47 protein-coding genes (1 of these 47 running past the window's edge) are annotated in these 57,671 nt (G+C 39.0%); 16 read left to right on the forward strand and 31 right to left on the reverse strand.

The window, feature by feature from the left end; genetic code table 11:
• Positions 1-17: 17 nt before the first annotated feature.
• The 10 genes from R2B77_RS07180 to brxF all read right to left on the reverse strand — a co-directional run bounded on the left by R2B77_RS07180 (position 18) and on the right by brxF (position 18,786).
• Entirely contained in the window at positions 18-506 is a 489-nt protein-coding gene (locus R2B77_RS07180; protein ID WP_203246558.1) for a Hachiman antiphage defense system protein HamA, read from the reverse strand.
• Between the two features lie 1,640 nt (positions 507-2,146).
• A complete protein-coding gene (locus tag R2B77_RS07185) occupies positions 2,147-2,302 on the reverse strand; it encodes a hypothetical protein (protein WP_203246557.1) in 156 nt (51 codons plus the stop codon).
• A 166-nt stretch (positions 2,303-2,468) separates the two neighbouring features.
• Complete coding sequence (locus R2B77_RS07190) at positions 2,469-3,608, reverse strand: hypothetical protein (protein ID WP_203246556.1); 1,140 nt, start codon at positions 3,606-3,608, stop codon at positions 2,469-2,471.
• A 233-nt stretch (positions 3,609-3,841) separates the two neighbouring features.
• Entirely contained in the window at positions 3,842-5,773 is a 1,932-nt protein-coding gene (locus R2B77_RS07195; RefSeq protein WP_203246555.1) for a DNA/RNA helicase domain-containing protein, read from the reverse strand.
• A gap of 176 nt (positions 5,774-5,949) precedes the next feature.
• The gene (locus tag R2B77_RS07200) at positions 5,950-9,144 is read right to left on the reverse strand and encodes a DEAD/DEAH box helicase (protein WP_203246554.1); all 3,195 of its coding nucleotides are present in this window, start codon (positions 9,142-9,144) and stop codon (positions 5,950-5,952) included.
• A 31-nt stretch (positions 9,145-9,175) separates the two neighbouring features.
• Complete coding sequence (locus R2B77_RS07205) at positions 9,176-9,901, reverse strand: hypothetical protein (protein WP_203246553.1); 726 nt, start codon at positions 9,899-9,901, stop codon at positions 9,176-9,178.
• A gap of 17 nt (positions 9,902-9,918) precedes the next feature.
• Positions 9,919-11,826 (reverse strand): BREX-3 system phosphatase PglZ, encoded by a 1,908-nt coding sequence (gene pglZ, locus R2B77_RS07210; RefSeq protein WP_203246552.1) that lies wholly within the window; start codon positions 11,824-11,826, stop codon positions 9,919-9,921.
• 19 nt (positions 11,827-11,845) lie between these two features.
• A complete protein-coding gene (locus R2B77_RS07215; RefSeq protein ID WP_203246551.1) occupies positions 11,846-14,608 on the reverse strand; it encodes a DNA methyltransferase in 2,763 nt (920 codons plus the stop codon).
• Positions 14,609-14,623: 15 nt separating this feature from the next.
• Positions 14,624-18,325 carry a DUF6079 family protein gene (locus R2B77_RS07220; RefSeq protein ID WP_203246550.1) on the reverse strand — a complete coding sequence of 1,234 codons (3,702 nt, stop codon included), beginning with the start codon at positions 18,323-18,325 and terminating at the stop codon, positions 14,624-14,626.
• A gap of 14 nt (positions 18,326-18,339) precedes the next feature.
• Complete coding sequence (gene brxF / locus R2B77_RS07225) at positions 18,340-18,786, reverse strand: BREX-3 system P-loop-containing protein BrxF (RefSeq protein ID WP_203246549.1); 447 nt, start codon at positions 18,784-18,786, stop codon at positions 18,340-18,342.
• A gap of 282 nt (positions 18,787-19,068) precedes the next feature.
• Between brxF and R2B77_RS07230 the strand changes: the two genes are divergently transcribed.
• Positions 19,069-19,431, forward strand: a complete 363-nt coding sequence (locus tag R2B77_RS07230; protein WP_203246548.1) for a helix-turn-helix domain-containing protein — start codon at positions 19,069-19,071, stop codon at positions 19,429-19,431.
• Between the two features lie 152 nt (positions 19,432-19,583).
• Here R2B77_RS07230 and R2B77_RS07235 read toward each other — a convergent pair whose 3' ends face one another.
• Genes R2B77_RS07235 through R2B77_RS07245 form a run of 3 tightly spaced genes read right to left on the reverse strand, consistent with a single transcriptional unit; the run spans position 19,584 to position 22,917 of the window.
• Complete coding sequence (locus tag R2B77_RS07235; protein ID WP_203246547.1) at positions 19,584-20,675, reverse strand: type I restriction enzyme HsdR N-terminal domain-containing protein; 1,092 nt, start codon at positions 20,673-20,675, stop codon at positions 19,584-19,586.
• Positions 20,672-21,763 (reverse strand): MPN domain-containing protein, encoded by a 1,092-nt coding sequence (locus R2B77_RS07240; protein WP_203246546.1) that lies wholly within the window; start codon positions 21,761-21,763, stop codon positions 20,672-20,674. Before R2B77_RS07240 ends, R2B77_RS07235 begins: the two co-directional genes overlap by 4 nt.
• A 26-nt stretch (positions 21,764-21,789) precedes the next feature.
• On the reverse strand, positions 21,790-22,917 hold the full coding sequence (locus R2B77_RS07245; RefSeq protein WP_203246545.1) for a DUF4145 domain-containing protein: 1,128 nt from the start codon (positions 22,915-22,917) through the stop codon (positions 21,790-21,792).
• Between the two features lie 161 nt (positions 22,918-23,078).
• Here R2B77_RS07245 and R2B77_RS07250 point away from each other — a divergent pair, with 161 nt between their 5' ends.
• The 3 genes from R2B77_RS07250 (at position 23,079) to R2B77_RS07260 (ending at position 24,167) form a co-directional block, all read left to right on the forward strand.
• Complete coding sequence (locus tag R2B77_RS07250; protein WP_203246544.1) at positions 23,079-23,405, forward strand: pyrophosphohydrolase domain-containing protein; 327 nt, start codon at positions 23,079-23,081, stop codon at positions 23,403-23,405.
• A 234-nt stretch (positions 23,406-23,639) separates the two neighbouring features.
• Positions 23,640-23,786, forward strand: a complete 147-nt coding sequence (locus R2B77_RS07255) for a hypothetical protein (protein ID WP_192599223.1) — start codon at positions 23,640-23,642, stop codon at positions 23,784-23,786.
• A gap of 3 nt (positions 23,787-23,789) precedes the next feature.
• Entirely contained in the window at positions 23,790-24,167 is a 378-nt protein-coding gene (locus R2B77_RS07260; protein ID WP_322555669.1) for a hypothetical protein, read from the forward strand.
• Between the two features lie 198 nt (positions 24,168-24,365).
• On the opposite strand, the gene R2B77_RS07265 is transcribed toward R2B77_RS07260, so the two are convergent.
• The 6 genes from R2B77_RS07265 to hpaB form a co-directional block, all read right to left on the reverse strand.
• Complete coding sequence (locus R2B77_RS07265) at positions 24,366-24,863, reverse strand: LURP-one-related/scramblase family protein (protein WP_203246543.1); 498 nt, start codon at positions 24,861-24,863, stop codon at positions 24,366-24,368.
• A 76-nt stretch (positions 24,864-24,939) separates the two neighbouring features.
• The gene (locus R2B77_RS07270) at positions 24,940-25,476 is read right to left on the reverse strand and encodes a hypothetical protein (protein WP_203246542.1); all 537 of its coding nucleotides are present in this window, start codon (positions 25,474-25,476) and stop codon (positions 24,940-24,942) included.
• A gap of 24 nt (positions 25,477-25,500) precedes the next feature.
• Positions 25,501-25,848, reverse strand: a complete 348-nt coding sequence (locus R2B77_RS07275) for a hypothetical protein (protein WP_203246541.1) — start codon at positions 25,846-25,848, stop codon at positions 25,501-25,503.
• A gap of 399 nt (positions 25,849-26,247) precedes the next feature.
• Positions 26,248-27,210: an Rpn family recombination-promoting nuclease/putative transposase gene (locus R2B77_RS07280; protein ID WP_203246540.1), complete on the reverse strand. Its 963-nt coding sequence runs from the start codon at positions 27,208-27,210 to the stop codon at positions 26,248-26,250.
• Between the two features lie 539 nt (positions 27,211-27,749).
• On the reverse strand, positions 27,750-29,873 hold the full coding sequence (locus R2B77_RS07285; protein ID WP_203246539.1) for an ATP-dependent Clp protease ATP-binding subunit: 2,124 nt from the start codon (positions 29,871-29,873) through the stop codon (positions 27,750-27,752).
• 191 nt (positions 29,874-30,064) lie between these two features.
• Positions 30,065-31,492, reverse strand: coding sequence for a 4-hydroxyphenylacetate 3-monooxygenase, oxygenase component (hpaB, locus tag R2B77_RS07290; RefSeq protein WP_203246538.1), 1,428 nt, complete (start codon positions 31,490-31,492; stop codon positions 30,065-30,067).
• Between the two features lie 284 nt (positions 31,493-31,776).
• Between hpaB and R2B77_RS07295 the strand changes: the two genes are divergently transcribed.
• Positions 31,777-32,385 carry a C40 family peptidase gene (locus tag R2B77_RS07295; RefSeq protein WP_203246537.1) on the forward strand — a complete coding sequence of 203 codons (609 nt, stop codon included), beginning with the start codon at positions 31,777-31,779 and terminating at the stop codon, positions 32,383-32,385.
• Positions 32,386-32,782: 397 nt separating this feature from the next.
• Here R2B77_RS07295 and R2B77_RS07300 read toward each other — a convergent pair whose 3' ends face one another.
• Positions 32,783-33,196 (reverse strand): pyridoxamine 5'-phosphate oxidase family protein, encoded by a 414-nt coding sequence (locus tag R2B77_RS07300; RefSeq protein WP_322555671.1) that lies wholly within the window; start codon positions 33,194-33,196, stop codon positions 32,783-32,785.
• Between the two features lie 332 nt (positions 33,197-33,528).
• Between R2B77_RS07300 and R2B77_RS07305 the strand changes: the two genes are divergently transcribed.
• Positions 33,529-34,098, forward strand: a complete 570-nt coding sequence (locus tag R2B77_RS07305; protein WP_203246536.1) for a biotin transporter BioY — start codon at positions 33,529-33,531, stop codon at positions 34,096-34,098.
• A 62-nt stretch (positions 34,099-34,160) separates the two neighbouring features.
• Here the strand turns inward: R2B77_RS07305 and R2B77_RS07310 are convergent, their stop codons facing one another.
• The 3 genes from R2B77_RS07310 to R2B77_RS07320 are packed head-to-tail and all read right to left on the reverse strand — an operon-like array spanning position 34,161 to position 35,635.
• A complete protein-coding gene (locus R2B77_RS07310) occupies positions 34,161-34,586 on the reverse strand; it encodes a DUF1801 domain-containing protein (RefSeq protein ID WP_203246535.1) in 426 nt (141 codons plus the stop codon).
• 52 nt (positions 34,587-34,638) lie between these two features.
• A complete protein-coding gene (locus R2B77_RS07315) occupies positions 34,639-34,965 on the reverse strand; it encodes a YnfA family protein (protein WP_203246600.1) in 327 nt (108 codons plus the stop codon).
• Positions 34,966-35,017: 52 nt separating this feature from the next.
• Positions 35,018-35,635 carry a cyclase family protein gene (locus R2B77_RS07320; RefSeq protein ID WP_203246534.1) on the reverse strand — a complete coding sequence of 206 codons (618 nt, stop codon included), beginning with the start codon at positions 35,633-35,635 and terminating at the stop codon, positions 35,018-35,020.
• 263 nt (positions 35,636-35,898) lie between these two features.
• On the opposite strand from R2B77_RS07320, the gene zwf reads away from it, so the two are divergent.
• Both zwf and gndA read left to right on the forward strand, forming a co-directional pair.
• Positions 35,899-37,350 (forward strand): glucose-6-phosphate dehydrogenase, encoded by a 1,452-nt coding sequence (gene zwf, locus R2B77_RS07325; protein WP_212391220.1) that lies wholly within the window; start codon positions 35,899-35,901, stop codon positions 37,348-37,350.
• A 58-nt stretch (positions 37,351-37,408) separates the two neighbouring features.
• Positions 37,409-38,824, forward strand: coding sequence for an NADP-dependent phosphogluconate dehydrogenase (gene gndA, locus R2B77_RS07330; protein ID WP_203246532.1), 1,416 nt, complete (start codon positions 37,409-37,411; stop codon positions 38,822-38,824).
• Between the two features lie 38 nt (positions 38,825-38,862).
• Here gndA and ptsG read toward each other — a convergent pair whose 3' ends face one another.
• Both ptsG and glcT read right to left on the reverse strand, forming a co-directional pair.
• Positions 38,863-40,890, reverse strand: coding sequence for a glucose-specific PTS transporter subunit IIBC (gene ptsG, locus R2B77_RS07335; RefSeq protein ID WP_203246531.1), 2,028 nt, complete (start codon positions 40,888-40,890; stop codon positions 38,863-38,865).
• A 272-nt stretch (positions 40,891-41,162) separates the two neighbouring features.
• Positions 41,163-42,008 (reverse strand): glucose PTS transporter transcription antiterminator GlcT, encoded by an 846-nt coding sequence (gene glcT, locus R2B77_RS07340; protein ID WP_203246530.1) that lies wholly within the window; start codon positions 42,006-42,008, stop codon positions 41,163-41,165.
• A gap of 175 nt (positions 42,009-42,183) precedes the next feature.
• Between glcT and R2B77_RS07345 the strand changes: the two genes are divergently transcribed.
• On the forward strand, positions 42,184-42,579 hold the full coding sequence (locus tag R2B77_RS07345) for an SRPBCC family protein (protein ID WP_203246529.1): 396 nt from the start codon (positions 42,184-42,186) through the stop codon (positions 42,577-42,579).
• A gap of 240 nt (positions 42,580-42,819) precedes the next feature.
• Here the strand turns inward: R2B77_RS07345 and R2B77_RS07350 are convergent, their stop codons facing one another.
• Positions 42,820-44,016, reverse strand: coding sequence for a M20 metallopeptidase family protein (locus R2B77_RS07350; protein WP_203246528.1), 1,197 nt, complete (start codon positions 44,014-44,016; stop codon positions 42,820-42,822).
• A gap of 361 nt (positions 44,017-44,377) precedes the next feature.
• On the opposite strand from R2B77_RS07350, the gene R2B77_RS07355 reads away from it, so the two are divergent.
• From R2B77_RS07355 to R2B77_RS07380, 6 genes are all read left to right on the forward strand, one after another.
• Positions 44,378-45,742, forward strand: a complete 1,365-nt coding sequence (locus tag R2B77_RS07355) for a sigma 54-interacting transcriptional regulator (protein ID WP_203246527.1) — start codon at positions 44,378-44,380, stop codon at positions 45,740-45,742.
• A gap of 11 nt (positions 45,743-45,753) precedes the next feature.
• Entirely contained in the window at positions 45,754-47,073 is a 1,320-nt protein-coding gene (locus R2B77_RS07360; RefSeq protein ID WP_203246526.1) for an aspartate aminotransferase family protein, read from the forward strand.
• A 25-nt stretch (positions 47,074-47,098) separates the two neighbouring features.
• Positions 47,099-47,893 carry a transporter substrate-binding domain-containing protein gene (locus R2B77_RS07365; protein WP_203246525.1) on the forward strand — a complete coding sequence of 265 codons (795 nt, stop codon included), beginning with the start codon at positions 47,099-47,101 and terminating at the stop codon, positions 47,891-47,893.
• A gap of 29 nt (positions 47,894-47,922) precedes the next feature.
• Positions 47,923-48,582: an amino acid ABC transporter permease gene (locus tag R2B77_RS07370; RefSeq protein ID WP_203246524.1), complete on the forward strand. Its 660-nt coding sequence runs from the start codon at positions 47,923-47,925 to the stop codon at positions 48,580-48,582.
• Entirely contained in the window at positions 48,575-49,297 is a 723-nt protein-coding gene (locus R2B77_RS07375; RefSeq protein WP_203246523.1) for an amino acid ABC transporter ATP-binding protein, read from the forward strand. Before R2B77_RS07370 ends, R2B77_RS07375 begins: the two co-directional genes overlap by 8 nt.
• 64 nt (positions 49,298-49,361) lie before the next feature.
• Complete coding sequence (locus R2B77_RS07380; protein ID WP_203246522.1) at positions 49,362-49,568, forward strand: DUF5316 family protein; 207 nt, start codon at positions 49,362-49,364, stop codon at positions 49,566-49,568.
• Positions 49,569-49,625: 57 nt separating this feature from the next.
• Here R2B77_RS07380 and R2B77_RS07385 read toward each other — a convergent pair whose 3' ends face one another.
• The 3 genes from R2B77_RS07385 to R2B77_RS07395 all read right to left on the reverse strand — a co-directional run bounded on the left by R2B77_RS07385 (position 49,626) and on the right by R2B77_RS07395 (position 54,704).
• On the reverse strand, positions 49,626-51,275 hold the full coding sequence (locus R2B77_RS07385; RefSeq protein WP_212391216.1) for an AAA family ATPase: 1,650 nt from the start codon (positions 51,273-51,275) through the stop codon (positions 49,626-49,628).
• Positions 51,276-51,666: 391 nt separating this feature from the next.
• Positions 51,667-52,545, reverse strand: a complete 879-nt coding sequence (locus R2B77_RS07390; RefSeq protein WP_203246520.1) for a patatin-like phospholipase family protein — start codon at positions 52,543-52,545, stop codon at positions 51,667-51,669.
• A gap of 116 nt (positions 52,546-52,661) precedes the next feature.
• Entirely contained in the window at positions 52,662-54,704 is a 2,043-nt protein-coding gene (locus R2B77_RS07395; protein ID WP_203246519.1) for a putative bifunctional diguanylate cyclase/phosphodiesterase, read from the reverse strand.
• A 206-nt stretch (positions 54,705-54,910) separates the two neighbouring features.
• On the opposite strand from R2B77_RS07395, the gene R2B77_RS07400 reads away from it, so the two are divergent.
• Entirely contained in the window at positions 54,911-55,831 is a 921-nt protein-coding gene (locus R2B77_RS07400; protein WP_203246518.1) for an LCP family glycopolymer transferase, read from the forward strand.
• A 70-nt stretch (positions 55,832-55,901) separates the two neighbouring features.
• Here the strand turns inward: R2B77_RS07400 and R2B77_RS07405 are convergent, their stop codons facing one another.
• Complete coding sequence (locus tag R2B77_RS07405; RefSeq protein ID WP_203246517.1) at positions 55,902-57,149, reverse strand: glutamate-5-semialdehyde dehydrogenase; 1,248 nt, start codon at positions 57,147-57,149, stop codon at positions 55,902-55,904.
• Positions 57,150-57,262: 113 nt separating this feature from the next.
• Positions 57,263-57,671, reverse strand: partial view of a glutamate 5-kinase gene (gene proB, locus R2B77_RS07410; protein WP_203246516.1) — the final stretch only. Its footprint extends 680 nt past the window's final position; the window shows 409 of its 1,089 coding nt (coding positions 681-1,089); the start codon falls outside the window, past its right edge — the gene reads right to left on this strand; it ends in the stop codon at positions 57,263-57,265.

Genomic DNA, 57,671 nt, shown 5'->3' on the forward strand with positions numbered 1-57,671 from the left:
GACGATTTCTTATGTCATTAACACTTTGATTCACCTACAATTATCTTGTGACTAGGATTTTCTTTATTCAATAGAAGAACATCGTCTCCTTTCATTGATTGATTTACATTTGGGTTATACCTCAATTTATATACTAAAACCTGAAGATTTGAAGAAGCTTGAAGATATTCAGCTAGAACTATTTCTGCTCCATTGCCTCTCATTGTTTTTTCTGCAACTGGAAGAAACTGCTGCTGATTAAGATACTCATCCAAGCCATGCTTTTTAAGTATTCTTTCTCTGTTCCTTTTTAATCTATTTATTGTTGCGTCTGCAACATGATGTTTAATTATCCAGTCTGATATTTGTTCTACTGCGTGTTCCCTCATGCCTGGTACCTCAAGCAATTTTCTATGTACCTTATTATTGAATGACGGTAAATCCTCAGAGGATAGCCACTCCGCAAAAATTGTCCTCTTTGGGTGTTCTCCGATTAGTTCGCAATGAATTAAGGCTGCCTGATTCATACTTTCCCCTCCAAGATAGTTTTTCATATAAATCAATACAAAGTATTTCTAATATTCATTCCGTTATTAGTATTCTCTCAAGTAATAGTGGCAGAAGCCAGTTTGATAGGATATTGTTAATAGAAAGACAGTGAGCAGTTTGGATAGAAGTTCTTAGTATGGCAGTGGAATAAAATAGCTCCTCAAAGATTAACCCTTCACGAAGCTTCTGTATGCTCATCAGTAAACATTGTCACTCGCATCCCTTTCAAGGAGTAACATTTCAATGGCTGTTTACTTTGTACATTACTAGCCAGTGGCTCAAAACTCCACACAGCTGGCTCATTCTGTCCGCAATACTCAAATAGTGGTTCCATCTCATGACGGTAATCATCCATTGTATCCGGAACTAATATGGAACAAAACATCAATGCAGCTTACTTACAAACTGATTAGCCAGTTTATCAGTACATCAAAAGTAAATAGACAGTAAAAAATTTGATATCGATTACTTTTTGGAGCTAATTATGAAGCTTTTTTCACTCGTAGAGAAATCACTTGGAAACATTGTATAGGGTGTTGTTAGGTCGCTGAGATACATTGGGACGTGTAGAATGGCTGGGAAGCTGTAAAACAAGTTTGTCAGGATAAAACTCTCGGGGTAAATGAGGAAATAAAATAGCCCCGCAGAGACCGATTCTCCACGGAGCCTACTGAATTCAGCCTAACGTTATGTTCGTAACACTCTCGCCAGCTCATATACTCGTCCTTCAATGACTTCTTTGCATCTTAAATTTTCTTCGCTAAGCCCTCATTTTCTTCACTTCAGTCGTTGCAGCATCTTTATCATCATTGGCTTGTTTGATAGTCATTTCTTTTGTCGTTGTGTTCGGTTTTCTTTAGTCGGAGAAAGATTAGACTGGGTTTTATTGAATTTATTTTCCACTTTAAAAGTATTGAGTTTTGTTGTATTTATATAATTGCAGTATATTTTTTCTAAATAGCCTTACTCAAAAGCTTGAAATCTGAGCATGGTTTCTTCTTTCCTGACTATCTAGTCTGTTAGGAAGTAAGAAACCTAATGATTAACATCTCAAACTATACTTCCTTATCGACTATGCAGCATATAGTGGAAATGGCATTAAATAACCTTAAACTATCCAACCCCGTTAAATTGTATTCTGACCTACCATGTAGTATCCAATGCCTATTAAGAAATGAAGGTTCTTGTGCACTGAACTCAGATTTCATACAGCAGCTTTCTAATAAAGTTGCTGTATGAAATCCAAATATATTTTTCGAGAATCTCAGTGGATGTGGATGTCATATCCACTTGCGTTTGACAAACTTTCATCATTCTTATATTTGTTTTATCTGGTTCAAAACTTGATAGAATTCCTTCTACAATAGTAAGTAATGTTACAGATGCAATAATGTACTTTTCATTTTCGTGAGCGAACGTACATTCTTCTATACCCCGTTTATACTTCCCGTCAATTTTGGAATCTAAAATTCCACTTATTAATCCCTTTAAATGATAGTTTTCATTTCGCGTAAAATACTCATAAAAAAATTTATCAATATCCTGTATTTCATCTGTGCTACCTAATATTTTAAATGGATATATCGCCATTTCAACAGGCAGTGTTCAGCCAGTTCCGTCAATTTTTCCAATTACATTTTTTTGAAATATTTACAATATCCACCTTCATTTCTACTGTTCCTTTATTTATTAATTCTTCAAACCCGTTTTGCAGACTCAAAACTTGTTCTTGAGACAATCTTGCAAAAATATTATTCTTTTTTTCTACATTCACTATTACCATCCTTCCATATCCATAAGTTTTTTTTGTTCCATAACATATTACTATACTCAGATTCCTCTATTTTTATATTTGAATATTCAAAAAAAACAATAACTGTAGATTTGTCTCTTTCTCCATTTGTTGCTGCCTACCTTTCACTAATTCATATTTCTCCATATTAGTTATTAATAAGCGGCTTAATTTCTTTATCAATGTAATGCCTTGGTGTCCATCCCTTTACTATTTTATCTAATACATATGAATCCAATAAACCAATCGCTGCTCCCGTTATTATACCGCTAGGTCCTGGTACCGTGCTTCCAACTATAGCTCCAAGAGATACTACTCCAAGCACCCTTGTCAGCTTCCCTCTCGGTGTCTGATTAGCAGTTTTTGAATCAACTATAGCATCGATATATTCTCGCGTAATATCAGAACTCTCTTCATGATGAGAAACCTTATCTACCCATGCCCGAAATTTTTCGGAACTCTTTTTACTTCTAAGTTTAGGAATACTTTTAATATCTATCGTTTTCTGAGAAATCATTTCTGAAAAATTGGGGACTTCTTCAATATTAAAAACTGTATCCACAACATTTTCAACTGCTTTCGCATCTTTCAGATTCTGGAATTCACTTCGATTCAAGTTCATTAAATCAAATGAATTGTAAGTACTATATTGATACTTTGCCAAGAGCGTTAAATCTAAACATTGGGTAGCTAAATTACAAAGTTGTTTTCTTTCTTCTTGTTTTAGGTCAGTTAAAGTTTTTTCATTTGATAAACCAAATTCCTTAAACAAATTATTTTTATACCCTTCGTGACCAAATTCAGCTGCATCACGAGCTAACTCTTCCGGCGGGACCACATAGTGTTTTAATACTTTCCTCGTGATATCTCTTCTCATTTTTCTCGGAAGTGGATTCCGCATAAATTCCAAACCACTCATTATAGATTCCTCAGGGTCTGAATGGACATCAGTAGTGAAGCTACCCATAGATTGTAATGGTAAAATACCTGGAATGTCATCAACCATATAAGTAACTCCCGGATTCCATAAAACGAACTTAAGGGCACCCTGTTCAAGTAATTCTTCAGTAGCTCTAACTCCAAAGGTATTTATTAATATAGTTAAAGGAATGTTTTCGCCATAAACTTTGAAAGAAATTCCATCATGAATTAATAGCTGCTCGCAAATTGAATTAATAACGCTTTCATACTTTCGCGGAAACAGTCTATCATCCCCAACTTGTTCGTTTCCTTTTATAAAGTACCTCCTCGCAAAGTTATTTAAAGATTCATTAAAAACTATGGACACTAGAATCCCTCCAATAAAATAATAGTTTAATCAAATTCGACATAACCGGGTAATACACCTAAAACTAGCTTTGCAACTTTTAATTATTATGAATCTGCGGTGCCAGTCACTCAAACTTTCATGATAATTTGAATAAACAGGAATGGTACAACTTTCACGATTGAATGAATGACTGGCACGAATCAAAGCAACCGTCCGCACATTACGCCCCTCCACTGGACAAGCTATTACATTCACGTTCTATATTCTTCTCTCTCGTCCACTAAATACAGTGATTGTTGCCTCTTCTGACGATAGAACGTTACTTTTTCTAATCTCTCTTTTAAATAAGCTTGTAACGCAGGGTCAGTACAATAAACAAAGCACCCTTTCTGTCCCCGAGTCATTAATGTTCTATATGTGTTACGAATAATTGGATCAGCTAATAAATGTGCTTCCTCAGGGTCTTCTTTTGCAATCTTTTTTATTCCTTTTAAGGATTGGTCTGTCTTTGCCCGCTTAGTGTAATCTGTTATGATTTGACCATTCTCATATCGCAAATCATCACCGATAATAACACCTACATGATCGAACTCCAATCCTTGGGCAGTATGGATGCAGCCTGCCTCTCTCACTGAAGAGCTCTCAATGGCCCAGGTATTTTCGATATTCCAACTCATTCCAAAATCATGTTCAGGAATGGCAATATCATGATGATTTACGTCTTGCCGATTGTTCTTTGGCCATTCCCAACAATACCCGGCCATTACACGGGATTTATTGTTTCTTTTATTCAGACTTTCGATTTCCGCAAGCATTTCATTCGGATCATCATAAAGCCGAATATCATAGTCCATTCCTAATTCATGCATGTTTGCCGTATTTCTAATTTGCAGCACATCATCTAACCAAGCAATGTAACCATCAGACCCATCACAACGGAATTGGGATGTTAGTTCATGCAAAATAATATCGGCATTGAATTGTTTTGCATACTTTTTTATTATCTCTACACTGCCGATATCACTTAAAGTAACCTTTTGGTTTTCATCTATAAAAAATATAGTGAACCTAGAACCTTTGATTAATTCCTTAACCTGATTTTCTCCTTTATTACGAAACATACCGGACTTTTCATTTAAACGATGTGCTTCATCTATGATTAATACATCAAATTCATTTTTTTCAACCTCTGTAAAGCTACCAGAGCCCTTAAACAGATTATCAATATGAGTCTTTTTAAAATCTCCTTTTAACTTTGATGAATAAATGTTACGCGGTGCTGAGTTTTTTGTAACATACATCGCAACGAGTCCTTGGTCAATTAGTTTTACTAGTAAGTTTATAGCCAATACAGATTTCCCTGTACCGGGCCCTCCTTGAACAATCATCACTTGCTTTGTATCTGTTTTCGCACTCTCCAGAGCAAAATAAAATGCTTCTTCATAGAATACTTTTTGTTCGTCAATCATTATAAATTCTTCATTGCCTTTCAACATATTATTTAATGAATCTTGCAATGATTTTGATGGTCGAATTCTCCCATTTTCGATTTGATATATTAGTTGATTTTGATCCCCTAATTTAATGAATCTTTTTATAAATGAACGAAGTTTTTCTATTTCACCCTTTGTAAATACAGGTGCCTTTTGAAGATGATCCTTATAATGCATATCTGTTAATGGATCATCTTCGACTTTTCTATAGTTATGTAGATATGCACAGGGCTTTAATTGAATCTCTTGTTTTTGCACATTCTCGTTAAAATCTTCAATCAGTGCAGCATAAGACCAAGCTTGATAGGATGGATGTGTTATTTCACGATTCCCTTTTCCTATATATGTTTTTACGATTCCATCTCTCGTAGCAATCTTTTCAACACTTTCCCATTGCTTCAGTTCTACAATCACAACATGATCTTGAACTCCATCGTTTCCTGCAATGAGGAAGTCTACTCGTTTGGATGTATTGGGAATATTGAACTCAATTGCAACTGAAGCATCATTTGGAATGTCATCATCTTGCATAACATTAGACATTTTTTGCAAAGAGTTTTCCCATGAACGTATCTCAGATTTAGACGTGCGACCAATTTTCTTCTGATAGGAATTGTATAATCGATCAATTAGAAGTTCATTTACTATATCACCCACGAATTGCTCTTTTGTAGACTCATATATAATCATAAACACACCAACTTTTATTTTTTTAATAAATTTTACTAGTATAAAAAATTGTAATGATGATAATCACTTTTCATTTTTCTATTAGTTTCATATTACCATATATAAACAGGAACAATAAGAAAAGCTCCTTAATTAAAGGAGCCTAAAATTTTCATTAATAAAGTTGATTTTCCATGTTAATCACCAAACAATGACGCCGCCAGTCTCATTTCTTCAATCTCTTTTCCATTCACTAGATAGACATAGGTATTATCCATAATCCTATTCAAATCCTCAACATGCGCTTCACTCAACATAAAATCTGGTTTATCTGTAAATATAATAAATCTCTCTTCACCATTAAATCTCTCACTATAAAAATCGACTAATCCAAGGTTGTCATACTGCTTTACAAGTCTTCGCCCATTTTCTTTTTCATATGCTGCAACCATTTCGTAATAATCGGATGCCAGTACCCGATATGAGTTGCCTTTTGGGATGAGTTCAAACTGAGCGATTTTTTTTGGTGGTTGCAGTGTAATTGTACGCTGTTTATTTAGTGTATCAAGGCGTTTTTTCTTTTGTTCTTCAATATCGATTAACTGGGCATTCATAAGGTTAATCAATGCTGAGTTTTTGTTGTCTTCATTTTCAGCTTGATAATTTATCAGTTTTTCATATACTTCGTTGTACTGCATATTGAATGTCTCGACTAAGTAGTCATGCATTCGATTTAATTGGCTAATACGTTTTTGTTCTATATATCCTTTTTCACTAATAGCAAGTTGTAAAATTTGATTTTGTAAGTCAGGAAGCTCAATGAATGGAAGTTCTGTTATAGCATCCGAGAAATGGTCAATCGAAAGCCAATAGGGATTCAATTCAACCAGTGATTGGTCAGCACGTTTCGCAATAAAAATAAATTTGTTTTTAAGTTCTTTGCCAACACCATCTTTTAAAACGACACGGTACATATCAACTTCTAAATGTTCTGGCACATCATAAGTGGATAAATAACGTTTAAATGCAAATTGGTCACTCGTTCTTTCCAAAAGTGTTTTTGATAACTGATAGATAGGATGTGTTTTTGTAACGTATTGAACGTCTGAATCACTATGTTCGACAAAACCAGTAAAACGATAGGAATCATCAAGCTTTGTATTTTTCGAAAATTGATCGCGAATGAGTTTAGGGAAGCGCTCAATTCGCTTCACTTTACCTTCCTGACTGTCAAATACTTTCACTTTTGATTCTTTTAATGCATAATCAATCAGCTCTACGTATGTACGATTTGGAATTTTATTAATTTCCACATCATATTGTGATTTTTTCATTGCTTGTATATCGATTGCTTCTGCATCAAACTGCATTTCCTTCATTGTTTGCAGCAGTTGCTTATGTTCATCACTTAATGCCTTATCCATTTGTGCAATTACATCATCTAAGTTTTCGCGTGTTAGAATAGCTTCTTTCATTAGATCCGCTAGGTTAATATCATCTTCAAGTAACTCCCCCATGAAGTTATAAACCAAGTCATTCCCTAAATCCTCTTTCATCGTTTCTAGTTTTGCAAGTAGACGTGTCATCACATATCCTTCTCTTGTATTTTGTGCAACAAGGTTAAATACAAACACTTCATTTTTCTGCCCAATTCGATGGATTCGTCCCATTCGTTGCTCCAATTTATTTGGATTCCAAGGAATATCGTAGTTGATCATTTGGTTACAAAATTGTAAGTTGATAGATTCTCCACCTGCATCCGTTGCCAGCATAACTTGTGAGCCATTTCGGAACATTTCAACCTGTTTTCTACGTTCATCCATTGAAAATTTACCCACTATTTTAGTTATTTGTTCCACTCGATCTGCTAGTCTTTCCTCTAAGTAGTTGAGTGTATCGACGGATTCAGTGAAAATTATAATCTTCTCACCCGTATATATTAGGCCATCAACACCGAAAAGCATTTCTTCGAGCTCCAAGTATTTTCTCTCCGAGCCGTACCTTTTGAGTGATGTCGTTTTAATTAATAACTTCTTTAGCTCGGCAATTTCTTCTTTTAGTGCATCTATGTCGATGATATCCACTGCAAGTTCTAATTTTTTCTCTAGTACTTCTTGTGTATCTGTAATTTCTTCGTCCAATCCATTGTTATATAGTTTCTCTAGCCTTTGCGAAAATTTCTTTCGCTCAGCTTCCGTTTTATCCAAGATGACTAATAGTCTTTTATAGCGACGACCAAGCGAACGATGGATTGCCTCAATAGAAGAACTCAAGCGGCGCTGTAACAGCATCATTGCAAATGCAGTACTATTATTACCCGCATTCATCGCACGATTAAAATGTGTTTGAACATACTCCGTTACGGCATCATATAAATCAAGTTCAGGCTCAGTTAGCTCATATTGAATCGTCTTCGTTGTTCGTTTCGGAAAAATCGGTGTACTATCGAAATTCACCATAGATTCTTTTAAGCGGCGGATAATAAATGGATTACTTTTATCACGCAAGCTTTCACTCGCAGACACATGATTAAATAAATCTGGTTCAATCAACTTCATTAATAAACGGAAGTTTTCGGCATCACCTTTATGGGGGGTAGCCGTTAATAGTAAACAATGCTCAGTCTTAGCTAATAGCTTTTCGCCTAAATGGTATAGTTTTGTTTTCGACGTTTTCTTTTTGATCTTCCCGTAAGAATAGGCAGCCATTTTATGTGCTTCATCTACAATGATTAAGTCAAATTTCGCCTCTAATATTAACTCTTTGATGTCATCACGTGTAGACCAATAAATCGAGGCCAAACAACAATCGTTTTCAATGAATGGATTTTTACTGCCATACTCATTCAATACAGCCCTGTTAATAATTTTAAAAGACTCTTGAAACTTTTGATCCATTTCCTCTTGCCATTGACGCAAAACTAATGGAGGTACTAACACTAAAATACGTCCAATACTTTCACGTGCTTTTAGTTCTTTAATAAGCATGCCTGACATAATTGTTTTTCCGGCACCTGGATCATCAGCAAGTAAAAATCGAACATTCGATGTCTGAAGCATTCGGCTATACACGGCTTCTATTTGGTGCGGCAACGGAATAACTTGTTGGTTACCCAATGCGCGTGTTTTCGAATACTTATCCTCGATTTCAAGCGTTAAATGTAATAGCCTCTGCTGAATACCTTGTCCAGTAAACTCTATATTCGTTTCAGTCGACGTACTTAGTATTGTAATTTGATCTACATCATTTTTTGCTAATAATTGTTCATGGTACTGATTCGTTTGCCGACCAATTCCTTCGAGTAAATAATAATCGTCACCAAATTCGTCTATTCGTTTTATTTCAATGACTTCTGGGAAAAATGGTCCAGTTATAATATCACCTATGTTCATACAAAGTTGCCTCCTTTTAAAAAAACCTCACTCAAAATGAGTAAGGAATTTCTGGGTTTCTTTCAATGATTGTATCTCGTATATTTTTAACAATGGTAAAACGCTGTTCATTTAACCCACCTACACCTATATGGAAATTGAAAGGGAAAAAGATTGTGCTATTATTCACCATCTCAAGTGTGACACTATTTGTTTCTAGATGGTCCATTAACACTTCAATCATCAACTGGTTCAATTCTGGTGAATGAACTTCTATGCGCTCTTCAGGCATCCGATAAACACCTGGAGAAGTCATTTTTATTAGCTCCCAGCCTTTAACTGTGGAAAACACAGCCCCAGTTGCGACTTCCACACGACGACGATCTCCATAAAGGTTCTTCATCTCGGCAAGTACTACACGGCTTCGAATCTCATCGGCCATTCGGAAATGCTTTCCTATATGATTAACCTGTTCTTTAAAAAATGGATAAGCCAAACAAGTCATGCACCAATGTAATAAATACTTTTCCGTGCTTGTCAGCGTTGGATATAAATAATCCGCATAGTTACGAATGGGTTGATGGTTTTCTTCAACAGACCACCATGTTTTCATAATAATTGCATGTGCACAGCGCCTTGATGCAGGGCCTTTAATATCACCCATCAAATAGTCATCAAGTAAGCTATGCATATTTGCTATAGGCATCTCATTAAATTTCTCTGCTACAAAATTTAGTTGATGTAGTAGAATCTTCTGATCAAAACCCACTGCTTTCATAATTGTATACCTGCTTTCTAACGATTTACTTTTACAAATGGGACAATTATTTCTTCTAGATGAATGCCTCCATGAGTTACAATTTTATCGTTTTTCGGCACAAATGCAAAATTGCTTTTTGCTAATAGTACGTGATAATCACTCGGTAAGCTACCATTATCCCATGGAATCGTTTTTTCATTTTCACTCGCAGTCTGATTACGAATATTTAATGAACTGTAGACCCTTACACGTTCGCCTTTCGACTCCACTGTCACACCTTCATTAATTCTCCCTATTCCGCATCCCTCTACATTGCCATGATCTGAAGTCAGATATACTTCAAAACCTTCTTCTACTAAATCAGTCATCATTTTGTGTAAATAATTCGAGTTAAGCCATGTAGTAAGTTCCGAAAAGACGGTTTGGTTCCCTTGTATAGCACCGTGCATAAATTGGTCAATTACATCTATAACCGCCCCATAAACAAGTATCGCAGGAGAGTGACGATAAGCGAGAGCTTCCTTATCATAAGCTTTTAATCCTAACGATTTTTCGTAAGCTACATTTCTGCTAGATAGACCTTCATTCTCCCAAAACGTTGACCATAATGATTTTTCTTTTCTAGTTGTATCAATAGTCTCTGCGAAGTGACGTGGTTCCAAACCAGAAAAAATTGCTTGCCTGGAAACCGACGTTAAACTTGGTACCCACGCAAAGACGGCGTCCTCTTCAAACGACCATGACTGTTTCAAAAGTGTTTCTTTAATCATATTCCACTGTGTAAAACTCATACCGTCTAATACGATTAGTGCTAGTTTTGTGCCCGCTTTTTTAGCTAAGTAATGTGGGATTTGGTGTACCATCTTTGGCTTAGGTAGAACCGGTAACGTACGCAATTGTTGATAATCGGAAAACATCCATTGTCCGAATGCTTCATTAGCTACAGAAGCTTTTGACTTAAAATCATTATCTAATAAACCTATTTTTAGCAATTCACTTTGAATACTCCCAAGTTCATTCGCAAATTTTGCCCATTCAGTTCTGTTGAAAGAAGAGAAATCTCTGCTGAATAACTCTTCTTTAGGAACTTTGAAATGCTCATTGTCTATTTCTTTCACAACAATCCCTGGTTGCATCCATTTCTCATAATCTACTGTTGACGGAACTTCAATAGGTAGAATAAAGTCCCTCATACATCTACGAATAAATGGATCATCAAAGTATGCACTGCCAAAGTAATCTCGCCTCTCCGCCACTTGCTCATAAGAATTATTTATATAGCTTTTCACATAACTATTCCATTGTTCATTTAAATAGCTATATAGTTTGTCTTCAGAAGCCAAATACTCAAAAATAGATGCAGATACGAGAATACGTTTATTTAAAATACTTTTTCGTAAACGCTCAATAAGTACATTAGGCAATGCTACTTCGAACTGTTCAAAATGAAGTAATGCTGCCCTCACTACACTAACATCGTTTATAAGCAAGGCAGCATCTATCATAAAAATTTCACGTAAAATAAAGTCCGCTGTCTCATTAATGGATAGAGACGTTACGCAACGTGCATGTCCTTCGAATAGCTCTTGAAACATTTCAACTGGACACTGTGCAATAATCGAACGATCAAAATTCGGGAAAAGTGTCTCAAATGATAAAGTTAAACGATTTGCATTTATATATACATCATAAGGAATGCGGTTGAACTGGTGATCTTGAATCACAATTAGTAAAGTAGGTCGATCTTCTCTCTCCATGTATCTGAAAGTTGTTTCATATGCATATCGAAAGATAACCGGATCATCATAAAAATGCACAGCAGTATTTTGTGCTTGAAGCATTTCTTGTACAGTTTTGTCCCGTAACAATTCATGCTCATCTGATACGATATAGAGTGAACCTTTACTTGTAAAATACTTTGTGATTTTTTCCTGCCAGCTCAACCAAATCTCCTTCTTCCTTTTACATACCTAAACGTACCTGTGCATTATCATAGTACATTAACAATTTGTCATCTTCCTGGATAACAGTTTCTGGTAAACGGTCACCCACAGTAACAATTTTTTCATAATCTTTCTCGCTCCAAGCTTTCTTAAATCCTGCGCGAACAGCTTCCGTACGGAATTGACGCAATTTCTTTTTGTGCGTACTTAGCTCTTCTACATAGCTTTCAAACTCACGTAAAAGTGTTTTTTCACGTAGTTTTTCTAAGTCGGCTTGTTTATTTGGATTTGGAACATACCAACGATTTATTGCTTTTTCTTTTAACTTATCATCTGTATTTTCTAACCCACGGAACTCATGATAATTTCGTCGTAAGTAACTACCAATTTGGTCTGGCGCAGATTCATCTCCTTCAAAACGCAAGAAGTTTTGTAAGAGTAGATTATCTAATTCAGGCAAATCTTCATGCTTGGCAATATGCTGTATTTCCTTCATAAATTGTGGATGCAAATCCTGACGGGTTTGAGGCTTCTTCATTAATTGCTGACGAATCCACTCAATCGCACTATTTTCATCCGATACGAATAAGCTCATTTGTGAAAAATCTTTTACAAGCGTGCGTTTTTTATCGTACTCAGCTACTTGAGCATCTATGAAGGCCATGCCATCACGCATGGGGAAACGTTGTGTAACACCTTCTTGGAAGTCAGCAGATGAAATAGGCACCGGTAAACCATTTTGCACGTGATACGCAACCATACGGTCAAATAAAATACGTGGAGTGCGCTCTGCAATGACTGAAGCTTCACCTTTTGAGCCAAGGAATTTTGGTAGTTTTTCCAAGTGTTGATTAACAAAAATCCAAGCAGATTCAGTTGTATTATTTTTTTCACGCATTTTCAAGATAGTGTCTGAAGATGGTTTATAAGCAGTGATAACAAGGTCTTGCTTTACTGCTATTGTAGTAGTTACTGCTTTGAAACTACCTTGTTTTTTATCTAATGCAGATACATCTGCAATGACAAATCCAACCTTTTGTAAAGATTCCTGAATCGAATTCCAAACACTTGCTTGAGAATTACTAAATTCAATAGTTATCCACCTTCCCGGTTTCAACACTCTAAAATATTGGGCAAAGCTATTTTCCATTAGTTTTTGATACTCAAATAAAGTCTTTTTCTGCGTATTATTCATGATTGCTTCAGATTTATTATTTGTTAAAACTTTTAACCATGCTTCCCATAAGAAGTTCAATTCCGAGTACATAAGGTTTTTTCCAAATGGTGGATCTGTAAAAATATAATCTATACTATTATCAGGGATGCTCTTGACAGCAGTAGTAGATTGAGTTGTAATAATAGATTTATTGTTAGCCTCATCTTCTACTTCTTTAATCATTTTCAAAAAATCACGGAGTTTATTCCTTAAAAGTAGTACTACATTTCGTTCAAACGTTAAAGAAGGGATATATAAAGTACCACTTAAGCCACCAGTACCTCCAAACCTAAAACGATTTGTTTTTGTTGCCCTGGTAATTGATGCTTGAAAGAAAAATAAGAGTTGATTTATATATTTTGAGTCTATTGCATGCTTATAAAAATTTGATAAAGCTATTAAATTTCTTTTAGTAAAGTATTGATGAACATGAGTAATTCCAATTCTATCATTTCTTCTGGACTCGTCGCCTTCTGGCATTCTATAGAGTGGAACCCAATGATCCAACTTGTAATTATCAATCTTTTTCAATAAATTTAATTGGGCCTCATCAGCATCTTGATCATATCTTTTTGTTCCAATTGAATAATTAACATTTACGGGTACTTGCTTTGCCATTGAAATATTTTCTTTTAAATATTCATCGTAAACGTAATGCCATTTACGCTCGAGCGATTTTTTTTGTAGTTGCACCGAACAGTGTTTACATTGGAATTTATCATACATTTTTTTAAGTTCAGTATTAACAGCAACGTCCCAATAAATAATTTCATTCGCGCAAGATGGACAAATAAATACGTCACTCCAAACTGTATAATTTACATTTCCTAAAGACTCTGAATCACCTGAAAGCTTATAGAGCCAAGCACATTCTTTTTCGACTTCATCAAGTATTCTATTTGCCTCTTGTTCAAATTTAATTAAATTGAATCCCCTATTATAATTCTGACTAATTAGACTTGCTGCTGGTGACAAATCCGATAAAATTATGTTCCTTTCGCCTAATTTACTAATCACTTCGTTATTATTTATGATATCGCCATTAACTATGTCATAACCCAACTTTTCTATTTCTTTTTGATTCCCACATCTTTTGGATGCAACACCTGTCATACCCGTACCAGAAAAACCATCAAATATTAAATCTCCTGGCTCCGTATAGTGTAGAATATAACGCATTATTGCTTTATAGGGCACTTTTGTATGATAACTGTGCGCATTATATACAGCATCATTCTTTCCTTCAGCAACATCTCCAATATAAGGGAGTTTTTCATAAGGATAGTTTTTATCTACTTTCATTTCTTTTAATACTACTTCTTCTAGCCAAGGATTCGGACAAACTGTGTAGTAGGGTGGGTCTGACAAGGCGATGATATCTTCATCTTCACCACTAGGGAAACCCTCAATTTGCTTTAGTTCTGGAAGTTTCTTTCGAAGCTCTTCACGGAAATATCGTCTTCTTGCTTCTTCATTTTCAAATGTCATGCCTAAGCAGACAACTGATGTGTTATCCGCTTCAGGCTGTTCATTTAGTAATGAGAGCTGTTCTGGATTATCTGTCATTTAGAATCGCCCCTCTTATTTTTTCAGCATAATGCGTACTCGGTTGGATGGTGTATTGCCAACAGTCTTTTGAACCATTTCTTCAAAACGTTTTCGAAGCTCTTCAACTGTTAATGGACTTCCATTTGCCATCATCTCTTCAATGTCTATTAACGATACTTCCACTTTATCGATTCCTTTGAGTAAATCATTAATCGCCTGGATTAGACGAATATCTACAGGTAACGTAAATGCTTGGTTAGTGATAAGTTCCGCTACAAGCGTTTGTTGCTTAGGTTTTAGTAGCACAATATTTTCTTTAACCGTTGCATCATTGAAGTTTGTTAATAATGTTTCAGTCCAGCTCTCAAATATATTGGGGAGCTCTTGTTCGAGATTTTTCAGCATGGCTTTTTCGTTTGTTGTTACTTCTGTTGGACGGAACTTACACTCTGAACACATCGGTGCGTGTTGTAAATTATCCACAGATACTTGATAGCATGTTTTTAAACCAACCAGTGATTTTTCCCAATTGATAATTTGTTCTCTTGGCAAAATGGAGATATAAGTTGCTAATTCTTTCAACGCTTTTAATGTCGAATCTGAGTGTAATGTGTTTTTCAATATGTTTTCAGTGGCATTGAGTCGCGATTTATCATGTGCTTCAATATAAAGCTGAATGTACTGTTGTTTTAACGCATCAAGTGTTGCCATTTCTTTTGATGTATCTTGGTTATGTTTCAAGGCATCTTGCAGTTCATTAAATGCATCCTCAACGCTTTGCGACCATTCAGATTGACTCCCCATATTAGGTTGAGCAATTTGCAGATAACTGACGCGTTGCTGGATTTCCTTGATTTGCTGATCAAGTTTAGCGAACGAAGCTAATTTTTCAATTGCCACTTTCTGCTTTTCAACTGTAGCCAAGTCATATTTCAAGTTACGCATTTTTGCCGGTGTATTAAAACGTTTTAAGCCTTCACAAAACTCTTTGAATGCTTCAAGCAATTCGACATTTTCTTGTATTTCTGCATTGTTTAATAATTTCCCATCCCATGTAGGGAAGCCTTTTTTTATTATTTGTATAGTGCTTAGTGAATCGTTAATAGCATTATTGGCCTTTTCAGTAACAGTTACTATCGTTTTTGAGAGCATATCCCCTTCATAGTTTGGGATGGATACATCAAATAAATCAAAGATTGCATTTAGTACTTCAACAGGCAGACCCGTTGGTTTTTTCACATGACTAAATTGTGTTAGTTTTGATAATGGCAATTGAACATAGTCATTTAAACTAAGTGCATTGTAAGTTTTATTTTCAACAGTTACTTCAATGGCACCAGTGCTTATCATTGCGCCAAGTAAAACAACTAATAATTCTGGTTCTAAGTGATATTGCTTTGTATACTGCAAATCTTCGACACCACGGATAAAAACAGTTTCAATCAACTCGCTATGGTTTATAACTTGACCATGGCCTTTTGAATCTAGTAAATCGACAATCCACTGAGCGTAACCGGATTGCTTAGTCGATATTTTTTGTGTGGAATCAAACAAGACAAGTCCATTTAATATGGCTGCTCCTTGGCTTGTTTCTTTACCAACTAGGTACTGTAGTGCATCTTTCACGTATGTTTCCAGGTTTTTCCTAGTTAAGTAAGAATCTTTAATTTGGCGGAATGAAGGGTAGCCTTCATACTTTTGTTCAAACCAACCAGACAACATTTCTTCCGAAACAAAGTTAATAATTTCCTGGATTGTAGCATGTGCCGGAAGTAACATACCGAAATCAAGCACAGTCCCTTTTTTTCCTTTATAAGTGATTTCAAAAGTGTGTACAAAGTATTCATTTAACCATTTAGTTAGTTCCTTAAAATAGCTATCGATTTTTCTAGCATATAAACTTTTTGTGGCTGATGTTGCATCAAGTCTTAAATCATTTGCAGCGGCATAAAGCTTTAAGAGCTGATTAAATCGATCATCTGTCTGTTTGAATTCGAAGAACAGTTCATCAGCCCTTTGTTCATCTTTATATATTGTTTTCATGTATGGTCGTAGCATATAAATATAAAAGTCACGTTCAGGCTGCGCTGTTGAACGTTCATTGGGGGCACCAAAGAATAGGTATCCTTGACGTGTGACTCGATTAGCATTCCAAGGTAAATCATGTCGCCATATTTTATAGCCCGTTACATAAGTATTATCATCCAATGTGATGACCTGTTTTAAAATGTCATAATAGAAGCGATCAAGTTTATCTTCTTCTATTGTCTCTGCACGCTGCGTAATTAAACTGTCGATATCAATATCTTTCTTTAGATCTAAATAATATTGACCATTCGATTCATTTGTTGATAAGTATTGGAAGCTTACTGTCTTTTGAATTTCTCTTGTTGCAGCATCTACCGTAGATTTTAAGAAATCTGCTGGATCATCTTCTTCCAGAAGCATATCGTTACTACCAGTTAGACTTAAAAATAAATCATCACGTAATTCCTCTGCTGTTAAGCCAACACTGTCATAAATGTCTGCTGTAGATAAACGATTTAACGCAAGAGCGTCTACAATCCGTAACGCCATTGGTTTGTAAATACGTTTTGCATAAGCATTTTGCACACGGTCTTTTAAAATTTTGGCTTTATCTAGTACTTCAGCTACTTCAGGGATAGCCTTATATGATGGGTCTTCCTCGATGAATTTCCAGTAGCTGTCATACGAAATCAAACCTGGTGCCCCTTCAGGAACTTCCTCGTTAATAATTTTGTTCATTTCGATACTAATCGTCTTTAACGCTACCCGCTTTTCAATATTATTTACTTTTTCAAATGCTGTTAAGTAACTTGGATGGATAGGGAATAGGTTCACAAATGATTCCATATCTTCATTTAAGCGATGGTATAATGTCGTGTACTTTGATAGATGTTCGCGAATTAATGCCCTCTGTTCATCTGTTTTCTTTAAAAGTCGTTCCGATACTACATGTGCTATATCCTCTCGAATAATACGGACTTGATCAAAACGTTCTTTCACACGACGTAACGGTTCCGCAACATAGCTGAATCTTGGATTATCAAACAGCATTTCTTGAATACCTGCTATAAAACGGAAACGTGTTTTACTACAAATTTCTCCAACTTCGCGTAAGAAGCCTAAATCTAGTGTTAATTCTTGTTCTTTTCGTCCACGCAAATAATCGAGCAACTCGTCGACAACGACTAATAAGCCGTGTTCAGGATATTGTTCATTGAATAGGCCCATCATTTCTTCCAATGCATCTTTGTTGTTCGTAATTTGATCGAACTCTGGAAAACTGAAATCGATTCCTAAGTCTGCCAAACCATCTTCAATTGCTGTACATAAAATATCTCGTAGTGATGTACCTACACTACCGATTTCCAAACGAATAACTTTAAATTTCCCTTCAATCTCTTTTGCTTTTTCAGCTACGGCTTCATTCGAAATATGCTCACTTGCCCCTTCACGCTCAGCAATCGTTGAAATAACACTCATTAAATGTGATTTACCCGTTCCGTAGTTCCCCACAATAAGCAAACCTTTATTATCAGTAGCGCGAGTAAACTGTAACTGGTTAATAATGAGCTCATTTAATTGTTCAGCCATCCGTTCAGAAATGACATAGGTATCTAGAAGTCGAAAGGCACGTTGTTTGTCATTTGCATCTGTTAATTGAATAACAGATTCAATTGGTTCGAATTGTAATAGGTCTCTATATTGCAAAATAATCGCTCCTTTTAATTGATGACCAGCGCATCTTCTGTAGGATAAATTCGATATTCGGGATGTCCTGGTTCTGCGTGAATGAAATGACTGTCATGGATATTTCCACGCCAAGCTATAATTAGTGTTTTATTTTTACTAATCTTCTCAAATAAATCAAAAGGATTTATTTGTAGTGATGATTCAAATAACAACTCATAATAATCCAAGCAAATAATTTCTTCAGGCATTGCATTCAAACGCTGATTTAAATAATCTGCTATTTTATAAGGACGCCTGTTTATTTGAACACCTTGTAGTAATTTTGCTAACTCCATATTCAAATTGAGATACGGAATATCATATTCTAAGCTGTAATTCTTTACCGTGTTCCCTGATTCGCGTTCATGAATGAAAACCTGCTTAAAATATCGTTTCTTTAAGTCGGGAATGATGTTTTTTAGCTCTATGATGAATTGCATATTTGAAATATTGATCCCCCCTAATTTACAGGTCTTGCCAAAACGATTTGATTACAAATTCTTATCATAAACGCGATTTTTTAAGAATAAAGAATTTAAAATCAGCTTAGATATTTGCTGTAAACAGGATGAAACACTCTCTTTTTACAACTGCTTACAAACATAATATTAAAAAGCCTTCACATGTACATTATAGCGTATATTACATATTTTTTGTCCTTTTTAACTGATAATCATTTCCCAACAAATTCTTTACCCTTTAAGGTAAGGGGTGATTCACAAATGGCAGCATCTTCGGACCTCATCAAACTGGTGGGCGAACAATTGAAATTCATTAGGGAAGAGAAGGGATTCAAACAAGAGAAGTTAGCAGAAATGGCTGGCATTGCGCACGCACGTATTTCGGAGATTGAGACTTTCAAAAGCAATCCCACTTTAGAAACGCTAGATAAAATTATAGATGCGCTAGGCATTTCGCCGTTGGAGTTTTTCCACTATCAAAGGCTGAATACTATCGCTGATATAACAAACAAAAAGCTATTAATCGATATCCATCGAAGTATTTTATTGGAACGTGATCTCGGTGAGATTAAATACGTGGTGAATACGACAAAAGAGTTTTTAGAGACAATCGATAACAAATAAGAAAAGTGCCTAGCAGGCGTCAAAATTGAAAGCTTGACGTTTGCTAGGCACTCTTTATTAACTTTAGTATTTCCACATCTATATCATGGTACATTGAGTAGCTTCAGAAGACTAGAAATGCTCGTGAATCCATCAATCTAATTGGCTCTTCATTAGATTGTGAGAGCGAAATCTCTTGAGACTGAATATAAAATCAAGTTTTCAATGAACAATGAAAACTCTTCGAATGTAATACTTCGTTCAGTTGGCAATGTGGCTAGTTCAATACTTTGTTGATTTAATAGGTTAGGCGCAAATTGCGCGACTGCCCGCAGCACTTTCTCTTTTTTCATACGACTCTTTACCCCAGAATGCCAAATTGTATAATCAACCATAGATTCTTTTGTGTATTTGTCTAAATTGAGTTGAAGATTATAGGTACTTGAACTATGCGTTTGCATAGCAATATTTAAAGAAGTTGCTCCTTTTCTGTTTCCAAATGTCGGGTCGTTTTGTGACGTGGCGCTTGCTATCATGGATATACGAAAAACAAAAGAACCCCTATTTTTCACATCAACACGAAAACTTCGATGCATGCCATCCCATGCTCCATTTGCGGCATTTTTAAATGCATAATAACTTGTTCCGAAGTCTGCCTCGATATAGATAGGTAACTCTCGTTCAGTTGGTGTATACGTTTCAGTCAGCAGTGCATTTTGCAATTCAGAAAACCAGCGTTGCTTATCAGTAATTGTTTGGCTGCTTACATATCCATTCTCCACTAAATACTGGATATAACGATCATATGTAGAGAGGTCAAACGGTAAACGTTTCAATTTCATTAATTTGGGATACTCAATTTCTTGTATCGCAAGAAATTTAACTATATCCGTTTCTTTTATCAATTTCGGAGTGCTATCAATCACTTGATAGATATTCGTATGTCTCCCATTAGAAATCGCTACAAATGGCGATTTTAAGTTTACCCAATATCTCATCACTTGTTCTAGTGTAAGTTCATTAATTATTTCATTTAATGCTTTCAATTCAATTGTCAAAAATGGAGTGAGTTGCTCATCGTAGATGACAATATCTGCACGTCCCAATGCTGTTTTTACTTCCAATGCAATATGGGACTGTAAGGCACCATTAAATTTGAGCAATTGCTTTAATAACTTTTGACGAACACGTTCTTCTGGATAATTAATTACGTGATATCCTCGGATTGGACATAATACTTTCCGATTTGAAATCAATGGAATCATCTGTGTATCCCCTCCCGCAGCCAAAAGTGCAACGGCCATCTTTGAATATTACATAATGAAATCTGTTCTATATAACCTGCTTCGACCATATATTCCGCCACATCTATTGTACTTCCGACTTGTTGTTCAAGGTCTTCTAGAAATAAAACTTGAGCATTTGCATCAAACTGAACTTTACAAAGGACTATCGTTTCTTCGTGTAACTCTGCGTACAAATCCCCAGTCCGTGCCCATTGTACTGCATCTTGATAAACTAACGAAGAACATTTGTTGAAAACTAAACCATCTATTAGACGCTGGTCCTCTAACTTCTCAAATGATTTTTGTCGTGGTTCCATGCGCTTTATTTTTTCAATATGATATTGAATCTTATTGTCTGTCCCCCTGGTAGAACGCTGCCGATGTGCATATTCCAGTTTCCGAATGCTGTACATTGCTTCTGCCGGCAATCGTTCAATATGTAGGTCGTTCTCCCATAATGTCATATTTAATGCGACTTCAGATGAAAAGAGGTTGATATCTGACAGGGATTTTCCCGTATTGAAATAGGCCCTGACTTCAAAAGCATAACGCCCAAACTTCCCTTGGATATACTGCACTTCCCTTTCCAAATCATTTTCTAATGGCAGTTCACTCTCAGTAGTAGGCAAAAACTCTCTTGCCCTATCTTTTTCATACACTAGTTTAAAAGACTGTGGTTCGTCATAGATCTGAGCAATCGCTATAATCAGTTGGGCTTGTAATGGATCATTTGCGAAATAATAACAATCATCGTTACTTGGTCTTGCCCAGTCCACATACGCGTTATCGAAGGGATGGCTGTGGTACGAAGCTACCGCGGTAGATGTCGCTACGATTTTTTTGGCATTCATAATTAGTTGGTTGATTTCACGGTTCGCAGCTATTCCCGTTTGATCCCGAAAGTCTACATTCCCAACAGGAAAACTATACTCGCCAATGCAACAATCACCTTCTTCACTTCCTAATAGAATGCCATACGCCTCTTTCGATTGTTCGTAGGTAGGATAATATTGAATACAGTCCAACAAAATCGTTGAGAGCGCCTGATTAGTTAATTCAAAATACATACCATCACCTCCCCCGATTCTTTGTTTCATGTAAGTACAGTTTGGAAGGACTTCTCCTTCAACTGCTCAAACAACTTCTCAACAGTCCCAATCCCAACATTTTCATATTTCGCCAAAATCACTAATTCCTGCGGTAACTGACCGACAGTTGCAATCTGGTCTTCGTTTAATTGCCTTAGGAGGCTTGGACTACCTGTAAACTCCTCGGCGGTAAATGGAATTTTAGACAGTTCTTCTGTGACGACAATGTAGTCTGCTTTATAAAAGAAAAACAATTCACCCGGACGCTCAACTAGAAGCTTTCTTCTAACTTTTTCTTCTTCAATATATATCTTCAACTCTTCGAATAAGTTCTCGTCGTTCTTTTCATTAAAACGCTTTACATGCTTATACAGACCTTCAAGATCATTCGGTAGTTCACTCATAATCCGTGCTTCTTGCTCTGCACCTAGCCTTATAAGAAACGTTTCGGATTTTTCAAATCGTTGTGGCAATAAAAACGCATCACGTAAAAAGTATGGAACATCGAGTGTTTGTCCTTTGTATGTAAGCGTTCGAATTGTTGTGAAACCCGGTTGTTCAGGTTCCATAGGTATATTCGTTACAATAGTTGCCACAGTCTCTTGATGCATAGGCTCTTCCTTAGGCTTCTGAACAGAGGCAATTAACAGTTCTTCAAGTGATTTGAGTCGTACTTCAAGTTCAGTGATGTCATAAGCCTTTTCAATTCGATGCGTTGGATCTTGATAATCTGGAACAGTAAAATCTACAGGACCATACACTTCGATATACCATTTGACAATTGTATAGACTGATTCCCATGACAATAATGCTTCTGAGTAGCGAAACATTCGGGCATCATGTGCTGCTTTATTACCAATTTGGCGGACATGATGAAGTGCGTCACGTACTTCCGATGTTAAATAGCCTTTTTCATTGAGCAAATCAAGTCGTTCTTTTAAATTTGTCCATGGCTCATTAGGTAGATTTTCCTTTTGAATTACTTGCTGCAATATATTTTCAACGAATACTCTTGCGTGTGTAAGCATTGTACGTGGGCTAGTAAATATACTATTTTCTAGTTCACGGGCAACATAGGCAAGTTCTTTAGATAGAGGCTCTAGAAATTTATAGAAATATGATTGAACGTCCATATGACATTTCCCCCAGTTATATGAAATTTTATTTGTAGTCTTATTTTATCATAATCCGATTACATAGACTAATTGCGATTTCTCCAAACCAAGCCCAACATGCTATCATGTAAAGTAACAGTTTCAAACTTAGCGCCAGCGAGAAAATGGAGATGACCCACATGCCAATCTACAACAAACTTGTACGTGACAACATCCCAGCAATCATCGAAAAAACCGGTAAGACATTCACAACACGCTTATTAAACGACGAGGAATACATAACGGAAATCAATAACAAACTGGGCGAGGAATTAGCCGAGTACTTGGAAACAACAACGACTGTGGACGCACTTGAAGAACTTGCGGACCTATTGGAACTCATTCATGCCGCCGCTGCCTATCATGGCGCTACATTTGAGAAGCTTGAAGATGTGAGAGTTGAGAAAGCGGAGAAACGCGGAGGATTTAATGAGCGGATCTTTTTGCTGGAAGTAGAAGATGACTGACGTTCGTTTACTGACATCAAATTTAATCGAAACAATTACAAGCTGACGCGCACAGCGGAGATGGAGGAGATTTGTGCGTATCGATTGCATGTTTATTTTGAGAGGAAGGGTTTGAAGATTGGTTAATGGATTATTCTATAAATTACTGGTATAATTTTTATTAGGATCACATATACTAACTATTACTTTTTAAAAAAAGGTTGTGGTTGTATGTGTAAGAAGGAGGATGTCGATATGTCCACAAAAGAAATAGTAAAACCCACTCCTGAATCTCAAAATAATCATGTGATGAATGCCTTAAAAGAGGTTAAATTGATACAAGCAGGAAAACTCCCTAAAAAATCAGCTAGAGATTTCTTAAAAGAATCTCGTCAACGATAAGTAATGAAGTCGCGATTTAGTACGATTACTACGCCAACTTTTGAATCACGGTATCATAAACTTCGAAAGAAATACCCGAAAATTGATGAAGATTTTGAGGCATTCCTTAATGAGGTTGAACTCGGCGGCGATTTAGGTGAAGATATACCGAACATTTTAAAAGACGGCAATAAAGTTTTCAAGAAGAGAATGAGAAATAGTAGTGCGAAAAAAGGGTTATCTGGTGGATTTAGAGTTATTGAATATTTAGTCACGGCTGAAAATACTGTATACCTTTTAGACATATACTCGAAGTCATACCAAGAAGATGTTTCGAAAAAGAAGATTTTAAATTTAATAAAAAGTAGTATTCCCAAAGTAACTCCCAAAATGCGTGATTAGCTGATTACTATTAATCAAGGGTCCATAAAGGACTCTTTTTCTTTGCTCATTTTACTAAATTCATTGCTACCTCACTGTATGATGATGTGATTTAAATAGGAGGGAGCCATTGGAATTTTCCCACTACCAAATGCTGAATATCGTACCCGATGTAACAAACAAAAGGCTGTTGGCACCCGCAAGAACAGCACTTTTAATTCATCCCCCACCACCAGCCGCCGCAGCCCCCTGCGCAGCTTTCGCACAATCAATCGCTACAACGAGCGACACAAGAAGTGGTTCCATTTCATCATCCGCAATTTGCAACTGGTAGCTATCGCCCCATGTGAACCATTTTTTGCTAACGGTACCGAGTATTTTTCCGTGTTGGTACACTTCGAAATCCATATCCCACCAATTCCCCCGTACTTCTATCCCTGCTGCGGCGATTGAATAGCGTGCTTTCAAAAAGGTAAATTCCTTTTTAATCGTCATCGTTTCTTGGCCATGTACGTCGACATGAAAAGTGGGTAGCCAGCTAAATGTTTTCTTAGTAATCATTGCAACTTCTTGCCTGGTAACATCCATAATAGAAAACGTCTTCGGTATTTGCATGAAGCTTCCTTCTACGAAATACACTTCATTCTCTTCAGCATCCTTCACCGAAAACTTACCGCTCAGACTCAATACCTTTTGCTTGATATATAGCTGTCTCACGCAATCCCTCCTCGTATCGAAAGACTATTTTCAGTCGATCCCTGTATCTTACATACGGTTTTGAAGATGAAACGTTTCAATTTTGGGATAGTTTATTTAATAGATGAGAGCCCCTACATCTCCACCAACACCCGCTCACCCGCTCACCCGCCCTAGCATGTCCCAAATAATACGGATAGGCGACAACGTTTTTACGATGGAAGTATAAAATGTCTGCGGTACTCCTTTCATTGAAATGAAAGAGCTTTTGCATTAAATTCGAGGCATTCATCAATCGTTTCGGTGTCTCTTGGAACAACTCCTGGTGAAGTGCGTGTGCCTCTAAGACATTTTTACTATAATAAGAGGCGAATAGATTAGACTTTGTTGTTTGCGCGACATACAGTTTGATTTTGCCGATGGTTAACTTATTTTGCGCAACCATTTCTTCAATTGCTTCCTCGTCATAGTGGATGGCTTCTAGCTGTTTGGAATCGTCTTCTACGCTCACTTTCCCATTGGTGATTGCCCAAAAAGTTCGATGTGCCAAGTGAATCATGTCTATTTCAATCGCTAACTGAAGCACTTCTTGTACAGTTACCGTGTCATGCCCTCCCTTCTTGTTGCCAGTCAATGTTGTGAAGAATGCCTGTTTCCTTCACATAACCAATGGATGTTGTGCCTGTTTCTGAAGCTTTTGATAATTAATGCGGTACCATTTTGTCTTGTCCATTTTCATCCGATTATACGAAGTAATCGCAACGTTATACCCTTTGTCTTCCAACCTACGAATTGCTCTTTTAATCGTATCGACAGACCAGAATGGGAATTCATCGTTTTCCCACTCTTCATATGTTTTGTAAACCCACTTATACCCATCTCGCACATTGTTCGAAATAAGCGATCTAAAATGTAGCTGCTGGAGCACCATGGCCTCATTCAATCCAACTTGAATAGCTAGTGATGGAAGCACTTGAAGTGGCGACTCTTTTATTAATAAATTCATCATGACTCCTTCTCTGTTGAATGCGTTTTTTTTAAGAAAGGACGATGTCTTTTGCCTAGACGAACGATGCCTTTCACCCTATATATAGAGTTTGCATTCAGAAAAGTGGACAGAGTGGTGAAATTTATTTTTCACGCAATTGAAAATGAAGTGCATGATGCAAAACTAAAAAGAAGTCTTAGGCTACATCGGAGGATTTGGAAAGAATAATAAAGATAGAGGAACTTGCGTAGGAAAATAGAAAATGCCAAAAGGAATCTGCTCGTTCAATCGTGAACGAGCAGATTCCTTTTCGATAAACTTATACAAAATTGTCATAGTTTAATTCATAACTTTCTTCCCTAATACTTCTGTTAGAGCAGATTTATTTTTATCTATCTACATTCACTATTACTCGGTTTAGTTCAATGTTTTCTGAATCTCTTTTACTTGCTCCAATGTTAGTTCAGTAATCTCTGCAATTGTTTCAAGTGCCATATTTTTCAAAATTAATTTCTTTGTGATATCTCTTTTTTCAAATTCTATTCCTTGTTCTATCCCCTTTTCTAACTCCAAATCAAAAGCATTCAGTATCGTCGGGGAAGCGTTTTCTTTATTGTATAACTCCATCAGCTCCGTCTCCTTTCTAATCATTGGTCGAATGTCTTCGGATAACTGTTTTGTATACGCTTCTGGTAATTGTAACAAGTAATCGATAAAATGAAAAACAACTTGGACTGCGGTGCGTGAATAATTTTGGTTGCGGATAAGTTCACCCATTAGCTTTCGTTTGAAAAGATAGCGTTGGTGTGCTTCATCTTTCGTTTGATGCAGTGCTTTTGCTGCTAATACGATTTTGCTGAAAAGCTTATCCGACCGCTCGAGTTCCTCGTCGGTGTAAGCTTCTGTTCGATAATTTTTATAAGAATAACATAGCTGCCTGCCAAAATAATCGTACTCAAAACGTTCAGGTATATCGCTCTGATTAGAGGAAGTATGGACGGCGATGGCGACAATTTTCTCTTGATGGCGATCATAGATGCGATAAAAATATTGAAACATTCGTTCAGGAAAATCTGTTTCTTTTTTACTTTGTACTTCAATATGGACAAGAATCCATTGCTCTTTTCCGTCTTTTAAACGAACTTTTGCCAACCGATCCGCAAAACGTCTGCCTTTTTTCTTATCTAAGACTTCTTGGAACAATTCCTTGTCTAAAAAATCTGGCTCGACATTAAAATCAACCTGTGCGTACAATTCTGGAGCAAAAAATAGTAAAAAGTCTTCAAATAACTCCCCAATTACTTTTTTCCACAAACCGTCCTGGTCTACCAAATTTTCATCATACTGTATTTTTTCTTCCCTGACCCATTCAACAACCATTTTACAACCTCCCTCAGAAAGTTTTTAGACTATTACATTAATAATATCATAATACGAACACCCGTTCAAACATTAGACATCTATCAACTGAAAGAAAATGATCTCTTAGTGAATAATTTAAAAACCGAAAAATCCCTTTCCAGTCATACTCGGAAAGGGATTTTTCATGAAATTTGATTTTACGCTACAAAAGAAAGTCGAGCATTTTTTTGGAAACGTGCGAGGGCTTGTTTTGCTTCTGTTTGATCAGTAAACTCGAAGATTCGGACAAATTTTTGTTCAAATACTGTGACTACCCACATAGTGCATTCTCCTTTTCGATTTCCATATTTGTTGTTATATCTAGTGTACTCTATTTTTCATCATCGAAATGTGCTATGTGAATCATTTCACAATTTATTCAAATTCAAAACGCTTACATATGGAGACTTTGTGGCATTTCCAAAAATTCACCTAGTATGATGTGAATACGGGCTATATTTATTGAATATAGACGCAGTTAACACCCCTGAATTCATTTCCAGGGGTGCCAAATTACATTAGACTATGCTTACAACAATCTCTTCAGCCACAACATCTACGTGAACTTTTTCAATCTGTTCTTCTTCCAATATTAAATCCGTTAATGGATCTTCAATTTTGTCTTGAATCACTCTGCGCAGCGGTCTTGCACCGAAGCGTTTGTCGTAACCTAGTTTGACCAATGCACGTTTTGCATCTGCTGAAATTGTTATGTCGATATCATTTTCTTCAATGGTTGCTTGCAAATCTACTAACATTAAGTCAACGATTTCAAGTAGATTTTCTTCTGTCAGTTCATTGAAAGCGACAATTGCATCGAAACGGTTGAGGAATTCAGGTTTGAAATAATTCCCTAGTGTTTCGAGCATCGAGACGGATTCATGTACAGTTTGATTGAACCCAACGCTGACTTTTTTGTCGCCCGTTCCGGCGTTACTTGTCATGATGATGACCGAATCTTTGAAGCTGACGGTGCGACCGTGCGAATCAGTTAAACGACCATCCTCCATAATTTGCAGGAACATATTTTGAACATCCGGGTGCGCTTTTTCAATTTCATCGAGCAGTAAAATCGAATACGGATTGCGGCGAACCTGTTCTGTCAATTGACCGGCTTCCTCATGCCCAACATAGCCTGGAGGCGAACCGATAATTTTGGATACCGCGTGTTTCTCCATATATTCACTCATATCGAGACGAATTAACGCATCACGTGACCCGAATAACTCTTCCGCGAGCACTTTCGTAATTTCAGTTTTACCGACACCTGTTGGACCAACAAATAGGAATGACCCAATCGGACGGTCTTTCGCTTTGAGCCCAGCGCGGCTACGGCGAATGGCTTTTGCAATTTTATCGACCGCTTCTGCTTGACCAATGACCTTTTTGCCAAGGCTATCCGCAATACCTTTCATTTTCGCTTGTTCTGCTGCTTGTAGTTTTGTCACAGGGATTCCAGTTTTCTCTTCTACAATTAACTCGATGTCTGCAACAGTCACTTCCCCATGTTCTAGGTCTCCACTTTGTTTTGCCTCTTCTAATTTTTTTCGTAATTGAATTTCCTCATAACGCAAATTTGCCGCCTTTTCATAGTCTTCCTTTTCCGCCGCCTGCTCTTTTTGTTGAATCACTTCATTGAGACGTACTCCGATGGACTCTGAATCGGCTGATGTCTGTGCAAGATTTAAACGGGCACCGACTTCATCCATCAAATCAATTGCTTTGTCAGGTAAAAACCGATCTTGGATATACCGTTGTGATAAATTGACAAAAGCTTCTACCGCTTCATCCGGATAGTGCACACCGTGGAATTCTTCATAACGGTCCTTAATGCCATTTAGGATGAGAATCGTATCTTCCGCGGACGGCTCCTTCACAATAATCGGTTGGAAGCGGCGCTCGAGCGCAGCATCTTTTTCAATTTGACGGTATTCTTTCAACGTCGTTGCACCAATCAATTGTAGGCCGCCACGCGCTAAAGCTGGCTTCAAAAGATTTCCGGCATCCATTTTTGAACCTTCTGCAGTGCCTGCCCCAACGAGTAAGTGAATTTCATCGACGAATAAAATGACATCTTTCCGTGTCTGAAGTTCTTCAATCAATTGTTTCATCCGTTCTTCAAACTGCCCTCGAATACCCGTATTCGTTACGAGTGAAGCGACATCTAATAAATACACTTGTTTGTTCATCAATTTCACAGGGACATCGCCTTCGTGGATTTTCACTGCAAGTCCTTCAGCAATAGCTGTTTTACCAACCCCAGGCTCTCCGATGAGGACTGGGTTATTTTTATTTCTTCGATTTAACGTTTCAATGACACGCTTCACTTCTTGGTCACGTCCGATAACTGGGTCAATCTGTCCATCTTTGGCTTCATTTGAAAGATTTTTGCCCAACTGATCTAATAGGCCAGTGCCTTGATTATCTTGTGCTTGTCTCGTTTGTGTTCTCGCCTGTTGACCACCATTTGCTTGAGAAAAATGCTGTGCCTCGTTGTTAAATGACGGCATTTTCCCAGCAGTCAATTGACCTTGAATATCCTGAAAGCATCCGTGACATAAGTTGAGTTGCATGCCTTGGTGATTCACTTGAAATCTCAAACTCATCGTTGCTTCGTTTTGACCACAATGTTGACATTGCATATCTATTTCCTCCCTTTTGCTATCTTTAATTGACTTTGACTATATTTAACCTTTGATTGTAGTATATACTGACCTATTTTGACTTTCAAGTAACTTGCTTCGTTTTGAGTGTAGCCTGCCATTTATTCGTAAACGTAAAAGGGCTTTCTATAAAATCAATTTTCATTGACTTTATGGACAGCCCTATTCCTCTATATTCCCAAGACCCCCATCACCCGCCCCACAAACAACTCCCTATCATAATCATGGCACAGCTGCCCCGCTAACTTGACCGGATCACCAAAGAAAAACCGCTCATACAGCGTCTCGCGCGTCCCAAATGCACTCATCGTCAAATCCCATGCCAAACGGAAAATCCTTACCCTGTCCTCAGCATTATTAGCTTTTGATTGCAAATACTGGTCTAAATCCTCCCGAACACTGGACTGAAAGGCATTCTCTGTTGGAATCGACATCAACCCGCTAGCACCTAGCTGCTGAATGATTTCGGTGAATCGTGGGTAGACACGTGGAAAATAGTTGATGGCGATTAGGAGCGTTGTTCGATCAGGACGCATCCATCCCCATTCGTCTAGCTCGGCTTCGACTTCCGATTTAATGACCAACGCCTTCATCGTTTCCAGCGCGACGATGATTTCAGTCACCTTCTCTTGCACATGCTGGTATTCGCCGATATTAATAGTCTCGATGATGGATTGGACAACGCCTAACACAAATTCTGTTTTCACAATTTGTCTGGAAACGACCTGATGCAATGCAAACGGTTGATACGAGCTACAAGTCATAAAACTGTTAGCCACTGCGATGTTGTCATAATAAAACACGCGCTCCCAAGGTACTAAGACATTATCGAATACAACGATCGAATCCATTTCCTCATAGTGCGAACTCAATGGATAGTTAAATGTCGAGTCACCTCCGACAAATGATTCTCTACAGACGAATTTGAGCCCCGCGGTGTTACTGGGGATTGCAAAGGCGAAACCATTGGCGGCATCATTCACGCCACCTGTTGCAATGACGACAATTTCGTCAGTAATCCCGCCCTGAGTTGCAAGTAATCGTGCCCCCTTAATGACGAGTCCCGCCTCATTTCGTTCTACTACCTTGGCAGCAATCGGCTCCCTTTCATCTTCGAAATAGAATTGCGTTCGATTGACTTGCGGGTCGATGAACGTATGGGTCATAGACAGATCATTTTCGCGCGCATATTCATAAAACGACACAATGTTTTCAGGAAAGCAGTTCTCTTTTCCCTTCAATAAATCCACAGATGAGGCGAGCGCCATTACCACGGTATTCATATAATCAGGACTTCTACCCATCATGCCGTTGTTCGACAGCGCCCACTGCTGGACCATCGCCCGCCTTTTCACTAAATCCTCTATAGTTGATGGTTGTAAATATGACATGCCTACTTGCAGTCCTGATGTCGGGGATGGATACGTCATGTTTGCAGCGGCATGCTGTAAATCGTATAGGGCAGCTTGGCTTTTAATAATTCCCTTGAAGGCAGGATGCTTGGAAATCTTTCCTGTCACGGGTTGCCCATCTACCCAGACATTTGTTTGCAGCTCATCGATTCGTTTGATATAGTCACTGCCTGTAATTGCCGGCATATAGACACTCCTAACGGTTGGTTTATCAGTAGACTCTTGCCACTTCGCTATTTTTTATAATATTAATTTTCCTTATTGATTGTTACGAAATGGCAACATTTTATTATCTATTCATCAAATCCTTCACAACTATGGATATGACTCCAAAATATCCCGTTAATTTTACGAATGTGTAATGAACTTGTAATCGAACTGCTGTTGAACTCATTTAGGTAGTACCCTACTATTAGATATATAGTCATTGACTAATCAATGATTCATAGAAAAGGCGGTTGAAATACATAATGAAAAAATTAACATGTTCACTAATCTTGGCAGGCTCTTTAGCTTTCGGAATCACAGCGACTGACACAGAAGCAAGTACACATACGGTCAAAACTGGAGAGTCGCTCTGGATTATTTCAAAATCAAACAATGTGTCCGTATCTGATTTAAAAAAATGGAATAACTTATCATCAGACATACTCTATCCAAAACAAGTTTTACAAACATCCGCGAAAAATAGTAAATCGACAACTGAAAAGAAAACAACAGCTACCGCTTCCCCAAAAGTTGTTGATCAAGCGATGAAGCTAATAGGTATACCTTACGTATTCGGTGGGACGACGGTTAGGGGGTTTGACTGTAGTGGATTTATACAATATGCTTACAAAAAATCCGGAAAAAATATCTCGCGCACCACACTTAGCCAATTTGCACAAACGAAGAAAGTGACCTCCCCTAAGCCTGGTGACTTGGTGTTTTTCCAAAATACATATCGTAAAGGCATTTCGCATGTCGGTATTTACATTGGCAATAATAAGTTCGTCCATGCTGGAGGCAAAAAATCACAAGTAACAAGCTTAGACAACAGCTATTGGAAATCGAAATTTCATAGTTTTAAACGATTGTAAACAAAAAGCTCAGCCCCATCTGCTAAGGCTGAGCTTTTCTACATATGATGGCTACCTACAACTCATTAGATTGAACCGGGCCAGCTGGTATAGCTTCTTAGTAATATGCAAACCGATATTTAGCAACGTATCCAAATGAACTATTTCCTAATAAACAGCTGCTGGAACATATACTTGTTCAAACAATTCGTCTAAAATATGTAGTTGTCCTAAAATAGACAGTCCAATAATTCACGCATTCCCTGTTCATCATCATGTAAATGTTTTTCCGTGCATTCCATCCAAAGAGTTAATTACTTCTGAAGCAATTTATATGACTGACTCAATTGCAAATGTGTCACTCTCTAAAAAAAACATAAAAATAAGAGTACCGGTTTCGAATACCGGTACTCTCACCTCATAACTCAATCGTTGTTGGTTCTTCACCCTTTTTGTTCATCAAACGAATTGCGTTAGGCGTTACTTTCAAAATGGCAAGGTTTGCATCCTCTGGACCACTAAACCAGTGTTCCAAATGCTCATTCCAAATTTTCTTCTTTGCTCTTTCATCGTCTGAAATAGTGACGGTTCCTTCAATTTCTAAAAATTCATCTCCCAAACCTCTTCCATCATAGCCAATTAATATGTGTGTATGTGGATTTGCCTCGAGTTCATCTACTTTTTGCGTTTGCTTCGATGTTGCGGTGTAAAGTGTAAAGCCATCATTGAAAAACGTCATGTACCGTGTGTGGGGTTTGTTCTGTTGAATGGTTGCCATCACACCAACTAAGCTTTCTTCTAAGACTTTCAGTGCTTTTTTTCTTGCATCGATAATAATCTACTCTCCTTTTCAACGTTGTTATAGTTTGTCACTTGACGCAAAAATTAAACATCGTACTTAAGGATAGAATTAATACGCTCCAGATAATTTCTCATAAGCAGGGTAGCGCCTAACATCTTGATCTCTGCTATAGGAATTAAAAAATGCTCCCCTTAATATCAGGAATAGCGGAAAACTTCACATCTGTTCTTCCAGCACACCACCAGATGAATTTGTGTCAACTTAATAAAAAATAAGTTGACTAACATAAATCAGTTGTACTACAATAAATGAGTAAACTATAAAAACTTAATAGTTAACCAAACAAAAGGAGGCTCCATACCATGCTAGAATCGCGCTTCAAATTACAAATGATGATTACATCCGCCCTTTTTGCGGCTATTATTGGGGTTTTGGCACAAGTCACAATTCCACTACCCCTCGTTCCGATTACTGGACAAACGTTAGCAATTGGACTTGCCGCAACGATATTAGGCGCACGATACGGGACTTTATCTATTCTCATTTATTTATGTATGGGCGCTATCGGTATACCGGTATTTGCACAAATGACGGGTGGCTTAGGGATTCTCTTCGGTCCTACGGGAGGTTATTTAATTGGATTTATCCCCACTGCATTTATCATCGGCTATTATCTTGAGAAGACAAGCTTCACAATTAAACATGCCTTGATTGCAAACATCATCGGAATGTTTGTTGCCTTAATCTTTGGAACGGTATGGTTAAAAATAATTGCTAATCTATCGTGGACAGCGGCATTTACGGGTGGATTTGCACCTTTCCTTATCACGGGAATACTAAAAGCAGCTTTGGCAGCATGGGCTGGTATTGCCGTTCGAAATCGATTGAAATCGACTAGCTTATTAACACCGCGTAGTGCAGAAGCGAAATGACGCTAAATAAGAGGCATCCCGCAAGTCAATTCTGACTCACGAGATGCCTCTTATTTTTTGTTTCACCCATTAGCAGGATATTGTTTTTGTAGGAACGAAACGGATTGTGTAATTAATTCCTTTAGTACTTCCGAATCGATATCGTCTACTTTGTTAATATACACACATGCTTTTCCAGTTGTATGCTTGCCAAATCTAGCTAGCAGCGCTTCACGTTCCGTATCACCCGGCGCAAAATACAAACTAATTTTAGCTTTGCGTGGAGAAAAACCGACTAACGGCGCATCCCCTTCATGGCCTGTTTTATAGACATAATGATACGATCCAAATCCAATGATGCTTGGCCCCCACATTTTTGCTTCAAAGCCTGTTGCTTCATTAAACAAATTGAGTAATTTGTAAGCATCTTCACGTTTTTTGGGGCTATCTACATTTTCGATAAATTCGATAACATCCTTTTCCGTTTCCTTTGTTTTTTGTTCATACATGCTTTTCCCCTCCTTAACTGACTCGCATTTTTAAGGATAATGAAGAACGATGCTAGTGCCGCGGTGCAAAAAGAATAACTGAAACGCCTACTAGACAAATGGCAGCACCTATCCAATCGTAGACATCAGGTGCTTTTTTATCAATTCCCCATCCCCATAACACCGCGAGGACAATAAAGACCCCTCCATAGGCTGCATATACTCTACCAAATGAAGGAAATGCTTGAAAAGTAGCGATAACGCCATATAAAGCTAGAGTTACACCGCCAATTAGCCCCCAATAGAACGGCTTACCTTCCCTTAACCAAAGCCATATTAGATAGCCACCGCCTATTTCGGCCAATCCAGCAACTATAAACAAGATGACTGCAACAACTATTTTTCTCACTTCCAAACTTATTCATAGGCTTTTAGCTATTTCGAAAGGCTAATTATTTTAGTCCTTCAAATAACAATACTCTTGCCGGTGAAGCATCTGTCCCTGTTAATTTTAAAGGTGCCGCAACCATAAAGTAGGTACCTTGTTCAACTTCCTTTAACCGAAGCCCTTCTATTATAATGATATTATTGGCGAATAGTGTTTTATGAGTCGGATGACCTTCTTGACTTCTTTCAATGCCAAGTGTGTCTATTCCAGTTCCTCGAACACCTATCTCAGAAAGGTATTCTGCTCCATCATGTGTAAGATAAATAAAATCAAAATCAAAGGCTTCCTCAAAAGAGTTTTTCGTTTTAAAGAATAAGAAATCCCCCTTGCTAATCTCAAACTTCTCCAAATCCGCTTTCGTGATTCCGTCTTCCACATCTGTTAAATCAAGCACTTTACATTCGCCTACAAGGCTTTCCATTGGAATGGATTCAAACGTGTCCCCATCCACAACCATATGAAGTGGTGCATCAATATGCGTTCCCGAATGGACATCCAACTCCATACGCGTTTCAGTTACATATCCATTTGTCACCCGATTAAATTTCGGTTGCTTTTCCGCCTTATCTTTATAAACTGTCATACCCTCATAAATTGTTCCTGTCACATCATACATCTTCATTTTAACAACCACCTTTTGTTTAGAATCTGTTTATCAAACCATCTTATCATAGATAACCATTTACTTTTACTTTCTATATGCAATAAAAATTCGGACTTACATTAATAGAACGCAGTTGGTATACTGAGAACTGGTGTGATTATCATTCATCGCATAAGAACATACTGATGAAAAAGTAGGAGAGAATAGATATGAATTATGAAATTCCTTCGGAAAATTTCGACAGGAAAGATGGTTTAAGCGATTTCCAAGAGGAACGGATTATGCCTGACATGACATTTGTTTTATTTGGAGCTACGGGAGATTTAGCAAAACGAAAGCTATTTCCTGCACTCTATAATTTATTTCTCGATGGTAAAATGCCAGACGCAATCTCAATCATCGGTCTTGGTAGAACCCATTATCAACACGATGATTTCCGTTTTGTGGTGGAAAAAGCAATCCGGGAATATTCTAGAAGACCTATTCAGGTGTCTAATTTACAAGATTTTCTAAACTACTTTCAGTACTTTATATTCGATGCGACAAGCAAAGAATCTTATCAGAGCTTACACGAACTCATTCAAAGTAGAGAAAGTGAATTAGATATACCTGAAAATCGACTTTTCTATTTGTCTGTTGCTCCACAGTTAGCCGATGTAATTGCGTCCAATCTTAACGCCAGTGGTATCAGTCAGACGAAAGGCTGGAGGCGACTCATTGTTGAAAAGCCGTTTGGCAGTGACCTGAAATCGGCCCAGCAATTAAATGAATGTTTGAGCATAGCTTTTCATGAGGACGAGATTTATCGAATCGACCACTATCTCGGAAAACCAATGGTCCAAAATCTGGAATCATTAGTATTTGCCAACCCCGCACTCGGACTATTATTAGATCATACACAAATTGCGAATGTACAAATCACTGCTAGTGAAACGGTCGGAGTAGAATCTCGCGCTGCCTACTATGATCAAGCGGGTGCCATTCGAGATATGGTCCAGAATCATCTTCTACAATTAGTTATGATGACCGCACTCAATCTTCCAGAGCAATTAACAGCTAAAGAAATTGAAAATAAGAAAATTGAAGTGATTACTTCTCTTCGTCCTATCAAAAAAGAAATGGTCTACAAAGATATCGTTCGGGGTCAGTACACAGCTGGTGAAGTTTTAGGTACACCGGCAGTTGGCTATACAGATGAGCCTGGAGTGGATATATCCTCAACGAATGATACTTACGTGGCGGCGCGTTTATATATTGATAATCCGTCATGGAGTGGCATTCCTTTTTATATTCGCACGGGGAAAAGGACTAATGAAAAATCGACACGTATTGTCATGGAGTTTAAGAGCAAGGTAAATGATACAACTAAACTTTTAACTGAAGGAATCACCCCAAACTTATTAATCGTTGAAATTAGTCCAAACGAGAACATCTCTTTACGGGTGAATATGAAAGATCCTTCTCTAAACCGTTTTATCCCTACTTCTATTAACTTCTCGACTACAGCGGAAGATCAGCCTGAGGCCTATGAACTGCTTCTATTCGATGCAATGATCGATAATGCAACCTTCTTTGCCCACTGGAAAGAAGTCGAATTATCATGGAAGTGGATCCAACCAATCATTGAAGCATTTCAGGAAAACCTGTTGCCTTTACATACTTACCCTGCTGGCTCGACAGGTCCTGATGCAGCCAACCAGCTTTTGCAAGACAATCAATTTAATTGGTGGTAAGGTACAGTTAATCAATCAGATATAGAAAATTACGAACACGAAGGAATGAGAAATCACCATGAGTACACAGCAAGTGGGCGTTATCGGTCTGGGCGTGATGGGGATGAACCTAGCGCTAAACATTGAAAATAAAGGATACACCGTATCTGTCTACGATTACTGGACAGAACGTACGGATGAGTTTTCGAGTAAAAAAGCAAAAGATAAACATATTCTCGGTACCAAAGGCATTGAAGAATTTGTCTCTTCGTTAGAAGTTCCACGTAAGATTTTATTAATGGTGAAGGCTGGAGAAACGACGGATGCGGTAATCCAGTCGTTAGTCCCTCACCTTCAACAAGGGGATATTGTGATCGATGGTGGAAATACATTCTTTGAAGATACGAATAGACGTGCAGCTACATTAAAAGAATCTGGTCTACATTTCATCGGTGCAGGTGTTTCCGGTGGAGAAGAAGGTGCGCGTAACGGCCCGTCAATTATGCCTGGTGGAGCAAAAGAAGCTTACGAGCAGGTGAAGTCTATTCTTGATGCGATTGCAGCAAAAGTCGATGGAACTCCTTGTAGCGCCTATATGGGTCCCGATGGTGCAGGCCATTATGTAAAAATGGTTCACAACGGCATTGAATATGGTGATATGCAACTCATTTCCGAAGCTTATTTCATCATGAAACATACCCTTGGCCTTGAGGCGCGGGATTTGCATGATGTTTTCTCTGAATGGAATAAAGGTGAGCTCGATAGCTATCTTATTGAAGTCACAGCTGATATTTTCACAAAGATGGATGAGGATACCGGAAAACCACTTATTGACCTCATTTTAGACGTTGCAGGTCAAAAAGGAACAGGTAAATGGACGAGTCAAAATGCGCTAGACCTAGGGGTTTCACTCCCAATCGTTACGGAGTCCGTATTTGCTAGATTTATTTCTTCTGTTAAAGAAGAACGAATTGCGGCAAGTACTCTTCTGAAAGGACCTGAACCCCAAAAGTATAAGGGCAATCCTAGTGACTTGGTCGAATCGATTCGTAAAGCTTTATATATGAGTAAAATTTGCTCATACGCACAAGGATTTGCACAAATGCGAGCAGCATCTAAAGAGTATGGCTGGGATATCCCTTATGGAGATGTTGCGATGATTTTCCGCGGAGGTTGCATCATTCGTGCCCAATTCTTACAAAATATTAAAGAGGCCTTTGACGCGAATAACGACTTGCCTAATCTGCTAGTCGATCCATACTTTCAAGAAATCGTTGGCGACTATCAGCATTCACTTCGTGAAGTATTGGCCCTGGCCATGCAGCAAGGCATTCCGGTACCTGCATTCTCAAGCGCATTGGCTTATTATGATAGCTATCGAACGGCAACATTGCCAGCTAATCTTATCCAGGCGCAAAGAGATTATTTTGGGGCACACACCTATGAACGTGTCGACAAAGAAGGTCATTTCCATACTGAATGGGCAAAAAATTAAGTATATAAAAAATCAGGAGCCGATTTGGCTCCTGATTTTTATTTTTCAATTGTTACAATATGTTCTTCTTTTAATGTAACCTGACCTGATTTATGCAAAACGATTGATTCACCTTCAAATAAATTCGTGAAGATGATTGGTGTAATGATCGAAGTCGCATGCGCTTGAATATAATCAATATCGACTTTCAGTAACGGTTGTCCTTTTTCAACACGGTCACCTTGTGCAACCAGCGCTTCAAAGCCTGCACCATCTAATTTAACCGTATCAATCCCGACATGAATCAGAATTTCTCTACCTGAGTCGGATTGAATGCCTAGTGCATGTTTTGTCGGGAAGAGTGTGACGATGGTTCCGTCTACCGGTGATACAACGACTCCATCTGATGGAACGACTGCAAAGCCATCACCCATCATTTTCCCTGCAAACACTGGATCAGGCACTTCTGACAGTGGAACGATTTCACCTTGCATCGGCGACACAAAGTCGTCTGGCTGACCATTCGGAGCAACAGCTTGAACAGTCTGTTTCACTTCTTCTGCACGCGGTCGTTTGCCACTGATGACATCCTGTATTTGTCCTTTAATAATTTCAGAACGTGGACCGAAGATGGCTTGAATATTATTCCCTACTTCAAGAACACCTGCTGCACCTAACTTTTTCAATTCTTTTTTATCGACATTTTTCACATCTTTCACAGATACGCGAAGTCTTGTGATACATGCATCTAACTGGGTAATATTTTGTTGTCCACCCATTGCCTCAAGAATATTGTAAGGAAGATCAGTGTTCCCTTTCGAACCTGTCTCTATTTCGTCTGTATCGACATCTGCCTCTCGTCCTGGCGTCATAAGATTAAACTTGCTAATCATAAAGCGGAACAAGACATAGTAAATCACTGCAAAGACAAGACCTACTAACACAACAAGCCACCATGCTTCCTTGCCTGGTAAAATACCAAACAAGAAGAAGTCAATGGCCCCACCCGAGAAGGTATACCCCACGTGAACTTGAAGGAAAGTAACGATGACAAATGATAATCCATCCAAAATAGCATGGATTAGGAACAGGATTGGAGATAAAAACAAGAATGAAAACTCAAGTGGCTCCGTAATTCCTGTTAAGAATGAAGTTAACGCACCGGAAGCCAATAAACCGGCAACAAGCTTTTTCTTTTCAGGTCGCGCTGCATGGTACATCGCAAGCGCAGCGGCTGGTAAACCAAACATCATAATTGGGAATTCTCCACCCATGAAGTTACCAGCTGTCAGCTGTACATTATCCTTTAATTGTGCAAAGAAAATTGTCATATCCCCACGTACAACTGAACCAGCCGCCGTTGTATACGAGCCAAATTCATACCAGAACGGTGCATGGAAAATATGGTGCAATCCAAACGGAATGAGCAAACGTTTGATAAATCCGAAGAAGAATACCGCGATATATGTCCCTTCCTCAAGTAACCAAAGGGATGCTGTATTCATGCCTGTTTGCACTGGTGGCCAAATAACAAGCAATAATAAACCCGCAACAAAAGCCGCACCAGCTGTCGCAATTGGAACGAAACGTTTCCCGGCAAAGAATCCTAGGAATGAAGGCATTTCAATGTCGTGGAACTTGTTGTAACAGAGGGCCGCTATCAGACCGACGATAATCCCGCCAAAAACCCCTGTTTGCAGTGTCGGGACACCAAACACAAGTGCGTAGCTCGGATTATCAGCTACCATCTCCGTAGTAATCCCTAACCAAGAACTCATGACCTGATTCAATACTAAGTAACCGACAAGAGCTGCAAGTGCTGCTGCACCGTCCTTCGCTAACCCTATCGCAACACCGATGGCAAAGATAAGTGGTAAATTACCAAATATAATTCCACCAGCGTCCTCCATCACTTTTGCTGTATGCTGAATCCAATCTGCTGACAAAAATGGCAAATAGTTAAGCATCGTTTCTTGCTGCGCGGCATTACCAAAACCAAGCAATAAACCAGCAGCTGGCAGTAGTGCAACAGGAAGCATTAACGCTTGACCTACTTTTTGTAGCACACCAAAAATCTTTTTAAACATCGTATACCCTCCTAATTACATAATTAAGTCACTGAATTGCAGTACTCTTAATAAAGTTCAAAAACGACAAAAAAGGCATGAGAAAAAATAATTGAAACGAGTTCACAAGAGTCTCCCCCTGTAACCGTAATCAATCATCTTTGTACTCATGCCTGATCTAATCAGTAACACGTATGCAGATAATAAATATTAAATTAAGTACTACTTACAAATCCAATGACTTTATAAAATTATAGTAGCATAGAACTTTTACTATTACAATCAAATTTAGTTTATTCTTCGACTTTCGCTTGAATCCGCTGTAAATGGAGTGTTAAATAGACGGCTTCAGCTTCATAGATTTCCTTTTGTAAGCTTTGTTGCATGACCTTGATTAGTTTCCAGGCCAAATTATAGCAAACCGGATACTCCGATTTTAGCAATAGCGTAATTTTCTTCGGTTCTGCAACCCGTTCCCCACGTACAACCCGCTCAATTGTAAAGTGAAGATGGCGAATCAGCCGCATATAATCGATACTGTTCTTATCAATGTTGATGGCCAATTGCGCTTCAATCATGTCGACAAGCTGAACAATCAGCTCAGAATGTCTCGTTACATCGCGCACATTTTTGTTCACTAGGGCACTGTGAATATGCAAAGCAATGAAACCAATTTCCCCCTCTGGAAGGGCGACAGACAGCTGCTTGTTAACCATTGCAGTCACTTCAGCCGCAATTTTATATTCATTCGGATAAAGTGCTTTCGTTTCCAATAAAAAAGGATTGCGAATCGCCATACCGCGTCTCATTCGATTAACGGCAAAGACTAAATGATCTGTCAGCGCAACATGAATATGTTCATTCAATGACCGATTCGCTTGTGCTTGAATCATTTCGACCGCGGAAATAAGCACTTTTAACGTATCTTCATCAAGACTCGTGAGTAATTGTTTGTATTGCTCTTGCTCTTCGGGATCATTCAATACAAATAATTTCTCGATTTTTTCTTGTTGAATCAATTCCCCTGCACTTGCACCAAATCCAATGCCGCGCCCAATCAAAATCACTTCATTGCCATTATTATCTGTGGCAATCAATACATTATTATTCAAAGCTTTCTGAATCGAGTAAGTTTCCATCCATCTATCCCCATTACTTTTTCTTGACTCCATTCTAGCACTAATCCCTAGCAAATAGGTATATAAAAATGATTGCTTACTTAAGCTGGTGTATTAATCACATATAAAGTAAGGTTCTTTGTTTTTTCTTAAAGACTTTTCTATACTGTACATACATGTAAAGGAGGTTGTGACAGTGATTACTGATGGTTCGACAATAATCATCCAAAAGGATTTAGAAACCATTTGGAATGCAATCGTGAATGATGAGATTTTTTCGATATGGTATGCGCCAGGGTCTAAGTGGAGTATTCCTACTCTCAAAGTAGGAGAGCAAGCACTGTTCACACTAATGCCTAGTCCATACAACAACCTTAAAGAAGGTGAAAGTATGCCCATGACCTTTACGATTCAAGAAATCATTTCTAATCAGAAATTCTCGTATTACTGGGATTCAAACCACATGCTTTTTACGATTGAGTTATTACCTGAAATGAATGGAACAAGGGTGCAGTTTAATCAACAAGGCTTCGGCTACTCATTAGCAAATTTAAAGGCATACTTAGAAGGCAAAGAGCTTCCATATGGTTGATATGCTTAGGTTTTAATGCTGAATATTAATATGGAAAAAGTCATTGGTTCATCTATCCGAGTCAATTTGACATCCTACTCTCGTTGATTGAAGCGCAAGTCGGCGACTCCTGCGGGAATAGCATGAGCGTTGAGACCCCGCAGGGAGCGAAGCGGACGAGGAGGCTCAAGCCATGCCCGCGGAAAGCGTCCGACTGAAGCGGAAATCAACCTTGTTCGTATTTTAGGATTGATTGCTCTATTATGAAATTGACTCATTTATCGTATTTTGTTCCTCCAAAAAAATCGCCGCGAACGTTTTTGCGATTACTTCCATAGCGGGTTCATGAAAATCGAATTTTTCGTGATGATGCGGAAATACTTTTTCAGCAGCTGGAAGTTTTGCACCAACAAAGAAGTACGCACCCGGTATTTTTTGTAGATAATACGAAAAATCTTCGACAGGCATGATTGGTTGCGTTTCGACGACTGCTTGGTCACCGACTACATGTGTAGCAGCTCCCCTTACTACATCCATTTGGTTTGCATGATTCCAAAGTGCGTCATAGCCTGGCTCGATTATCACTTCTACATGACAGCCGAGACCCTGACCGACGGCTTGTGCTAAGTCACGTAGGCGTTTACTCGCTAGCGCCCGTATGTTTTTATCGAAAACACGAATAGTTCCCTCCAAAACAGCTTGCTCTGGTATGACATTATCAGCGTCTCCTGCATGAAACTTGCCAATAGTAATGACGAGCTCTTTCAACGGGTCTGCGTTTCGACTTACAATCGATTGAAGTGCGACCATAATATGACTCGCCGCCAAAATAGGATCTGCCCCATTATGCGGCTCTGCTCCATGTGCACCAGAGCCTTTGACAATGATTTTAATCGTGTCTTCCCCTGCCTGTAAATAGCCATCACGTACATAGACTTTGCCAGCATCCATAGTAGACTGCAAATGTGCGCCGTAAATGGCATCGACCTCTTCAAGACAGCCATCCGCTATCATCGCCAACGCCCCACCTGGCGGCAATTCTTCCCCGAATTGATGAATCAAAATAATATCTCCAGACAACTGTTCCTTGACGGCATTCATTGCTTTTGCGAAGCCAAGTAAAGCAGCTGTATGCCCATCATGCCCACAAGCATGCATGACGCCCTCAACCGTAGATGAATAAGGCATGTCCTTGGCATCTTGAATTGGCAACGCATCGAAATCTGCTCGAAATGCGATTGTTTTTCCTGGTTTACCTCCTCGAATTCTACCAACCACCCCTCTGCCTCCAACGCCTTGCCTCACTTCAATCCCTAAATCATTTAAATAAGCAGAAATGTAAGCAGGAGTTTCAACCTCCTGATGAGATAGTTCTGGATGCATATGTAAATGACGTCGTACACGAATCATTTCCTCCATACCCGCAGTTATTTCCTCAAAAATAGTGGCTCTTAACATTGGTAATCCCCTTCCAATTTAACTTTTCCAACAGACTAAACTTGCATACTGATAGCTTTATTTGTATTTAATCATAGTAACACTCAGAATGGCAATCATCATCTAGATAGATCGTATTGTCGAATGAAGCAACAATAGCTCTCTCGTTTCATCCTCAAAAAAAATATCATTATCCACATTTAAATACCTATACATGCATGAATATACATGCTATACTCATCAACATGTTCATGACAACAAACATTTTTCAACTAGGCAAACAACTTTTAATTGCTAATCTTCTGAAAATAAAGTATAGTTTTATTTAATTTCAAATACTTATTCATTTATGAATAGAATCGTTTGGGAGGGAGATCGTCAATTGACAGGTTTTTTCTTACATCCAAATTCAAAAGAAGAAATAATTGACTCGTATGATGAAGATATTATTGTTACGAACCAAGACGGCTTTATCGTCAAAGCCTCCCAAATTAGCGGCAGACATTATGGAATCCAAGCCGGGGAACTGCTTGGGAAATCTGTTTATGATCTAGAACAACGGGGTATCTTCTCTCCCGCGATCACACCACTCGTTCTTCAACAAAAGAAGAAAGTGGTCGTCATTCAAACAACTACAACAGGTCAAAAAGTACTCATTACCGGAATGCCTTTTTTTAATGAAGTTGGAGAAGTCGAGTTTGTCCTTAGTTACTCATACGAAGTTTCGGAGCTTCTTGTCATTCATGAATATATGAAGGAACTTGAACAGGAAATGCTACTGACAAAAGAGGAACTCTCCCTGCTGCGCAAAGAGCATCTGACAATCGAAGGGCTAACAATTGAAAATAGGTCGACCCGTATTGCATTTGAAACAGCCCGTAATGCCGCACCGCATGACGTTTCAGTTGTCCTCTATGGAGAACAGGGAACCGGAAAATCCACACTGGCAAAAGTCATTCATAACGAAAGCACTCGAAAAAACGGACCTTTTATTGAGATTGACTGCGAAACAATTCCAGAGGCGATGTTCGAACGGGAATTATTCGGGGGTAGCTTTGAGCAAACAGAAACGGGTTTATTGACGTTAGCTTACGGAGGCACCTTGTATATTAAGAGGATCGATAAGCTTTCGATTCATCTACAGGGAAAACTTTTAAAAGTATTAAAGGAACGTACATACACACCCATTGGTGCAGAAGTACCCCTTCCACTCGATGTTAGACTGATAAGCTCTTCCGAAACAATTTTGACAGAAGCGGTTTCTGCAAACGAATTTCATAAAGATTTGTATTACAGGCTCCATATCGTTCCGATTCATTTAAAACCACTGCGAGATCGTAAAGGCGATATAAGCACGTTGATTAGTAGTTATTTAAGTCGATTTTCAATGAAGTATCAAACGGTGAAGGAGCTATCAGATGAAGTATTTAATCAATTACTTCATCTACAATGGCCTGGGAATCATAATGAGCTGATTAATGTAATGGAGCGACTCGTTGTTCAAAGCCCTTCTACCATCATTACAGCTAAGGACCTCCCACCAGAATATCGTAAAGAAACAGACGAAGATTTATCGCTCATTCATCTTGAAGGTCTGACACTGCCGACTATTTTAGATAATGTTGAGATGAAGGTGCTACGAGATGCGCAAATGCGCTATCGTACAACAACGGAAATTGCCAAGTATCTTGGCATCAGTCAGCCCTCTGTCGTCCGTAAATTAAAAAAATATACTGATTTTGAATAGGAGGATCTATTGTGCAACAAAATTTAGAAGTAAAACAAGATTGGCATCATATGGTGAATCATATCGGAAATTTTCTCGCACCGAGCATGGCAAAAGATCATCCAAACCTACCTGTGGTCAAAGCTGAGGGATGTTATTACTACGGAGTTGATGGTAAGCAATACTTAGATTTCACATCTGGTATTGCCGTCGAGAACGTTGGTCATCGGCACCCAAAAGTCGTTCAGGCGATAAAAGACAGCGCAGACCATCTCATACATGGTCCATCGGGTGTCATCATTTACGAATCCATTTTAAAATTAGCAGCTGAACTGCAAACGATTTTACCACCTAAGCTCGACAATTTCTTTTTTGCTAATAGTGGAACAGAAGCGATCGAGGGTGCTTTAAAGCTTGCAAAATACACGACTAAGCGTCCTTATGTCGTTTCGTTTACGGGTTGTTTCCACGGACGCTCCATTGGTGCATTAAGTGTGACGACATCGAAAAGTAAATACCGGAAACATTTGCAGCCCTCTTGGCTTGCCTATCAGCTGCCTTATGCTTTACCAGAGTATCTGCCTGCCGGTGCTGATCCAGAAATTTTCTTCCCTGAAAAACTTGAACAGGATGTCAAAAAACTTTTTAATCATCAAGTTGATCCTGAAGAAGTGGCCTGCATAATTATCGAGCCCGTTCTCGGCGAGGGTGGATACATCATTCCACCAAAAGCGTGGTTAAAAAAGATTCGTGAAATTTGTGATCGACATGGCATTCTTCTTATTTTCGATGAAGTTCAAACAGGATTCGGTCGGACAGGTAATTGGTTTGCTGCACAAACATTCGATGTCAAACCTGATATTATGGCGATTGCCAAAGGTATTGCTGCCGGGCTCCCATTAAGCGCAACCGTTGCTTCAAAGGAGCTCATGGATCAGTGGCCACTTGGCTCACATGGCACTACATTCGGTGGCAATCCCATTGCTTGCTCCGCCGCCCTCGCTTCATTGGAAGTGATGAAGGAAGAACAGTTATTAGCAAATGCAACAGCTGTTGGTGCTTATGCAATGGAACAATTACTACTCATGAAGCAACGGCATCCTGTTATTCGAGATGTCAGAGGCGTTGGTCTCATGATTGGCATAGAGCTTGGCAATCCCGAAACAGGAGAAGCTGATGGTAATGCCGTTATGACCGTACTCGACGGCTGTCTGCAAAAAGGCGTACTGTTCTACTTATGCGGTAATTCCGGTGAAGTCATCCGAATGATTCCACCGCTCACAATAACGAAAGAACAAATTGATGATGGTTTAGCAGTGTTAGATGAAGTACTTACCGAGTTTAGCAAATAACAAATTAGAAATGGAGAGATTTATGATGAAAAAATGGTCAGGAATTGCAATGCTATTCGTCCTTGTGATGAGTGTACTTGCAGCATGTGGAGCAACAGAGCAAGATAGCGACGAAAAAACGGGATCTTCGGATGCACCCGAAACAAAGACACTTAAAATAGCTACTTCTGCTGATTACCCGCCTTTTGAATATGTCGATACAGCAGTCAGCGATGAAATCATCGGTTTTGATATTGATTTAGCAACGATGATTGCCAAAGAGCTAGGCTATGAGCTAGAAATTGAAGATATGGACTTTAACGGTTTAATCCCTGCCCTACAAGCAAAGAGCATTGATTTTGTCATTGCAGGTATGGACGGTAATAATGAAGAACGTAAGAAAGTCATTGATTTCTCAGCACCTTATTTTACGGCTACAAACTTAGTCATCACGATGAAAGATAGCGATATTACGACCGCTGACGACCTTGACGGAAAAAAAGTTGGGGCACAAACGGCTTCTGTTCAGGAAAAAGGGGCAAAATCACTGGAAGAGCAATATGGTTATACAGTTGAAAGTCGTGACCGCGTTCCAGATTTATTCCAAGAAATCCGTTCTGGACATCTTGACGCAATTGTAGTGGCGGATGTTGTAGCAAATGGTTATATTGAGGCAAATCAAGACCTTGCAAGCTTTGAACTACCAGAGGAACATAAATTAGGCTTATCCATTGCCTTCCAAAAAGGCAGTCCTTTAACGGCTGAATTCGACCGCGTCTTAAAAGAGCTACAAGACAAAGGAGAAGTCGATAAATTAGTTGTCAAATGGTTTAGTAACTAATTCATTCGAGAAAGAGAGGGGTATAACCTATGAATTTAGACTTTACCCAAATTATTCCCTCGATACCTTATATTTTACAAGGTATCGGGGTCACCTTAAAAATTGTTGGTCTAGCCGCACTTATAGGTTTTGCCATCGGTATTCTACTCGCATTATGTAAAATCGGACGAATTAAAACATTAACTTGGTTTGCTGATATTTATACGTCAGTCTTCCGCGGAACACCTTTAATTCTTCAGCTTCTATTAATTTATTATGGTACCCCACAGCTTTTTGATATTAAAGTAAGTGCCTACACCGCAGCCGTTTTGGCCTTTGGATTCAATTCTGGAGCTTATATTTCAGAAATTATTCGGGCAGGTATTTTAGCTGTTGATCGAGGCCAGTTGGAGGCTTCTAAGGCACTTGGTATCCCCTATAAAAATATGATGAAGGATATCATTTTACCGCAAGCATTAAAAAATATTTTACCTGCTTTAATGAATGAATTCATCACATTGACGAAAGAATCTGCTATCGTGACAGTCATCGGAGTCACGGATATTATGAGGAGATCGTATATCGTCGGTGGCAACACTTATCGCTATTTTGAATCGCTCATCTTCGCGGGTGTGATTTACTACGTCATGGTAATGGTATTGACACTACTCGGCAAAGCGATTGAAAGGAGGATGAGAAGAAGTGATTAAAATCCAAGACCTTCGCAAAAGCTTCGGGAAAAATGATGTGTTAAAAGGGATTTCAACTACGATTGAAAAAGGTGAAATCATTGCCATCATCGGACCTTCCGGCTCTGGTAAATCTACTTTTCTTCGCTGCATTAATTTATTAGAAACGCCTACTGGTGGTCAAATTTGGGTGCATGATAACGAAGTTACAAATCCAAAAACCAATATTATGAAGGTAAGGCAACAAGTTGGTATGGTATTTCAACAGTTCAATCTATTTCCTCATAAAACAGTGCTTGAAAACATTACGTATGCGCCCATGATGGTGAAATCCATGTCTAAAGGTGACGCAGAAAAGCAAGGTCGCGAATTATTGCAAAAGGTTGGGCTATTAGACAAAGAGCATGAGCATCCTGTCCGATTATCTGGCGGACAAAAGCAACGTGTCGCCATTGCCCGAGCGTTAGCAATGTCTCCTGAAATGATGTTATTCGATGAACCAACGTCCGCTCTTGACCCTGAAATGGTGAAGGAAGTGCTTGAAGTCATTAAGTCCTTGGCACTCACGGGTATGACAATGGCAATTGTCACACATGAAATGGGCTTTGCAAGAGAAGTAGCAGATCGTGTGTTATTTTTAGACGATGGTCAACTCGTAGAAGACGCCCCCCCTGCCGAATTCTTTTCATCACCGAAAAGTAAACGAGCACAGGACTTTTTAGAGAAAATATTGTGATGTTTTGACTTTCCACTAAACTGTATGGTTATTACACGGTATCTTAGAGAGGGAGTGTTCACACATGTTCAACGTCTTTATGATTATTGGTGTGATTTTCATTGCCATTTCAGGTTTGACCCTTGGCGCATGGATAAATGGGCCTGAGCAAAGAGCAAACTTCCATTCAGAAACGAAGGAACATCGTAATGCCAGAGTAAGAATTGGTTTATACAGTGGCATCATCGGTTTTGCTTTCTTGGGACTGGCCGCAATTGTCTGGTTCCTATAAATGGAAATAATAAAGCAGCTTGTTCATCTCCATTTGGAGGAACAAGCCGCTTTTTCGTTACCTTGTGACGATGTCCTGAATTTCTGAACCATCGAGTGTTTCCTTCTTTATTAACAAGTCCACTAGCTCATCAAATTCAGTAGCGTATTGTTGAATAAGACTTTCTGTTTGATGAAGGGCTTTGTCAAAAATCGTTTGCATCTTCGACTCTTTTTGTCCTTCATTGAACGTAAGTGTAAAGCCGTTTTCGAGTAAACCAGTGTCGACCATTCTTTCGATGATTTCCTTGGCCTGCTGGACGTCTCCACCAACGCCAATACTGTGTTCACCAAGATACATACGCTCTGCTACTCCCCCCGCCAAAATCATGCTCACTTGGTCGAGCAATTCGCTATAGGTCGATAAATGAAGCTCTTTTTGAAACGGTGCTACATAGCCAAGCGCTTGTCCACGTGGAATAATCGTCGCCTTCCGTACTGAACCCGGCTTCGTAATTGCCGCGATGAGTGCATGACCCGTTTCATGAATGGCTACTCTCCGCTTCGTTTCGGTATCATTCAATGTACGTGATGTGCTACCTAAAATGGTACGATCAATCGCAAAATCTAGGTCGCTTTTATCAATTTGCTGACGTCCATCACGCATTGCCCTTCTACTCGCCGTTTCAAATAGTGAACTAAGCTCAGCACCAGAAAAACCTGCTGTACTATCCGCCAAGCCGTCTAAGGAAGCAGCTACATTATCCGCTAACAGCTTGCCTGTCGTATGAATGTCGATAATCTCTCTCCTGCCTGCCGCATCTGGCAATGGAACTTGGAATGAATAATCGATACGCCCTGGGCGAAGGAAAGCCTCGTCCAACATATCCTTACGGTTTGTTGCTGCAATGAAAAGCACACCATCATTATTATTGCCGCCATCCAATTGAACAAGCAATTCTGTTAACGTTTTTTCTGTTTCTTCCCCGCCATGCGTTTTCCGCTTCCCTGCAAGTGCATCTACTTCATCAATAAAAATGACAGCTGGTTTTTGCTTTCTGGCATTTTCAAATAGCGTGCGCACACGTGAAGCACCCACACCGACAAATAACTCGGTAAAAGCTGCGCCACTCGATGAATAAAAGGTAGCACCAATTTCGCGTGCTATCGCTTGCGCAAGTAATGTTTTCCCCGTGCCCGGCGGTCCATATAAGAGGAGGCCCTTCGGCGACGTGATGCCCAGCTGTTCCGATTGTTTCGGATTTTTGATGATGGATAAGGTTTGATGAATCTCTTCTTTCATTTCAAGCGGAAGCCCACCGATATGTTGTAAGGTAATGTCTGGTAATGGCGTTGCTTTGGCTGCACTGTTTTTCATCGCAGAAGCGCCAATGCCAATTTTACCCTTTTTGTGTAAGACGAATAATGTAACGAGTGATACTATGAGTAATCCACCAATAAACAAACCATTGAAACGATTTTGATTAGCATATTGATAGGATAAATTATATTTTTCAACTAATTGCTCGACTAGCTGACTTTGCGGGCGAACCTGTGTCACATAAAGTGCATCTGCCGTCTGCAAGTACAATGAGCCGTTAGCTGTTTCTTTCAATGACATTTCCTGATTTTGTTCAGCCTGAATCGTTTTTTCAAGCTCGGCAAACGAAATGGCGATTCCTTTGTTCGTATTAACTGTATACAAGCCGATACTTGCTACCGTTCCCATGACTAAGAGGACTAGAATGACAATCTTTGTTGCAAACTTCAAGCCTACTCAACTCCTTCTAAGGGATAACTTTAGTATAAATGATAAACCCAGTATTTTGGTAGGCGAATATAAGGACTTTCCACCAATAAAACCCAGTGACTGATGATGCCTTTATGAGAAACTGGGATACACCGATGCGAAACTCATATACCTTTCCGGAAAACTCGTATACCCTGCTAAAACTCGACTACCTTTTTTGCAAACTGGGATACACCGACGCGAAACTCGTATACCTTTCCGGAAAACTCGTATACCCCGCTAAAACTCGACTACCTTTTCAGCAAACTCGTATACTCCACCCGATTTCTCCCCATCAAAAAAGCCCTGAATTAGATTCAGAGCCCTCGCTTTACCACATTTTCAAAAACTGAGTTGTACGACTTCGACCAATTTCCATAAGCTCCTCTTTCGCCCCTTCATCCAGATCAAACTGCGTTGCACTAAAGCCATCTACTGGGATAAAAATAATATCCTTCTCGTGCTTGCGCGAAATATAACGTTCATCATGGGCATTTTTCATAGTTGTAAATAGAGCTTCGAATAACTGTAAGGCGTTGTGAATTGGATAGCCTTGCTGTTCTTCCTGGCTATGGCTAAGCTTTAGGCCGAGGACAGGACGCTGCTTTTTTCCTTTGTCATCGTCAAATATCCACATCGGAAAATTGCTTAATACACCGCCATCGACAACAATCGTATCGCCCGAGCCGACTTCCAATTTGACAGGTTCGAAGAAAAATGGAATGCCACAGCTCATCCGTAATGCTCGTGCAATCGGAAAGCTGTCTGCTGCGATACCGTAACGGTTCAAATCATCTGGTAATACTAGCATTTTCCCATTCGTCAAATCGGATGCAATGAGCTTTAGCGAGCCTGGCGCCACATCCGCAAAAGTATAAACACCTTTCGCCGCCAATTTTTCTAAAAACCAGTTCTCCAATGCTTTTCCTTGATATAAACCGAGCCGCCAATACAGACCAATCCACTTCATAAGGGGAAACGGCAACACGGTTTTCCGCGGATCTAATAGGGACATCATATCCAATTCATCTAACAGCTCTTCCATTTCATTCGCGGAATAGCCAGCTGCAATAAAACAAGCAATAATCGCACCCGCACTCGTGCCGGCTACTCGTTGAAAGCGATAGCCCTGCTCCTCCAACACCTTATACGCCCCGACTAATGCAAAACCTTTCAAACCTCCTCCTGAAAACACTCCATCTATTAACAACGTTGAACCTCTCCCTTTTCTTGGTGTTGTTACACTGTAAGAGCTAAGGGCGCATTGTAGAACTAAAAAAAAGCCCCTCAACAATTTTTAAGTTGTTGAAAGGCTCATCCTATGAATCATACTGACTGTCGAAACGTTCGTGCCCACGCAATGAGCTCTGATGCAATCATCGGCTTGGCAAAGTAATAGCCTTGAATAATTGGCTGTTCACATGTAGATGCTAAGAACTGGACTTGCTCTTCTGTTTCGACTCCCTCAAAAACGATGGATAAATTCAACGAGTCTCCTAGTGCGATAATTGCTTGAATAATCGCCGAGTCTTTTTCTGACATTGGGACTTCATCGACAAAGGACTTATCTATTTTCATCGTCGATATGGGCATTTGCTTTAAGTAGGATAATGATGATACACCCGTTCCAAAATCATCAAGTGCAACAGAGAAGCCTTCTTGTCTGAAAACACGCACGGCTCTTATCGCCTCATCAATGGATCGGACAAAGCTCGTTTCAGTAATTTCCAGTTCGAGTAGCTCGGGCTCTAGTCCGTAATGCGTCACGGTCTGTTTAAGCACTTTCAATAGACGCGAAGACGTCACATACTGACCCGGAATATTCACGGCCACATGTTCAATTCCCTCTCCTGCGTGACGCCACTGCGCTAATTGCCGACAGGCTCGCTCGATGACCCAATCTGTGACGTCTAGCATTTGATTGTTAGCTTCCAAAATAGGGATAAACACAGCCGGAGAAAGTACACCATAGGTCGGATGCTTCCAACGCAACAGCGTTTCAACACCTGCTATTTCACGCGTTTTGCTATTGATTTTAGGTTGAAACACAAGATACAGCTCATCTTCTGCCATCGCCCGCTCTACATCACTCGCTATTTCGCGTTCAAATGTATATGTATGGACTGCTGGATTATACAAAATAATTTCAAACTTGTATTGAAGTGACGGGGAGTTCAATACAGCAAGTACGTTTGAATAGGTCTTTGTAGCGTCGTTTTGTTGACTAGCCGGCAACCAAGCACAAACAGCCTGTAGCACAATTTCTTTTTCTTGAAAGACGGTGGAATCCCGAAGCATTTGGGCTATTTTTTCCATGGACGCTTTAAACATCGTCTCACTTTCAGTTCCCCATCCTAGAAAGGCAAAACGATTTCCTTCAATTCGATATAAATCAGTCTGGGGTGGATTAAAATTAACCATAATCTCTGAAATAGATTGTAGAACCCCATCTCCATAAAGATAGCCATTCTCTCGGTTAATTTTTTCCATATCATGAAAATGCCAAATAGCTAATGTTTGTTTAACTGAAGAATGACTGAGCTTCTTTTCAAATTGACGACGATTCGGTAATCTTGTTAGCATATCAAAATGATTCGTACGGTATTTTACATAACGATCTAACAAACTAGATAGTAGCAATAGACTAAGTAACAAAGCCATTCCGATTGTTACACTAATAACAATAAACGACATTTGTACTTCATGTGCAGCTGTCGATGTATGGGAATGGTCAGGTGAAACATAGAATGACATAGCAATCATTCCTGTGTAATGCATACTTGAAACAGCCAGGCCAAGTATAATCGCTGTCATTAGCTGAATAAAATGATTTTCCATATATCGTTGTAGCGTTGAAAATACGTATAACGCGATAAAGGATACGACGATGGCTATTAAAATGGATGCCGTAAATAACCAAGCATTATAAACATGTAGCGCCTCCATTTTCATAGCGGCCATCCCAACATAATGCATCGTTGAAATACCGATCCCCATTACCACACTTGCAATGCCGTAAGACCAAAATAATTTCTTTGGGCGGTTGGCTATGTAAAAGGCTAAAAAAGATGCAAACATTGCAGGAAAAACAGAAATAATCGTTAGCAATCGATCGTAATGCATACTTACAGGCAATGAGAATGCACTCATACCGACAAAATGCATAGACCAAATGCCAAATCCCATTGCAATCGATGCTAATGAAAGCCAAAAATTCCGATGAAAAAAACTACGTTGCTGGGCTCGCTTGTTCATGGACAATGCTGTATAAGAGGCAACACAAGCAATAAGAATGGATAAAAATATGATTGGATATGAATACTCTCCCTGTAATTCAATCAGATGTTCTGACGGCTTAATAAAATGCACAATGATCACCCCTTTCGATGATTAACAGCTTACTAAACTATACCATTTTTCTCACTCCCTCTACACTGTAAAGTATCTTCAGATTGTTAGATACATTCATTCAATTTCAAAATTCTCTCTATTGTTCCAGCCGAAACTTTAGAAGCAAGTCTGCGTCTATACTAATGTACATTTTTCAAGATTACATGTAACGGAGGAATATAATTATGCAAGCAGATAACAAAAAACGTAAAAAGTGGCCATGGATTATTGCGATTATCGGTCTCGTAATCGGAGGCATTGCCTTGACTATCTATATAGATTTGACGTCGACATTAAAAGGGATGTACGAGCCCATTGATAGAGAACAATCGACTAAGCGGGAAAGTACAATTATTTTTGATAAAAAAGAACCTTTCTCTGTCCTTATTTTAGGTGTTGATGAACGGGAAGGTGATAAAGGACGCTCAGATACAATGATTGTCATGACGGTCAATCCTACTTTAAAATCTACGAAAATGGTTAGTATCCCGCGTGATACGTACACTGAAATTGTCGGCCATGGTACACAGGATAAGCTGAATCACGCGTTTGCGTTTGGGGGTATTCAGATGTCACTAGATTCTGTCGAGAATTTATTGGATATGCCGATTGATTATGTAGCAGAAGTTAATATGGAAGGTTTCCAAGATGTAGTAGATGCTGTTGGTGGCATAAACGTAACGAACACAATGGATTTCACACAGGATTCCTTTGATTTCCAGGCTGGTGAACTAACATTATCTGGTGAAATGGCCTTATCCTATGTGCGGATGCGAAAAGAAGACCCTAGTGGCGATTGGGGAAGGCAGGATCGACAAAGGCAAGTCATACAAGGCGTGCTATCAAAAGGTAAATCATTTAATACCCTACTCAATTACCGTAGTGTCTTTCATGCGTTAGGCGATAATGTAAAAACCAATATGTCATTCGATGAAATGGTCGATGTACAGCAAAACTATCGGAATGCGGCTGATAAAATTGAGCAATTGCATTTTGAAAAGGGCTCTGGCCAGCGGATGAACGGAGGAATATGGTATTACATCATGGATGAAGAGGAACTACTCGAAGTGACAACCACGTTAAAGCAGCATTTGGAATTACAGTGAAATCGGGTGAACCGCGAGAGTACATTCTCACGGTTCCTTTTTTATTTGGCCAAGTTATCGAAACTCCACTTCAGATTCGCACCTGTCCATTGCCACGAATCATATATTTACTAGTCGTCAATGCTTTCAATCCCATTGGTCCCCTAGCGTGTAACTTTTGTGTGCTAATGCCGATTTCAGCTCCGTAGCCGAATTCAAAGCCATCTGTAAATCGAGTGGATGCATTATGATAAACGGCGGCTGCATCAACACGTGTTAAAAACATTGCGGCACGCTGCTCATCATTTGTAATAATCGCCTCCGAATGCTGTGTACCGTATTGATTAATATGTGCAATGGCTTCGTCAAGTCCCATAACAAGCTTAATACTGACCGTTAGGCCGAGGTATTCCGTAGACCAGTCCGATTCAGATGCCTCTTGTACGCCCTGACATGCACGGACGACAGTTTCATCGCCGAAAATCTCCACGTCGTTTTGCACGAGCTGTTCAACTAACTCCTTGCCGTATTGCGTAAACCACTTCTCATGAATTAAAATCGTTTCGATTGCATTGCAAACCGATGGCCGTTGAATTTTTGCATTTAAAGCAATCGCCCCAGCCATACCAGAATCCGCCGTTTCATCAATATAAATATGACAATTGCCTGCACCTGTTTGAATAACGGGAACCGTTGCCTCGCGGATGACCGTGTCAATTAGCGTTTTACCACCTCTTGGAATGAGAACATCCAAGTAGTCGTTTAAACGAAATAGTTCCTTCGCGGTTTCCCGACTCGTATCTTCAATGAACTGTATAGAATCTTGTGGGATAGCACTCTTCTCAAGTGCTGTATGAATGGATTTAACAAGTATTCGATTCGAATATTTTGCAGAGGAGCTGCCCCGCAATACTACAGCATTGCCTGTTTTGATAGCTAATGTCGCCGCATCTACAGTGACATTCGGTCTCGCTTCATAAATCATGCCAATCACGCCAATTGACACACGCTTCACTTCAATATGCAAACCATTTTCTTTTTCGATCGTCTCCAGTGTTTCACCAATTGGATCTGCCAATGCGATTAGCAGCTTCACAGCCTCAGCTATATCTCGAATGCGTTTCTCCGTTAACATAATCCGATCCAAAACAGCTTCCGTCAGCCCGTTTGCTCGCCCTTCCTCCAAGTCCTTTTGGTTTTCAGCAAGAATAGATGATTGATCGACCAATAGTTGTTCAGCAATCAATGCCAACGCCTCATTTTTTTGCTCTGTTGTTACATTGACCAATGAATAGCTTGCTTGTTTTGCCATTTGACCTTTTCTCGTTACTTCACTCATCCCAATTCCCCCTCATATTCAAGTTCGCTTTAATCAATACCGTCCAATTTTCACGACATTCTCCAGCAGTAGCTATAGCATGCATCAGCTGGAACCGTTGTATCTGACGCATGCTATAGCTGTACCCAGCGATCCCGATGAATCACTTCCGTTGTCGTCGTCTGCTTTTTCAACTGGTAATTTTCAATCGCACCGTCTAGCTCATCAGATGAATAACTGACTTCCCCTCTGCCTAACAAACCATTCATTCCATACACTTCTACGACATCTCCTTTGCCAAAAGTCCCTGTCACTTTGAACACGCCCGCTGGCAATAAGCTTCTCCCATTATATAAAATCGCTTCTTCCGCGCCTTGATCGACATATAGTTTACCTGTCGATTCGGAATGCAAGACAATCCATTGTCTGCTTGTATTGATTTTTGTATAATCGGGATTGGCAATATACGTTCCATCCCCTGTACCCTCTAAAATTTCAAGCAACTTTCGCGAGCCTTTTCCGGTCCCTATAAAAATAGGAACC

Source organism: Sporosarcina beigongshangi, from assembly GCF_033485195.1.
GTDB classification, from domain to species: Bacteria; Bacillota; Bacilli; order Bacillales_A; family Planococcaceae; genus Sporosarcina; species Sporosarcina beigongshangi.

What these genes read in the sequence shown, in the direction of transcription:
- R2B77_RS07180 (WP_203246558.1), bottom strand. Translation starts at nt 506, where the DNA reads ATGAATCAGGCAGCCTTAATTCATTGCGAACTAATCGGAGAACACCCA.
- R2B77_RS07195 (WP_203246555.1), bottom strand. Translation starts at nt 5,773, where the DNA reads ATGATTATATATGAGTCTACAAAAGAGCAATTCGTGGGTGATATAGTA.
- R2B77_RS07200 (WP_203246554.1), bottom strand. Translation starts at nt 9,144, where the DNA reads ATGAACATAGGTGATATTATAACTGGACCATTTTTCCCAGAAGTCATT.
- R2B77_RS07205 (WP_203246553.1), bottom strand. Translation starts at nt 9,901, where the DNA reads ATGAAAGCAGTGGGTTTTGATCAGAAGATTCTACTACATCAACTAAAT.
- R2B77_RS07215 (WP_203246551.1), bottom strand. Translation starts at nt 14,608, where the DNA reads ATGACAGATAATCCAGAACAGCTCTCATTACTAAATGAACAGCCTGAA.
- brxF (WP_203246549.1), bottom strand. Translation starts at nt 18,786, where the DNA reads ATGCAATTCATCATAGAGCTAAAAAACATCATTCCCGACTTAAAGAAA.
- R2B77_RS07230 (WP_203246548.1), top strand. Translation starts at nt 19,069, where the DNA reads ATGGCAGCATCTTCGGACCTCATCAAACTGGTGGGCGAACAATTGAAA.
- R2B77_RS07235 (WP_203246547.1), bottom strand. Translation starts at nt 20,675, where the DNA reads ATGATTCCATTGATTTCAAATCGGAAAGTATTATGTCCAATCCGAGGA.
- R2B77_RS07240 (WP_203246546.1), bottom strand. Translation starts at nt 21,763, where the DNA reads ATGTATTTTGAATTAACTAATCAGGCGCTCTCAACGATTTTGTTGGAC.
- R2B77_RS07245 (WP_203246545.1), bottom strand. Translation starts at nt 22,917, where the DNA reads ATGGACGTTCAATCATATTTCTATAAATTTCTAGAGCCTCTATCTAAA.
- R2B77_RS07250 (WP_203246544.1), top strand. Translation starts at nt 23,079, where the DNA reads ATGCCAATCTACAACAAACTTGTACGTGACAACATCCCAGCAATCATC.
- R2B77_RS07255 (WP_192599223.1), top strand. Translation starts at nt 23,640, where the DNA reads ATGTCCACAAAAGAAATAGTAAAACCCACTCCTGAATCTCAAAATAAT.
- R2B77_RS07260 (WP_322555669.1), top strand. Translation starts at nt 23,790, where the DNA reads ATGAAGTCGCGATTTAGTACGATTACTACGCCAACTTTTGAATCACGG.
- R2B77_RS07275 (WP_203246541.1), bottom strand. Translation starts at nt 25,848, where the DNA reads ATGAATTTATTAATAAAAGAGTCGCCACTTCAAGTGCTTCCATCACTA.
- R2B77_RS07280 (WP_203246540.1), bottom strand. Translation starts at nt 27,210, where the DNA reads ATGGTTGTTGAATGGGTCAGGGAAGAAAAAATACAGTATGATGAAAAT.
- R2B77_RS07285 (WP_203246539.1), bottom strand. Translation starts at nt 29,873, where the DNA reads ATGCAATGTCAACATTGTGGTCAAAACGAAGCAACGATGAGTTTGAGA.
- hpaB (WP_203246538.1), bottom strand. Translation starts at nt 31,492, where the DNA reads ATGCCGGCAATTACAGGCAGTGACTATATCAAACGAATCGATGAGCTG.
- R2B77_RS07295 (WP_203246537.1), top strand. Translation starts at nt 31,777, where the DNA reads ATGAAAAAATTAACATGTTCACTAATCTTGGCAGGCTCTTTAGCTTTC.
- R2B77_RS07305 (WP_203246536.1), top strand. Translation starts at nt 33,529, where the DNA reads ATGCTAGAATCGCGCTTCAAATTACAAATGATGATTACATCCGCCCTT.
- R2B77_RS07310 (WP_203246535.1), bottom strand. Translation starts at nt 34,586, where the DNA reads ATGTATGAACAAAAAACAAAGGAAACGGAAAAGGATGTTATCGAATTT.
- R2B77_RS07320 (WP_203246534.1), bottom strand. Translation starts at nt 35,635, where the DNA reads ATGAAGATGTATGATGTGACAGGAACAATTTATGAGGGTATGACAGTT.
- zwf (WP_212391220.1), top strand. Translation starts at nt 35,899, where the DNA reads ATGCCTGACATGACATTTGTTTTATTTGGAGCTACGGGAGATTTAGCA.
- gndA (WP_203246532.1), top strand. Translation starts at nt 37,409, where the DNA reads ATGAGTACACAGCAAGTGGGCGTTATCGGTCTGGGCGTGATGGGGATG.
- ptsG (WP_203246531.1), bottom strand. Translation starts at nt 40,890, where the DNA reads ATGTTTAAAAAGATTTTTGGTGTGCTACAAAAAGTAGGTCAAGCGTTA.
- glcT (WP_203246530.1), bottom strand. Translation starts at nt 42,008, where the DNA reads ATGGAAACTTACTCGATTCAGAAAGCTTTGAATAATAATGTATTGATT.
- R2B77_RS07350 (WP_203246528.1), bottom strand. Translation starts at nt 44,016, where the DNA reads ATGTTAAGAGCCACTATTTTTGAGGAAATAACTGCGGGTATGGAGGAA.
- R2B77_RS07365 (WP_203246525.1), top strand. Translation starts at nt 47,099, where the DNA reads ATGAAAAAATGGTCAGGAATTGCAATGCTATTCGTCCTTGTGATGAGT.
- R2B77_RS07370 (WP_203246524.1), top strand. Translation starts at nt 47,923, where the DNA reads ATGAATTTAGACTTTACCCAAATTATTCCCTCGATACCTTATATTTTA.
- R2B77_RS07380 (WP_203246522.1), top strand. Translation starts at nt 49,362, where the DNA reads ATGTTCAACGTCTTTATGATTATTGGTGTGATTTTCATTGCCATTTCA.
- R2B77_RS07385 (WP_212391216.1), bottom strand. Translation starts at nt 51,275, where the DNA reads ATGGGAACGGTAGCAAGTATCGGCTTGTATACAGTTAATACGAACAAA.
- R2B77_RS07400 (WP_203246518.1), top strand. Translation starts at nt 54,911, where the DNA reads ATGCAAGCAGATAACAAAAAACGTAAAAAGTGGCCATGGATTATTGCG.
- R2B77_RS07405 (WP_203246517.1), bottom strand. Translation starts at nt 57,149, where the DNA reads ATGAGTGAAGTAACGAGAAAAGGTCAAATGGCAAAACAAGCAAGCTAT.